Origin of the sequence: Corallococcus sp. AS-1-6, from assembly GCF_020037015.1 — a bacterium.
GTDB lineage: Bacteria > Myxococcota > Myxococcia > Myxococcales > Myxococcaceae > Corallococcus.
In genome coordinates this window covers 113,157-169,127 of the sequence record NZ_JAIQDE010000005.1, presented here as the reverse complement: position 1 = coordinate 169,127, position 55,971 = coordinate 113,157, and the positions used below count along the sequence as shown (strand labels likewise).

The window sequence follows — 55,971 nt, the reverse complement described above, 5'->3', positions numbered from 1 at the left end:
GCGAGTACCTGGATCCGGTGCGGTTCATCTCCAATCCGTCCACGGGAAAGATGGGCCTGGCGCTGGCGCACGAGGCACGGGCGCTGGGCGCGAAGGTGACGGTGGTGCTGGGCCCGGTGGGCGCGGTGGACCGCACGGGGCTGGAGGTGGTGGACGTGGTGAGCGCGGAGGACATGGCGCGCGAGGTGTTGTCGCGAGTGGAGTCCGCGGACGCGTTCATCGCCACGGCGGCGGTAAGTGACTGGAGGCCGGAGACGCGCGCACCGCAGAAGGTGAAGAAGGGCGAGGGGCCGGAGAGTCTCAAGTTGGTGCGCACGCCGGACGTGTTGCTGGAGGCGTCCCGCAAGGTGGCGGGGAGGGCGAAGCGCCCGGTGCTGGTGGGCTTCGCGGCGGAGACGGAGCGGGTGGTGGAGCACGCGCGCGAGAAGCTGGAGCGCAAGGGGCTGGACGCCATCGTCGCCAACGACGTCACCGCGGAGGGCGCGGGGTTCGGGACGGACACGAACCGGGTGACGGTGATTTCACGTGGTGGACCCGACCGGGTGTTGCAGGGCAGCAAGCGCGCGGTGGCGGCGGAGATCCTGTCGCTGCTGCTCGTGTCACCGCGCGGCTGAGCGCCCTTCTCTGACACAACTGGACGGATGCGGATCAGGGGGCGCGCTACTTCCGGTCGCTCCTCGTCGAAGCGCTCAGGGAATGACCTTGCGGCGGCGGTAGTCCGCGAAGATCTCGCGGAACATCGCCTCTGTCTCGATGTGCCCTGGGAACCCATGGCGGCGTGCCTTGGACGGGTCCGCGAGGAAGTCGAAGTGGATCGAGAACATCCCCTGGGCATGACGCCAGGGGTTGATGTCCGTGTAGGGATTGGGAGCGAGCCTGTGCTTCGCCACCATCCTGTCCCAGAGCGGTGCCTTGTCCGCCATCGTCTCCACCAGGGAGATGGGCAGGGGCGGGGCCACCTCCAGGTCGAACATACGGGCAATCTTCGGCCACAGCTCGCTCCAGCGGAACTGGTCGCCGTTGTTGATATTGAAAGCCTGGTTCGCGGCCTCGGGGCTTGTCGCCGCCCACAGCATGGCGTGCGCCAGGAGCCGGGCGTCCGTGAGGTCCATGAGGACGTCGTAAGCGGATGGCGGTCCGGGGAAGCGCAGCGGGATGCCCAGCTCCTTCGACATGGACGCGTACACCGCGATGGCCAGCGCCGCATTCATCGGGGTTCCCATCGCGTAGCCCACGACGACGGACGGGCGGAGCGCGGACCACGTCCACGCCTTGCCCTGCTGCCGCCGCTCCAGGAAGACCTGCTGGTCCACGTTGAACGCGGGAGGCATGTGCGGCGCGTCCGTCTCTCGGGCAGGCGTCTTGAAGGGGCCCAATTGCGCGCCGTAGACCTTGTAGCCCTGCATCAGGTTGATGTGCTGGAGGTTCCTGGCGGCAGGCTCCACCGCGTCCACCACGTTGACGAGCATGGCGACGTTGGGCGCCACCAGCTCCGCGAGCGTCGGTCGGTCCTGGTAGGCGGCGTAGAAGATGTGGGTCACCTGCGTCAGGCCGCTCAGCTTCTCGCGGCTGTCGGCGGCGTCGAGCAGGTCCACGGAGATGAAGCGCACACCCGGGCGGTTTTCGCCTCCGCGCCGCGACAGGCCGATGACCTCCCAGCCGCCGAGTGCTTCCAGGTGTTCGATGAGGTTGAGTCCCGCGATTCCGTTGGCTCCAACGACCAGGGCCACATTCTTGGGGGTAGACATGGGGTTCTCCATGCGGCCCCACGTGGATCCGTTTCCGGGCCGCACGGGTCTAGTATTCGTAGGTCTTGTCACGCAGTAGAGCTGCCCCAGGCACAAGGCTTGTGAGTTCAAGTCAATGGCGCGTCTGGAAGTCAATCGCTCCGGGGAGATGGAGGTCTTCGTCCGCGTCGTGGAGCAGGAGGGCTTCTCCGCGGCGGCGCGGACGTTGCGGATGACGCCCTCGGCGGTCAGCAAGCTCGTCGCGAGGTTGGAAGCCCGCCTGGGGGCGCGGCTCATTCACCGCAACACCCGGGGCTTCCAACTCACCTCCGAGGGCTGCGTCTTCTACGAGCGAAGCGTGCAGGTTCTCGCGGAATTGGAGGCCGCGGAGCGTGGCGTCACGTCGCATGACGCGCCCTCGGGTCGCGTGCGCGTGAACACCAACGTGCCTTACGGCACGCACGTCCTCCTGCCCCGGGTGCCGGCGTTCCAGGCCCGCTACCCGGGCATCCGCCTGGACATCGGGCTCACGGACCACGTGGTGGACCTGCTGGAGGATCGCGCGGACGTGGCCATTCGCGCGGGCCCGCTCAAGTCGTCCAACCTGATCGCTCGAAGGTTGGGCGAGACGCGCAAGGTCATCGTCGGCGCGCCGACCTACCTGAAGCGCACGGGCACGCCGAAGTCAGCCGCAGACCTGGAGCGGCATACCCGCATGGGCGCCAGTCACACGCACGTGCTGGAGCAGTGGCCCCTCATGGAGCGAGGCGCCGTGGTGAACGTGCCCGCCTCGGGGACCCTCTTCGCCAGCGACGGCGAAGCGCTGCGGCGTCTGGCACTCGCGGGGGCGGGCCTCGCGCGGATCGCGGCGTTCCAGGTGCGTGAGGACCTCAAGGCCGGGCAATTGGTGGCGGTGCTGGAGGACCGAAACCCCGGGGACACGGTGGTCTTCCACGCCGTATTCCTCGATCCCGCGAAACAGCTTCCTGCGCGCATTCGCGCGTTCCTCGACTACTTCGGCGAAGTGGGCATGGACTGACTGCTCACTCCTATCCTTCCAGTGGTTCGCTGCTCAGCCAGAACGCCTGGTTGCCACTGCAAAGTGCTTTCTTCAGAAACTCGCCGAAAGATGAGGCAACGGGCACCAGCTCGGGGAACGTCTCGTGCCACGCGTCGAAGAGGGGATAGTGGCCAGAGTCACACCGTGCCACGTCCAGGACGAGGTAGTCGGAGTCCTGCATGTCCACCAGCGTGTAGAGGGATGCCGCTCCGGTCTCGTCCCGGTCGTTGCCTCGGATGGCGACGCGCGCTCGCATGATTTGCTCTAGCGGCAGTACGCGGAAGCGCGTGTCCGGCGACGAGACGAAGAGATCACACCCGTTGCAATGCAGGTAGAAGGCGCGCAGGTCCTCATCAAGTTTCCACCCCACGCGTGTCTCGAATGCAGCGATCTGCGCGAGCGTGGCGGGATGACCAGGGAAGTGGAGTCGGGAGACCTCGGCCAGCAGGCTTTCCATGGACACGGTCGTTCCTCAATCCACATAGGGCCGTGCGGGGCCCGGTGTGAGCCACTTGCCGCCAGGTGCGTAGCAAGCGGGGTATTCTTCGTTGAAGACCTGATGCACATCCTGCGGCACGGGGAGCACGTTGCCAGGCGCCACTGGTGGGCCTCCGTGTGCCAGGTCGAAGATGTGGTGTCCCTGCCAGTTCGCCCCGTTTGTTGCCGGCCACTCTCCGAATTCGGAGGCCCATTCGCGGCGGAAACTCTCTCGGGCGTTCTTCCACTTCTCCCTCAGTTGGCGGCCGTTCGATACGGTCGGGTAGTCGCAGCAGCAGTGGGTGATGGCCATGCGGCCACCAGCTTCCGCTGGCATGAAGAAGTAGCGTCCCTGCCAGTCCCCCTTGATGTCGGCCAGCCACATGCAGCCCATGAGGGCATGGCCCTGGGACGAGCACTTCGACTCGCAGCGGGACAGGAAATCAGCGCTGCACTGCCAGGGGCCGTAATAGATGGTCGTCCGGAGTTGTCCTCCATCTGGTGTCCGGACGACGGGGCTCACCCATTTCCCCATGGCAGGCCTGCCCCCAGCGGAGAAAGTTGCGGATCCACATCCGACGAAGACAAGGACGATGGTTGCAAGAGCGGCCTGCTGAATGGGCGGAATGGTAGCCACGACGGCGCGTGATAGCGCAGCAAGGGGCTGTCCGCCAAACGGGTAGGGAAAACCCAGCATTCATCGTCCACGCGAATCCTTCGGAGAAGCAGACATGGCCTGGCCACGCATTCCTATTCTCCCTGCGGTCCGTCCGCGTCCTCTTCGCTGCCTCTGATGGCTGCGCGAGCTCGCTCGATTTGTTCAAGTGGGAGGATGCGGTAGTTCATCTCGGGTGAAGCGTCGAACAACGCTGCCCCATTGCAGTGCAGATAGAAGGCACGAAGATTCGCGTCCAGCCTCCACCCAACGCGTGCCTCGAAGGCGGCTATCTGTGCGGGCGTTGCCGGTGGGTTGGGAAAGTGATGGGTGGCGACTTCAGCCAACAAGCGATTCATGGACATCGAGATCCCCGAACCATGTCCTACGGAGGCCCTGCTCACGGAGCCGACAGTGGCCGAGCCACACCCAAATAGCCCAAGGACGATGGTCGCAAGAGCGGCACATTGAATCGGCAGTCTGGCTTTCATGGCGACGCGTGATAGCGCGGCGTGTCCGCGTCCGCCATTCAGTCACGGACTACCATGGCTCCCTGATCGCCACGTGCCCCGGAGGCCCTTCCACCCCGTGGATGAACGTGTGCTGCTCCACATGCACGGACTCATGGAAGTCAGGCTCACCGCGTCCACCGTTCCAGTCCACGCGGTCCATGCGGATGACTCGCGATGAGTACGGCAGCAGCGTCGCCGGATCCGTCACCAACTCCAGCTCCAGGTGCGCGTACCTTCCCTGCGTCTCGTCCGATTGTCCGACAGGTTCACGCACGAGCTTCAGCCGCACGCACCTGGGCTCCGGTACCGACTCGGAGCAGGGCACTCCCACGTCCAGCCGGACTCGCTCCTCCGCGGGGACCTCCTCGCTCTTCTTTCGGCCGGTGCCCACCGCCAACGTCGTCGGCACGACCTCCGTCCTCCCAGGCTTGAAGCTCGACCCGTGCCAGCTCCCGACCCACTCGTTCCACCGGTTGCGGGCCTCGCGCTCCAGCCCGTTGCTGAGGGCCTTCGCCATCTGGGCCTTCTTCGTGGGGCTCACCGGCAGCGCGTCCAGCAGGTCCTGGCCAGGGCCGTCCTCCAGCGGCTCGATCCCCTGGAAGTCTCCCTGCGCGTCGATGATGGACGCGGCCAGCGGCTCCACGAAGGCAGGGAAGGGGGCTTCAATCACTTCCACGTCCTGGAACACCAACCGCCGGCGGCCCTCCGCGTCCATGGGCCCCAGCCGCATCACATACCGGCGCTGCGCCGTCTGCCGTCCGCTCCAGTCCGTCCGCACGTCCACCGTGTGCATCACCCGGAGGGTCGACTGCTCCGGCCACGCGTAGCGCAGCGTCACCAGGTCCTTCCCCCTGGCGCCACCCACCGTGGCGCAACCGATGACCCCGGAGGACAACGCTGCGATGACGAGCCACGGGCGCGCGAAGGAGGCCATGTCCCGCCACGATAACAACGCCCGTCCCTCCGCGCGGCGCGACATGACGCTCGCGCCGCGTGGATTGGACACTCAGGCCATGGCCGCCGTGGCGCCTCGCCGCAGGCCCGCGTACTCCAGCGCCGCGAACAGCGCGACCGCCAGCGCCTGCGCCGTGACGAAGGCCACCCCGAGCCCCGTGGGCGCCGTCGGGCCGTGCGTCATCAGGAGCACGCTGTCCACCACCCACAGCGCGTTCACCGCGACCACGAACCACACCGGCCACGAGGGCAGGGTGTCCCTCGACGCCAGGTAGCCGAGCAGCAGGGCGAACGGAATGAGCCCCAGCCCCGCCGCTCGCAGGAGCCCCGGCTCCAGGCCCAGCAGCGGCCCCATGGGTCCCGCGGCCACCGCCATCAACAGCCCCATGGCTCCACTGGCGACCGCGTCCAGCAGCAGCGCGCGGCGCAGAAAGGTTCCCGACACGTTCTTGACGCTCATGGCACACGAATCCTTGCGATGGGTGGAAGCGGCGGCGGCCGTGAAGGCCGTCCGTCGACGGTGCACAAGATGCGAGCCGGCCCGCGCGGTGTCGATTACCTCCGAGGGAATGGAAGCGCTGACGTGCGCCCCCTATCTTCCCCTCCATGACGAGCCTTCAGCAGAACCGGCCGGTGGGAGAGCTGCTGCGCGGCTGGCGTCAGCGGCGCGGGCTGAGCCAGATGGACCTCGCGTTGCGCGCGGAGGTCTCCACCCGGCACGTGAGCTTCCTGGAGACCGGCCGCTCCCAGCCCAGCCGCGAGATGCTGCTCCACCTGGCGGAGGAACTGGACGTGCCCCTGCGCGAAAGAAACGGCCTCCTCGTGGCCGCGGGCTTCGCGCCCGTCTACGCCGAGCGCCCCCTGGACGACCCCGCGCTCAGCGCCACCCGCGAGGCCGTGGAGCTGGTGCTCGCGGGCCAGGAGCCGTACCCCGCGCTCGCGGTGGACCGGCACTGGACGCTCGTCACCGCGAACCGCGCCGTGGGCGCGCTGCTGGCGGACGTGGCCCCGGAGATGCTCGAGCCTCCCGTCAACGTCCTGCGCCTGAGCCTGCATCCGTCCGGGCTCGCGCCGCGCATCGAGAACCTGCGCCAGTGGCGCGACCACGTCCTCACGCGGCTGCACCGGCAGGTGGACGCCAGCGCGGACGCCACGCTCGCGGCGCTGCTGGAGGAGCTGAAGGGCTACCCGGTGCCGGAGGCCACTCCGGACCCCAGGGCGCGCGACTTCGCGGGCGTGGTGGTGCCCCTGCGCCTGCGCACGTCGCTGGGGCGGCTGTCGCTGTTCAGCACCACCACCGTGTTCGGCACGCCCGTGGACATCACGCTCGCGGAGCTGGCCATCGAGTCGTTCTTCCCCGCGGACCCCGACACGGCGGAGGCGCTGCGGCGGGCCGCCACCGCGCGGTCCCGCCAGGACACCTGAGGCCGCTACGGCTTCACGCGCACCGTGCGCAGCGCCGTGCCCCAGGATACGAGCTGATCCAGCATCGCGTTCACCTGCTTCTCCTTGGCCGGATCCGGCTTGAAGACGGTGTAGTGCTCGAAGTCGGTGGAGAGGAACAACTGCACCTGCGCGCGCACCGTGGCCATTTGCAGCTCCGCGGCGACCAGGCGCAGTTGCTCCACCGCGCGCACGCCGCCCGCGCTGCCGTAGCCCACGAAGCCGGCGGCCTTGTTGTTCCACTCGCGGTAGACGAAATCGAGCGCGTTCTTCAGCGCGCCGGACGGGCCGTGGTTGTACTCGGGCGTGACGAAGACGTAGGCGTCATACGCCGCCACCGCCGCGGACCACTTCTGGGTGTGCTCCTGGGTGTACTTGCCCGAGGAGGGCGGGGTCGGCTCATCCAGCAGCGGCAGGTGGAAGTCCTGGATGTCGACGATGTCGTACGCGGCGTCGCCTCGCTTCTTCGCGAGGTCGTGGACCCAGGCCGCGACCTTGTCCGCCTTGCGGCCGGGCCTCGTGCTGCCGACGACGATGGCCACCTTGATCATGGGGGAGCTGCTCCTGTGGAGAGAAGGACCGGCATCTTCCCCAGGTCCGCCCGGGGACCAAGGGCGTTACGCCGGGGGTGTGTCCTGATTCGACCAGTGCCCGCCGCCTCCGCCCGGAAGGTGGCGCAAGCCCCGACCCTGGGCTAAGCGTACAGGCAACTTCCCCGGCTGCTTCCTTGCACCGGGACGGCCCCTTCGATACCGATCACCCCCGTGAACGACGACACGCCTGATTCCACGCAGGAGCTGGCCGACGTGCTCCAGGACGTGCGCCGCCACCTCCTCTGGCAGGAGGAGACCGCGGGCCGCTCGCTCCTCGTCGACGCGAAGGTCGCCGCCGAGCTCCAGCAGCAGCGCGCCGCCGCCTCGTCCGTGCGCACGATGATCGCCCGGACCAAGGCCCCCGAGCCGCCCGCCGCCTCCCCGCCTCCCCGGCCCCCGGTGGAGTCCCCGACCCGTGACGCGCTGCACGCCGCGATGAAGCAGCCCCTGGGCGCCGCCCGTCCGCTGGCCGCCGCCACGCCGCCTCCCGCCGCGTCGCGCCCCCTGGCCTCCGAGGCCCCGGCCCCCCGCGCCGCTCCGGCCCCGGGGATGCTCCTGGACGTGCCCAAGTCCACGCCCCGCTACAACGGCGCGCTGCCCGGCGTCGTGGAGGGCGAGCGCCCCACGCTGGATCAGATCCGCCGCGAGCTGGGCGACTGCCGCCGGTGCAAGCTGTGCACGGGCCGCAAGAACATCGTGTTCGGCTCCGGCAACCCCCGCGCGGACCTGGTGTTCGTGGGCGAGGGCCCCGGTGAGAACGAGGACCTCCAGGGCGTGCCCTTCGTGGGCGCCGCGGGCGACCTGCTCACCAAGATGATCGGCGCCATGGGCTTCAGCCGCAACGACGTCTACATCGCCAACGTCGTGAAGTGCCGCCCGCCCGGCAACCGCAACCCGGAGCCGGATGAGATCGCCGCGTGCGAGCCCTTCCTGCGCTCGCAGTTGCTCGCGCTCCAGCCGAAGGTCATCGTCGCGCTGGGCAAGTTCGCGGCGCAGACGCTGCTCCGGGACACCACCCCCATCACCCGCATGCGGGGGCAGTGGCGCGAATACGAGGGCATCCAGCTCATGCCCACCTTCCACCCCGCGTACCTCCTGCGCAACAGCGCGGAGAAGCGCAAGGCGTGGGAGGACCTGCAGCAGGTGATGAAGCTGTTCGGCAAGCACCCGGGCTCCGGCGCTTAGAAAGCGCGGCGCACCGCGACCAGGAGAAGCACCGATGAAGGGCGTGCTCGAGACGCGTGAAGTGCATTCCCCCGCGCTGGAGAACAACCCGCTGGGAGATCCGGCCCGCCGCCGGCTCACCGTGTACCTGCCGCCGGGCTACGCGGAGGGCTCGCAGCGCTACGCGGTCGTCTACTTCCTGCACGCCTTCGGCAACGGCGGCGGCTCGTGGACCAACGCGTCCGGCTTCTCGCCCAGCGTGCCGGACCGCCTGGACGCGCTCATCGAACAGGGCGCCATCCCGCCCGTCATCGGCGTCTTCCCGGACGCGTGGACGAAGCTCGGCGGCAGCCAGTGGGTGAACAGCGACGCCATCGGCCGCTACCGCGACTACCTGGTCAAGGACGTCGTCGGCTTCGTGGACAGGACCTTCCGCACGCTGCCCAGGGCCGCGTCCCGCGCGGTGGTGGGCCACAGCTCCGGCGGCTACGGCGCGCTCGTCATGGGCCGCTACCACCCGGAGATCTTCTCCCTGGTGGGCGCGCACGCGCCGGACTCGTACTTCGAGTACTCGTACATGCCGGACCTGCCCAAGGCGGCCACCGCGCTGATGAAGGCGGGCGGCGTGGACGCGTGGGTGACGGAGCTGCGTCAGCGCGCCGTGGCCACCAAGGTGCGCGGCGACGACTTCCCGGTCATCAACATCCTGGCCATGGCGGCGGCGTACTCCCCCAAGAAGGGTGAGCCGCTGAACCTGGAGCTGCCCTTCGAGCAGCACAACGCGAAGCTGCGCCTGGACGTGTGGAACCGGTGGCTGGTGCACGACCCCGTGCGCTTCGTGCCCAAGTTCATGGACTCCTTCCGCAAACTGAAGACGGTCTACCTGGACGCCGGCACCCGCGACGAGTTCAACCTGCGCTGGGGCACGCGCATGGTGGCGGACGACCTGAAGGCCGGCGGCGTGGACGTGGCGCACGAGGAGTTCGAGGACGGGCACTCGGGCGTGTCGTACCGCTTCGAGCGGTCGCTGTCGGTGCTGGTGCCGCTCCTGGCTCGGGACTGATAAGGGGGAGCCCATGGATACCTACGGACTGTCGCGCGTCATGGGAGAGAAGGGCGTGCTGCCGCAGCGCGCTCGCAAGCTGGACCCCTCGCTGCCTTGCCGCGAGGCGGAGCTGCTCATCGACGTGGAGAGCCTCAACATCGACGCCGCGTCCTTCAAGCAGATCAAGGACGACGTGGGCGGTGATCCCGCGCGCATCGCGGCTCGCATCCAGGACATCGTCCGCGAGCGCGGCAAGATGCAGAACCCCGTCACCGGCTCCGGCGGGATGCTCATCGGCCGCGTGAAGGAGCTGGGCCCGAAGCACCCCGCCAACGGCGTGCTCAAGCCGGGGGACCGCATCGCCACGCTGGTGAGCCTGACGCTCACGCCGCTCGTCATCGAAGAGGTGAAGGCGGTGCACGCGGACATCGACCGCGTGGACATCCGCGGCCACGCGCTGCTCTTCGCCAGCGGCATCTACGCGAAGCTCCCGGAGGACATGCCGGACACGCTGTCCCTGGCGGCGCTGGACGTCTGCGGCGCGCCCGCGCTGGTGGCGCGCCACGTGCGCCCGGGCATGACGGTGGCGGTGCTGGGCGCGGGCAAGAGCGGCGCGCTGTGCCTGGCGCAGGCCCGCCGCAGCCTGGAGAGCCGCGGCAAGCTGCTGGCGCTGGACATCTCCCAGAAGGCGCTGGACGCGCTGTCCGCCATCGGCCTGTGCGACGAGGCCCTCAAGGTGGACGCCACCCAGGGCGTGGACGTGATGGAGGCCGTGGCGAAGGCGACGGGCGGTCAGCTCTGCGACCTGGTCGTCAACTGCGCCAGCGTGGGCAACACGGAGATGGCGTCCCTGCTGTCCGTGAAGGACGGCGGCACGGTCATCTTCTTCTCCATGGCCACCAGCTTCACCACGGCGGCCCTGGGCGCGGAGGGCGTGGGCAAGGACGTCACCATGCTCGTGGGCAATGGCTACGTGCCGAACCACGCCGCCCTCACGCTGGACCTCCTGCGCACCGAACCGTCGCTGCGCCAGCTCTTCGAGTCCCGCTACGTCTAGGGCTTGAGGAAGGCCGCGTGCACGGCCTTGAGGAGTGGATCCTTCTCACCCGCCGGGGCCGCATTGATGTGGCCCTGGTTGATGGTCCAGATGATGGCGCCCCCCAGGCCCTGCTCCCGCGTCCAGCGGCCCTTCTCCGTCACGGAGGCGATGTCCTCATAGGAGATGAAGTTGCAGGACTGCGGGCCCTTCGCGTCGGCGTCGGAGAGGTAGGGCACCCGCGCCGTGGCGTCCCAGATGTACTTCATCTTGGGCAGGTACTCCTTCTGGATGTTGGCGTAGCTCATCCTGTTGTCGCTCTGCTCTTCATACGGATTGTTGGGGCCGTCCACGGGCTGGCCAGGCTCGGTGGCGTTCTTCCAGCAGGTTCCGAAGAAGCCGGTGCCGACGCCCAGGCGCTGCGCGGGGATGCCCGCATCGAGGTACGCCTTCACGGAGCTGGAGACGGAGGTGGGGTGGGCCAGGGTGTCACCGAAGAGCGGGCTGGAATGCCACACCCCCCAATCCGCCCAGTCGCCGCTCATCTTGTACGACATGATGTTGAGCTGATCGACGCGGGCCACAAGCTGGGGGTAGAACGCCTTCTCCTCCTTGTTCAGGCCGAAGTTGGAGTTCACCCAGCCCACGGGCACGGTGATGATGAGCTTGTCGTCCAGGGCACGCAGGTCGTCCAGGAGGGCGAGCAGCGGCGGCCCATCCTCCGGCAGGATGATGGGCTCCCAGTCCACGTCGACGCCGTCGTAGCCGAACTCGTGGACGGCTTCGACGATGGCGCGGGCGAAGTTCCGGCGCTTCTCGACCGTCTCCGTCGCGCCCTTGAAGCCCGCGTGCTCATCCATGCCGCCCAGCATCAGCAGGGCCTTCTTGCCCGCGGCGTGCGCCTGCTCCGCGATCTTCCGGGCCTGGATCGGTCCCTCGTGTTCGCTGATGTCGAAGAGCTTGATGACCGTGCCATCCCCCTTCGGCCGGATGCGTCCCATGGCCACGTGCGTGAGCAGCGACATGTCCACGGTTTCCGCAGGGTAGAGGTCCTTCTGGTAGCCCACCCAGTAGCCCATGACCCAACTGACCGGGGCGCCACCGCTCCGCGGCGACACGGGCGCGGATGCCCGGGTGCAGGGGCCCTCGCCCATCTCATTGGCCGCGCAGACGCTGAAGGTGTACGCGGTGCCGTTGGCGAGGCCCTCGAACAGCATCCCGGAGGAGGGGGCGTTCACCCGCTGGGTGAGGCCACCCGGCTCCGCCATGATCTTGTAGTAGCTCAAGGGCCGTCCCCCGAAGCTCGCCGGGGCCAGCCAGCTCACGTAGGCCTGTCCATTGCCCGCCGTGGGATTCACCGCGCGCGGCTGCCCCGGCACCGTGGGGCTCGCGATGGTCATGCCCGCCTGGGGCGTGACGATTTCGGAGTTCATGGAGCCCGGGCCCTCGCCCATCGCGTTCACCGCGGCGACCTTGAAGGCGTAGGGGAAGGCGTTGTTCAGCCCCCGGATGGTGGCCTGCGTGTCGGGCGCGTTCACCAGCGCGCCGCCACACTCGGGGAGGCAGCGCACCACGTAGTAGAGGATCGGGCTGCCTCCATCCTTGGGCGGCACCGTCCACGTCACCAGGGCGGAAGCGTCCGCCGGCTGCGCGACGACCTGTTGTGGGGCCTCGGGCGCGGCGGGAGGGACTTCCTCCTTGTCCGGGCCCATGCCGAAATCACAACCGCCCAACATCCCCGCGAGTGCCAAAACCACACATCGCTGCAACGGCTTTGACCAATGGCTGTTCATTCCCGCACTCCTGATCGGACGCGGGATGTTATGCGGTAGGACCCCCTGTGAGAGTCAAGATTAAGCAGAATGTTTCGGTATTTTTGTATGCCACGCAAAGTGCTTATTAATCCGACTAATCTCACTGCCGTAGGTCATCACAGAACCTCCATGGGTGGGAAATGAAGCCCCTGGGGATGGCTGGTGGCCGGGGCGGCTGACAGGCGGCCCTTCCCTGGCGCGCGGACTTCAGCGCACCTGTGAGGTGGGGGCTTCCGGAAGCGGGGCGGGCGCCACGGGGGCGGCGGGGCTCTGGGTCCGGGCCCAATCCTCCGCGGAGCGGCCGCTGGCGTCGCGCAATGCGGGGGAGGCGCCCTGGTGGCGCAGTTGGTCGGCCACCTCCGTGCGGCCGAAGAGGACGGCGAACATCAGGGCCGTCTGGCCCAGGCGGTTGGTCTGGTCCACCGCGCAGGGCTGGGCGGAGAGCAGCTTCACCACGTCCGCGTAGCCCTTGAAGGCGGCGCCCATGAGGGCGGTGTTGCCCCGGCTGTCGCCCGCGCACGCGTCCGCCCCGGCGTCGAGCAGCGCGCGCACCGTCCGGGGGTGGCCGTGGTAGGCGGCGAGGATGAGGGGGGAGAAGCCCCGCGCGTCGCGGGCCTCCACGGGCGTGCCGGCCTGGATGAGCCCCTGGACGATGTCCGTCTCGCCTTCGCGCGCGGCGGCGAGCAGGTAGCGCTCCGCGTCGCTGGTGGCGAGCAGCCGTCCGGCGGGCGTCGCCGGGGCGCGCAGGGACATCCACGCGGCGGTCAGCACCGTGCACACCAGCATCACCAGACCCAGCGAACCGAGCAGCAGCTTGCGAACCATGAGGGCATCTCCAGCGAAGGTAGGGTGAAGGGGGGGGGCGGGGCCGCCGTGGCGTCACCGGCGGCCCCGGTGCGTCAGGTCACGGCACGCTTTGGGTGGCGAGCGGGGCGAGGGTGGCCTTCGCGTCGTCCAGCTTCACGTTCACGGCCTTGGCCAGTCGCGCGCCGTAGTCCGCGTTGGCCGCGTAGAAGTGGCCCACCATGCGCGCCTTGACCTTCGCGTCGCGCACCTGGCCCAGGTCGCCGGCCAGGTTCTGGATGAGCCGCTCCTTGCCGCCCGCGTCGAGCGCGGACCAGAAGGCGCCCGCCTGCGCGAAGTTGTCCGTCTTCTCGATGGGGCGCTGCTGCGTGGTGCCGGTGAGCGGCGCGTTGGAGAAGAGGGCGGCGGGCGTGTCCTGCGTCTCGCGCGTGATGCTGGGCTCGTAGTTCACGTCCGACTTCGTGTGGCCGCTGTTCATCGCGCCGGCCTGGCTGTTGTTGTTCACCGGGGCGCGCGCACGGTTCACCGGCAGTGACAGGTAGTTGGCGCCCAGGCGGTAGCGCTGCGTGTCCGCGTAGGAGAAGAGGCGGCCCTGCAGCAGCCGGTCCTCGGACGGCTCGATGCCCGGCGGCATCACGCCCGGGGAGAAGGCGGACTGCTCCGTCTCCTCGAAGAAGTTGTCCGGCATCTTGTTGAGGGTGAACCGGCCCAGCTTCACCGGGGGCAGCTTGTCCTTGGGCCACTCCTTGGTGGCGTCCAGCGGATCGAACGTGAAGCCGTCCAGGTCCTTGGGATCCAGCACCTGCACGCTCAGCTCCCACGAGGGGAACTTCCCGGCCTGGATGCTCGTGTAGAGGTCGTGCGTTGCGTGCTGGAAGTCCTCGCCGCCCAGCTTCGTGGCCTCCTCCACGGTGAGGCCCTTCACGCCCTGCTGCGACTTCCAGTTGAACTTGACGTACTTCACCTGGCCCTTCGCGTTGACGAACTTGAAGGCGTGCACGCCGTTGCCGTCCATCTGCCGGTAGTTCGCCGGGATGCCCAGGTCCGAATAGAGCTGGGTCAGCATGTGCGTGGATTCCGGCTGGTGGCTGAAGAAGTCGAAGAAGCGGTTCGGGTCCTGCCGGTTGGTGACCGGGGACGGCTTCAGCGAGTGCACCATGTCCGGGAACTTGATGGCGTCACGGATGAAGAAGACGGGCAGGTTGTTGCCGACCAGGTCCCAGTTGCCCTCGTCCGTGAAGAACTTCAGCGCGAAGCCGCGCGGGTCGCGCAGCGTCTCCGGGGAGCCGCTGGGGTGGATGACCGTGGAGAAGCGCACGAACATCGGCGTCTTCTTGCCCTTCTGGGAGAAGACGGACGCGCGCGTGAGCTGGGAGAAGTCCCCGTAGCTCTCGAAGGTGCCGTACGCGCCCACGCCGCGCGCGTGCACCACGCGCTCCGGGATGCGCTCACGGTCGAATCTCGCGAGCTTCTCGATGAGGGCGAAGTCCTCCAGGAGGATGCCGCCCCGGGGGCCGGCCGTCTTGGAGCTCTGGTTCGTGCCCAGCGGCGCGCCCGAGTCGGTGGTGATGGGGGGAGGGTTGCCGGCGGCGAGGACGGGAGCGCCAGACAGCAGGACGGCGAGCATCAACGAGCGTCGGTTCAAGGGGTGCTCCTTGGGTTACGGGGGACCGCGCCATCCCCCAAAGCACGCCCCATGCCGCCCATCCGACTCCTGTGTTTTCAATGGGTTGAAGGCCTTGGGGCGGCCGCGCCCACCGGCGGTTCGGTGGATTCACCGATTGGCCGGTGCCGGCGTCCACCGTCTTTTCGGTGTGAAGGGCCGCCGCGAGATTTCGGTGGGGCCTGGGGAGGCGCGGCCTCCACGTGATGCTTCTCGCCATTCAAGAGGCGCGGTGCGGCATCGTTCGCTGACGGTGCGGGGGCCCGCGTTCTTGAGCCGAAGGACGCGGGGCTCGGGTAGGGTGCGCGCATGTCAGGCCCGTTTATCGACGACGCGCGGATTGCCGAGGCGCGCAAGCTGGCGGACGAGATCGTCAATCCGATCTTCGACCTCATCCAACGCAACACCACTGTCTCCAATGAGCGCACCGTCTTGCGCTTCTTTGGAATCTCCGGCGCGGGTGCGCGCGGCGTACCGCTGGCCAACCTCATGGTGGACAAGCTGAAGTCCGCCGGGGTGCTCAACCGGGGCGCGGCGTACTGGTACGGCCGCGCGCTGCAACTGGGCGCCAGCAGTCCGCTGGACGCCGTGGAGCGCATCACCGCGCTGCCCACGGACAAGCTGGGCGCGCTGTCTCCGGAGATGGAGGCCAACCTGCGCGACGCCGTGCGCGAGGAGGCCCGCGCGGCGATGACGGAGCTCAAGGCCCGCATCGCGCAGCGCAACGCCCTGCGCGAGCAGTTCCCCATGTCGCCCGCGCCGCACAAGTACGTCATCGTCGCCACCGGCAACATCTACGACGACGTGGACCAGGCGCGCGCCGCGGCCCAGGCGGGCGCGGACGTCATCGCGGTCATCCGCTCCACGGCGCAGTCGCTGCTGGACTACGTGCCCCACGGCGCGACGACGGAGGGCTACGGCGGCACCTACGCCACCCAGGAGAACTTCCGCGTGATGCGCGAGGCCCTGGACGACGAGAGCCGCAAGCTCAAGCGCTACATCCAGTTGACCAACTACTCGTCCGGCCTGTGCATGTCGGAGATCGCCTTCTGCGCGGCGTACGAGCGGCTGGACATGCTCCTCAACGACGCGATGTACGGCATCCTCTTCCGCGACATCAACATGCGGCGGACGTTCATCGACCAGTACTTCAGCCGCCGCATCTGCGCCCTGGCCGGCATCATCATCAACACCGGCGAGGACAACTACATCACCACCGCGGACGCCTACGACGCGGCCCACACCGTCATCGCCAGCCAGTTCATCAACGAGTGCTTCGCCAAGCGCGCGGGCCTCAAGGACTGGCAGCTGGGCATCGGGCACTCGTACGAGATCGACCCGTACCGCGACGACACGCTGCTGCTGGAGCTGTCGCAGGCGATGCTGGTGCGCCGCTGCTTCCCGGACGCGCCGCTCAAGTACATGCCGCCCACGAAGCACAAGGAGACGGACATCTTCTTCAGCCACGCGTACGACGTGATGGCGGACCTGGTGGCCATCTGGACGCGGCAGGGCATCCAGCTCTTGGGCATGATGACGGAGGCCATGCACACGCCGCTGCTCGCGGACCGGTACGTGGCGCTCAAGTCCGCGTCGTACATCCACCGCGCGGCCCGCGGCATCGACGAGGAGTTCACCGTCCGCGAGGACGGGAAGATCGCCAACCGCGCGCGGGAGGTCTTCGCCAAGGCGGAGGAGCTGCTGCGCGAGTGCCACACCGAGGGCATGGTGGCGGCCATCGGCAAGGGGCGCTTCGGCGACGTGAAGCGCGAGGAGACCGGTGGCAAGGGCCTGGACGGCGTGCTGGAGAAGGCGCCGGATTACTTCAACCCGTTCCTGGAAATGCTGGAGGCGTCATGATCCTGGGTACTTTCGTGGCTGTGATGATGGCCGCGGGTGGCAGCGCGGATGCGTTGAGCAGCGTGACGGTGAAGAACATCGCGCTGAAGGCGCCGGCGGCGTGGACGCGCTCCAACGTGGACGGCTCCGAGAAGTTCCTGGCGCCCTCCGGCGACGCGTACTTCATGGTGGACGTGGGCACGGTGCAGACCGCGGGCATGAAGGCGGAGCTGTGCCGCACGAAGATCCTCGCGAACATGGGCGGCGACAGCTGGACCATGTTGAAGGTCGGCGGTCAGCCGGCGGCCACCAAGACGGACACGGACGCGGCGCCGGACGGCAGCGGCAACGTGGACACCGTCACGTACGTGGGCTGCAACGGGAAGACGACGTGGTCGGTGGTCTTCTACATGGAGCAGGGCAAGAAGGACCGTTTCGCCGCGGTGGCCGAGAAGGTGGGCACCAGCGTGTCGTTCACGCCGCCCAAGGGCAAGAAGGGCTAGTTCGATGGTGAAGCCGAGCAAGCAGATCATCCGCCCCTACGGCGACCGTCGCGACGACGGCATGGTGCAGCTGTCATTCACGCTGCCCGTGCCGTTGTCGGAGAAGGCCAAGGAGGCCGCCGCCCAGTTCACGAAGAAGATGGGCTTCACGGACGTGAAGGTGGCCGCCGCCGAGCGCGCGGCGGACCAGTACACGTTCTTCGTCGTCTACGCCCGCTCCAACGTGACGCTGGACTACGCGGAGATCGACGTGCCGGAGGTGGTGGTGCGCAAGATGGGGTTCGACGACCTCAACGCGCTCATCAAGGAGAAGGTGCGCCGGCGCATCGTCGTCTTCGGTGCGTGCACGGGCACGGACACGCACACGGTGGGCATCGACGCCATCCTCAACATGAAGGGCTACGCGGGCGACTACGGCCTGGAGCGCTACCCGGGCTTCGAGGCCTTCAACCTGGGCAGCCAGGTGCCCAACGAGGACCTGATCAAGAAGGCCACCGCGAAGCACGCGGACGCCATCCTCGTCTCGCAGGTCGTCACGCAGCGCGACGTGCACAAGGACAACTCGCGTCAGTTCATCGACGCGGCGAAGGCGGCGGGCATCCACGGCAAGACGCTGCTGCTGTTGGGCGGGCCGCGCGTGGACCACAAGCTGGCGCTGGAGCTGGGCTTCGACGCGGGCTTCGGGCCGGGCACCAAGCCGTCCGACGTGGCGAACTACATCGTGCACGCGGTGATGAAGAAGGAAGGCACGGAGTCCGCGGACTCCCACTACCAGGGGGAACCCTCGTGAGCACGGGCACGAAGGCGGTACTGCGGCTGCGCATGGGCAGCCACGACGCGCACTACGGCGGCAACCTGGTGGACGGGGCGCGGATGCTCGGTCTGTTCGGGGACGTGGCCACGGAGCTGTGCATCCGCTCCGACGGCGACGAGGGCCTGTTCCGCGCCTACGACTCCGTGGAGTTCCTGGCCCCGGTGTACGCGGGGGACTTCATCGAGGCGGAGGGCGAGATCGTCAGCGAGGGCAACACGTCGCGGAAGATGCGCTTCGAGGCCCGCAAGGTCATCAAGCCCCGGCCGGACGTGAACGACTCGGCGGCGGACGTGCTGCCGGAGGCGGTGGTGGTGTGCCGCGCTTCGGGCACGTGCGTGGTGCCCAAGGACAAGCAGCGGGTGAAGCGATGAGCAAGCCCATGGTCATCACCGCCGCCCTGGTGGGCGCGGAGACGACGCGCGAGCAGACGCCGTACCTGCCCATCACCGCGGAGGAGATCGCGGAAGACGCGGCGAAGTGCCGCGAAGCCGGCGCGGCGATGGTGCACATCCACGTGCGCACGGCGGAGGGCAAGCCGTCGCAGGACGCGGAGCTGTTCCGCGCGGCCATCCGCGCCATCCGCAAGCGCACGGACATCCTCGTCCAGGTGTCCACGGGCGGCGCGGTGGGCATGGACGTGGACGAGCGGTGCGGCGGGCTCACGCTCACCGGCGCGGACAAGCCGGACATGGCCACGCTCACCACGGGCACGGTGAACTTCGGGGAAGAGGTGTTCTGGAATCCCCGGCCGCTGGTGCGCGACATCGCGAAGCGCATCAAGAGCATCGGCCTCAAGCCGGAGCTGGAGTGCTTCGACGTCGGGATGATCGACGAGGCGCGCTACCTGGCGAAGGAGGGGCTGGTGGAGCTGCCGGCGCACTTCGACTTCGTGCTGGGCGTGCCGGGCACGCTCCAGGCGCGGCCGGAGGTGCTGGACTTCATGATCGCCTCGCTGCCGGAGGGGAGCTCCTGGACGGTGGCGGGCGTGGGGCGCCAGCAGCTCCCGTTCGTGGAGGAGGCCGCGAAGCGCGGCGGCAACGCGCGCGTGGGCCTGGAGGACAACATCTACCTGTCCAAGGGCGTGCTCGCGAAGGGCAACTTCGAGCTGGTGGCGGAGGCCGCGAAGCGGGCCCGTGCCGCCGGCCGTGAGCTCGCCACCCCCGAGCAGGCCCGGCAGTTGTTGCGCCTGGGCTGAGGCCTTCAGGCGCCAGCCGGCATCCAGCGAGGCCCGGGAGCGGACGACGCCCCGGGCCTTCGTTTGTCAGGAGTCCGGCGCGCATTTCGTCCCGCTGCCCGGCACGCAGCGCATCCCCAACACCGCCCCGTCGTCCCGGCTGTCCGCACCGGACGGCTCGGGCATCATGCCGCGCATTCCTCCCGCGCTGACGGGAGCCCACGAGGAGCCGCGAAGCGATGGACACGGGACTGCAGGGCAAGGGCGTGCTGGTGACGGGGGGCGCGGGCGGCATCGGCACCGCGCTGGTGCGGGCGTTCGCGGGCGAGGGCTCGAAGGTTGCGGTGCACTACCACCGCAGTCAGGAGAAGGCGGCGGCGCTCGCGCGCGAGGTGGGCGGCGCGGCTGTGCGCGCGGACCTCACGGTGGAGGCGGACGTGGACGCGCTGGTGCCCCAGGCGGTGAAGGCGCTGGGCCGGCTGGACGTGCTGGTGTGCAACACCGGCGTCTATCCCGCGCCCGACGAGCCGCTGTGGAAGATGTCGCTGGAGCGCTGGCGCCTCACGCTGGCGCAGAACCTGGACAGCGTGTTCCTGAGCTGCCGCGCGTTCCTGCGCCACGTGGAGACCACGGGCACGGGCAGCCTCGTCATCATCAGCTCCACGGCGGGCCTCTTCGGTGAGGCGGGCCACACGGACTACGCGGCGGCGAAGGGCGCGCTGGCGGCGGGCTTCGTGAAGAGCCTGAAGAACGAGCTGCACCGCATCGCGCCCCTGGGCCGCGTCAACGTGGTGTGCCCGGGCTGGACGGAGGTGGGCCGCAACCGCGACAAGCTGACGGACCCGAAGTTCGTCGGCCGCGTCACGCGGACCATGCCGCTGCGCAAGGTGGGGCAGCCGGAGGACGTGGCGCGCGTCGTGGTGACGCTCGCGTCGGATCGCATCTCCGGGCACGTGACGGGTGAGGTCGTCACCGTGGCCGGAGGCATGGAAGGACGGGTGCTGCATGAAGACTGAGCTGGATGTGCGGACGTACAACCGCGAGGCGTGGAACGGCGAGGTGGGGCGGGGCAACCGGTGGACGTTGCCGGTGTCCCCGGAGGTCATCGCCGCCGCGCGGCGGGGCGACTGGAGCGTGGTGCTCACGCCGACGAAGCCCGTGCCGCGCGCGTGGTTCGGAGACCTGAAGGGCCGGGACGTGCTGGGCCTGGCGAGCGCGGGCGGCCAGCAGTGCCCGGTGCTCGCGGCGGCGGGCGCGAACGTCACCGTGTTCGACAACTCGCCCGCGCAGTTGGCGCAGGACCGCAAGGTGGCCGAGCGCGAGGGCCTGTCGCTCCGGTACGTGGAGGGCGACATGCGCGACCTGTCCGCGCTCGCCGACGGGAGCTTCGACCTCATCTTCCACCCGTGCTCCAACTGCTTCGCGGAGGAGATTTTGCCGGTGTGGCGCGAGGCCTTCCGCGTGCTGCGTCCGGGCGGCGTGCTCCTGTCCGGCATCTGCAACCCGGTGCGCTACCTCTTCGACCCGGTGGAGGAGGAGAAGGGCGTGATGCGGCTCAAGTACACGATGCCGTACTCGGACTTCACCAGCCTCACGGACGAGGAGCGCCGCCGCTACACCGACAAGGACGAGCCCATGGTCGTGGGCCACTCGCTGGAAGACCAACTGGGCGGCCAGATGGAGGCGGGCTTCGTGCTCACGAACCTCTTCGAGGACAAGTACGAGGAGAAGGACCTGCTCTCCACGTTCCTGCCCACCTTCATCGCCACGCGGGCCCTCAAGCCCGTATCGCGTTCGTGACGCAGAAGGGCGTTGCGCCGGGCCACCGCGAAAGCCTACAGGTGAGCTGTCCGGGTCCTCCCGGACATCCCCCCTTTCGTAGGAGTCGTCCATGAAGGTGTCGCTGCGTCTTTCCGCGGTCGTGATGATGGGTGTTTCGCTGCTGGGCCTGGGCTGTGAGGGCGCGGGCTCGCGGGATCCGCTGAACGCCATCGAGGCGGGCGCCCAGGTGGCGGTGGAGCCCTCGCTGGCGGAGGTGAAGCAGGGCGCGGTGGGTGACACGGTGCTGCGCTGCACGCAGCCGCAGGACGGCAGCTACCTGGAGGTGGTCCAGACGGCCACGGGCTACGAGGCGGCCACGGTGACGGAGGCCTACGACCCCTGGGACTGCCGCTGCACGTACGAGCAGCGCACGGTGCTGGGGCAGTACACGCGCTGCAACCGCTCCACGGTGGACCCGCGCATCCTGAACTGCTTCCGCATCGAGTCCAACGGCACGACGGGCAAGGTGGTGCTGTCCACCACGCGCGTGCAGCGCACGCAGATGGTCATCGGCGGCACGCAGACGGTGTCGTACACGGACCTGAGCATCGCGGCCATCAACCAGGACCCGGGCCACACGCCGCGCCAGGACTTCACCTACAGCATGTCTGACTGCCAGTAGCCGGCGGCTCGCCGGAGGCGATTTAACCTTCGGCGGGCTCCGGGGTTTTGGGTGTCAGGGCGCGACGGGAAGCAGGCTGCACGGCTGCTCCCGGCGCGTTTTGACCTGAACCCGGAGTCCACACACCATGTCGCTCAAGTCCATGCTTCGCGGTACCGCCGTCGCCACGCTGCTCCTCGCCGTCCCCGTGCTCGCCCAGACGGCCGCGCCGTCCGACGCCAACGCCCAGGCCGGCCAGTGCGAGGGGCGCCGGGGCAAGCACGGCGGCGGGGGCCACAAGTTCGGCCGCATGGAGCACCGGCTGGACAAGCAGGTCGCCGAAGGGCGCCTGAGCCAGGCCCAGGCCGACAGCTTCAAGGCGGAGGCGAAGCAGCTCCACGAGGAGATGAAGGCCGCGCGCGCCTCCAGCAACGGCCAGGTGGACGAGGCCACCCGCGCGCAGTTCAAGGAGCGCCGCAAGGCCCTGCGGGAGAAGATCAAGGCGGCGCTGGCGCCCACGCAGCAGGGCGCCTGATGCGTGGGGGACGTGACGCGGAGGCCCCGGCCGGCACAGACTGACCGGGCCCTTTCGTCCGCGGGAGTCCCCATGGTTCGCAGTCTCCTCGTCGCCCTCGTCGTCCTGACCGCCGGTTGCCGCGCGCACTCCCGCGCGACGCCGGACGCGGCGGCGCAGGCCCCGGTGGACGCGCCGGACGCGGCGGAGTCCCCGGCGGTGCTGGTGTCGGACGAGGAACTCCAGCGCGTGCAGAAGCGCGCGCTGTACATCGTTGAATCGGAGAAGGGCGCCATCAGCGCCACGGACCTGCTGCTCGCGCGTCCGGACCTGGACCGCGCGCGGATGAACTGGTTCTTCACCGTGCCGCGCGGCAACGCCTGGTACTCCGTCTTCGGCCGCTTCAATCCGGAGGACGTGTTCGTCCCCGCGTACGCGTACCGCGCGCCCATCGAGTTCTCCGGTGAGATGGAGGACTTCCCCGTCGAGTCCCTGCCCGAGGGCATGGACGCCCTGGCCCGCGCCGTGAGCGCCGCCTGTGAGCGCGTCTTCCAGGTGCACGGCCGCAAGCAGCTCAACCCCGTCGTGGTGGAGGAGGGCGACGGCATCACCGTCTACGTACTCCAGGGCTTCGACGACTCGAACCTGTACCTGCTGGGCGGCGACTTCCGCTTCAAGTTCAGCAAGGACGGCCGCCAGAAGCTCCAGGAGCTGCCCCTGCACCAGGGGCTCATCCCCGTGTCCATCGCGCCGGACGCGGACGGCGAGCGGCCCCAGTTCTCCGCGCACGCGCACGTGCTCTTCCCGGGGCCGCTGGAGACGGAGCTCGCGCTGGTGATGCTCTATCCCGCGCTGGGCGGCCTCTTCGTGGGCGGGGCGGACCAGGACCGCGTCTACGCGCTGTCTCCGGATGGCACCATCCGCGAGGTGCGCCTGAGCCGCGAGGAGGTCCTGCGCGAGCTGCGGCCGGACGGCACCTTCGCACCGCCCGAGTCGCTGAACGTCGAACCGGAGCCCGGCGCGGACGTGGTGCTCTGAACAGCTCCTGCTGACGCAGTGTTGAGCTTCGTTCACGCCTGGCCCGGCGGCCCGTCATGCCCATGGGGCGGGATGCTTGAGTTCGCGCCCTCACGACAGGAGGACACGGATGGCCTTGCAGAACGACTACCAGGACGTGCTGGACGTGGCGAAGAACGTGGGCGCGAAGATCGAAACGCGCGAGGAGAACGGCAAGCTCGTCATCAAGGGCAGCGTCGACCACGCCTTCGACCGCGATCGCATGTGGGATCAGATCAAGGCGAAGCACCCGAAGTGGAACGACGAGATCATGGTCATGCTCACCGTGACCCACGCCGAGCCCTACGGCCTGCACACCGTGAAGTCCGGCGACACGCTCAGCAAGCTGGCCCGGGACATCTACGGCGACATGAAGCTGTACACGAAGATCTTCGAGGCCAACAAGGATCAGCTCAAGGACCCGGACCACATCAAGGTGGGCCAGGTCCTCAAGCTGCCGCCGAAGACCATCGCCAACCGCGCCTGAGCCTCCAGCGCTTCCTGCGTCCGGTGGGCCGCTCATTCGCGGCCCGCCGGTCTCCGGCTCAAGGGCAGTACGGGCAGTCCACCGTCGCCTCGAGCGAGTCGTAGACGAGGCAGTTCTGGTCCGCGGCGCTGTCGTTCTTCTGCTGGCAGCGGTAGTTCCACACGGACGCGCACTGGGTATAGACCTGCGCGTCGCCGGTGGGGCCCTGGTAGGTGGGCGTGCAGGTGCCGCCCGAGCTTCCGCCCGACACGGTGCAGGTGTTGGGGTCGGTGTTGCTCGTGCACTTCATGCCGGAGCAGGTGGTGTTGCTGCCCATCCACTTGCCCGAACAACTGGACGCGCTGGTGCGCTGCTCACAGAGCACGCGGTTCAGGCTCCCGTCGTAGTAGGCGCACGCGCCGCTGCCGCCGCCGCCACCCCCTCCGCCGCCACCTCCGGAGGGCGTTCCCCAGCTCCACTCCGGCGTCCTCGGCTCGGAGAAGCTGTTCAGCGCCACCTCGCCGTCAGCGAAGCCCACGTCCTCGCACGAGTCGCCGTCGAAGTAGCCGCAGTAGTCCCAGCCGTCGCACCAGAAGTCGCGGCACTCGCCTTCGGTGTCCTCATTGCAGAAGTAGATGGACGAGCCATGGACGCAGGCGCCCTGCGTGGGGAAGCACCCGGGCAGCACGAGGCCCACGGCGAGGGACAGGAGGACCGCGGACACCATGCCCGTGAGCGGACGAGGAGAGGGATTCATACCGCCGGAATGTAGCTTCAAGCCGGCGCGGGATTCATCTGGGTCGCCGCGACCACGGACCTACAGACCGCGCAGGCGCGCGGCCCACGCGAGGTAGGCGCCGCGCGGATCCACGAGCGGGTCGCGGAAGAGGGCGCGGATGTCGGCGGTGTCCACCTGTCCGGCGTCGAAGGCGCGGTAGAGGCTGTCCCCCAGGAGGTAGCCGAGCGCGTGGCTGACGCCGTGGAACAGGCGGTCGCGGCGCAGGGGGAGGAGCTTCACGGCCTCGTCGGGGGCCTCGGACTCCGTGGCCTTGTGCGCGAGCACGAAGGCGGCGATCTGCCGCTCCAGGCCCCGGGCCTCGCCGAAGCGCCTGGCCCACTCCGTGACGTTGGGGCAGGTGCGGCGCGGGTTGATCAGCTTGGAGCCGAAGAAGCCCAGGGCCTCTTCCATGCAGCGCGCGTAGAAGGCCTCGGAGGCGCCGCGCGGTGCGTCCATGGCGTCGCCCACGGCGCAGTGGCGCACGAAGTGGGCGGCCTCCTCCGCGGCGTGGTTGAGGGACAGGGACGCGAGGTACGCCGTGCGCGCGCGCGGGATGTAGCCGCTCTCACGCGACAGGATGTGCTTGCGCAGTTGGGACAGCTCCGCCTGCGTGAAGCGGCCCCTGCGGCGGATGCGGGCGAGCACGTCGCCGTCCGCCGCCGTGGTCACCTCCACCGAGTCCAGCTCGCGGCCCACGGACACGCCCGCGAGCCCGCCGATGAGCTCCGCCATGTCCCGGAAGCGCTCCGCGGCGCTGCGGTCCAGGAGGGGCGCGTCGTCGCCTTCGGCCTCCAGGTAGTCCAGGAAGCTCTGCTGGCAGAGGACGGGGGACGCGTTCATCAGGCACAGCGCGCCGTCCGCCAGCTCCACGGCCTCCGCGCCGCCCAGCCGGCCCTCGCGCGCGAGGCGCCACCAGAGGCCTTCGGCGTTCTGGTACACGACGAGGCCTCGGCGCGGATGGGCGTCTCCCAGCGCGCGCTCCACCTGCGCGGGCAGGTGGCAGGGCGCGGCGTGGAACTGTCCCACCAGCACCATCACCAGCGGGACGTCCTCCGCGCGGGCCACGTGGGCGATGCGCTCCGCGGCGAAGGCGTCTCGCAGCGCGAGCGAGCGCTCTCCCTGCGCCCTCCGGTCGATGGCGGCCACCTGGAGCTTGAGGCGCTTCGCGAAGGCCAGCACGGCGCGGATGCCGGCGCCGGGACCCGGGCCCGGGGTGGGGCCGTGGCCCAGCCGGGACATCAGGGTGCGCTCGGGCAGGCGCCCCGCGAGGTACGCGTCGAGCGCGGCCTGATGACGGCCCTCCACGCACTCGAGCGCCAGCACGACGCGGCGGCCGGAGGCGAGGGCGCGCTCGGCGAGGTCCAGGTAGGTCTGCTGGGCGAGCGGCAGCGTGTGGTAGTCGCCGACGTAGACGAGGTCCGACGCCGCGATGCGCTGGTGCACGTGGGTCAGGGGGACCAGGCGCTGATAGGTGCTCGTGCGCCGGCGGTAGCGGGCCTCGTAGGCGCGGAAGGCTTCGGTGCGGCCTTCGACCACCCGGGCGATCTGGGCGCGTTGACGGCGGAAGAGGGCGAGGTGAAGGGCAAGCGACGCGCGCATGGAGCGAGAGGCACCGTCGCATGCGCTCGTGGAGGCGGCAAAAAATCAGCGGGACGCGGGCGGGTGGCTTGCTTGACTCGCATGGCCCTGCAACGGACCATCGTCGTCAATCTTGCAGACCGTTCTTCCTCGCACGCTCATGCTCTGTGCCGTGGTGTTCGCCGCGGCCCCCGTCCACGCGCAGGAGGCCGCGCTGCTGCACGCGTCGCCGCCGCGCGCCGAGGCCCGGCAGCCCCTCCAGTTGGATGCGACGCTGGTGGATGGCGGCAAGGTGCTGGAGCTCTTCGTCCGCTATCGCGGCCCGGGCGAGCCGTACGTCCAGGTCCCCATGGAGCGGCAGTACGGAGACCTGTACCGCGCGGTGATTCCCGCCGAGCACATGGTGCCACCGGGCGTGGAGTACTTCGTCGAAGCGGCGATGTTGGATGGAGCGCGCACGCCGCTCTTCATGTCCGCGCTGCGGCCCGCGAGGGTGATGGTGGGGACGCAGGCCCCGGAGCCCCCGCCGGTCCGCGCGCCGCCGGGCCGCAAGGGGACCCGTGACACCCCGAGGTCCGCGCCCGACATCGACGCCTTCGCGCCGCCGTCGGGGGCAGGGGAGGACGATGGCGCGGCAGGTGCGCCGCCGCCTTCCGCGGGCCGTCCGGATGGAACAGGCGCGCGCGCGGGGACCGCCGATGCGCGGACTTCGACGCGAGCGGACAGCGCGGACTCCCGTCCGACTGCGTCCGACCCACGAGCATCGGGAGCCCCCAGCGGTACGGACCCTCGTGCGTCGAGCCGCACGGATGGTACGGACTCACGGACTTCGACCCGCACGGACGGCACGGACTCGCGGGCTTCGAGCCGGACGAATTCACCGGCCTCGCCCTCGGCCCGAATGGACGGTTCGCGAGCCCCGGTTCACGCGGACGCATCCGACTCTCGCGCTCCGGCTCGCGCGGCGGATTCGGACTCGCGGACTCCCGGGCGCGCGGGCAATGGCGACTCCCGCGCTTCGAACGCCTCCGACGACGCGATGGCCGCGCTCAACGCGGACCTTCCTCCGGAACCTCGCTCCGACACCCGCGCGTCCGCTTCCTCCCACAGCGCCATGGACGACGACCTGGCCCTCTACAGCGCGGAGGACGTGCTCGCGGTGACGACCCTCCAGGAGGAGGCCGTCCGCACCGTGCCGGCCATCGGCGCGTCCTTCAACCGCTCGCAGATGATCGCCCTGGGCGCCCGCACGGTGGCGGACGTGCTGGACGTGGTGCCCGGCGTGTCCGTCAGCCGCGACGTGCAGGGCTTCCACCGCACCGCCATCCGGGGCCTGCGCAACGACGCGGAGGTGCTCTTCCTCCTCGACGGGCACCGCCTCAACAACTTCTTCGACGGCAAGGCCCTCATGAACCTGCCGGTGGAGAACCTGGAGCGCATCGAGGTCATCCGCGGCCCCGGCTCCGCCGTCTACGGCGCGGGCGCCTTCCAGGGCGTCGTCAACCTCGTCACCCACCACGCCGACGGCGTCCGGGGCGCCATCACCACCGGCGGCGTCCCCCGCGACGACGGCCGCCTGGCGCTCGCCACCGACGGCCACCTGTCCGCCGCGCACACCACCGGCGACCTGCGCCTGTTCGCGGACCTGGACCTCTGGACCCAGGAGGGAGACTCCCTCCTCATCGCCCATGACGCGCTCGACGACGAGGCCGTGGCCCAGGGCCTGCGCGACGTGGACCAGCCCGCGGGCCGCACCCGTGACGGCCGCTTCCTCGTCAACGCGGGCGGCGGCGTGTCCTACGGCCTGGACAGCGCCGGCCGCTTGGGCGTCACCGCGCGCTACCTCTCCGAGAAGCGCGATGCCCTCATCGGCCTGTTCGACACCGTGGGCAACGACTCCCGGCTGTCCTGGGACGTGCTGCTCGCGGACCTCACCTGGGAGCGGCCCCTCTCCGACAGCGGCCAGGTGCGCGCCCGGCTGGGCTTCGATCAGCAGTCCACCGACCGCCGCTTCCAGCTCACGCCCCTGGCCTTCCGCACCGGCGACGGCGTGGACCGCCTCTTCCCCGACGGGCTCCAGGAACAGACGCAGGTCACCGTGCGCACCGTGACGGCCTCCGTGGACGCGGACCTCGCGCTGGCGAAGGAGAACCACCTCACCCTGGGCTTCGTCGCCGAGCAGCAGTCGCTGTCCCGGTACGACTACACCACGAACTACACGCTCGACGGCCGCCTGCGCCCCAGCCCCGCCGCCCCGGAAGGCCTGGTGGACCTCACGAAGGGCGCGGCCTCCCGCCGCCTCAACCTGGGCCTGTCCGCGCAGGACCAGTGGACCGTGCTCTCCGCGCTCACGCTCACCTTCGGCCTGCGCCTGGACGCCATCCAGCTCCCCGACGCGGAGGCGTCAGGCACGCTCGACGCCAGCAAGATGCTGGTGCGGATCAACCCGCGCGTGGGCCTGGTCATCGCCGCGTCGGACGCGCTGGTGCTCAAGGCGCTGTACGGCCGCGCCTTCCGCGCCCCCACGCCCCAGGAGCTGGTCGAGCGCATCCCCGACACCGACTACAACCAGGGCCGCTTCGAGGGAAACCCGCTGCTCAAGCCCACCACCGTGGACACCTTCGAGCTGGGCATGGACCTGGTCCAGGCCGCGGGCGACACCCGCGTGCGCGTGCGCGCCAACGCCTTCCTGCAGAACTTCGCCTCGCCCATCACCCCGGTGGACACCAGCGGCAACATCGTCCCCCTGCGCAACCGCGAGCTGGGCGTGCGCGTGTACGGCGTGGAGGCGGAGGCCCGCCTGGAGGCGTCCAAGCGCGCCGTCGCGTGGGTCAACGCCAGCCTGTCCCGCGCGCAGGACCTGGAGGTACCGGAGCAGTCCCGGCTGCTCACGGACGTGCCCCAGGCGCGCTTCAACGCGGGCGTGTCCATGCCCCTGGGGGACTGGGTGAACCTGGACGTGGTGGTGCGCTCCGGCGCCGAGCGGCGCAACAACAACCGCTCCACGCTGGAGCTCATCCGCCGCTACGAGATCCCCGCCTACAGCCTCATCACCGCGCAACTGCGCACCGAGCCCATCTGGGAGCACTTCGAGGTGACGCTCTTCGCGCAGAACCTCTTCGACCACGACCTGCGCGACGACGTGCCCCGGCCGGACCGCGTCACCGGCCTGCTGCCGCGCGAGGGCGTGTCCGGCTACCTCACCCTGAGGGCCTTCTACTGATGGACCGCCGCCACCTCACCGCCGCGCTCGCGGCGCTCACGCTGCTGCCCGGCTGCCTCGCGTACAACGACTCCTGCGCCCCGCTGGTGGACGACCCCGACGCCGTCGTGGGCTACCTGGGCGAGGAGGTCCAGTTGGGCTCGGCCTTCACCCGCCATGACAACAACGCGCTGGGGCAGTTGGCCGCGGACGCGTTCCTCCACGCGGAGGACGGCGCCGCGAAGGCCACGGAGCTGGGCATCATCAACGGCGGCTCGCTGCGCGACGAGGGCCTGTGCGTCACCCGCACGTCCCTGCGCACGGGGCCGCTCACCGACGGCGTCCTCCACGAGGTCATCCTCTTCGAGAACCTCGTCGTGACGGTGGACCTCACGGAGAAGCAGCTCGTGGACCTCTTCGAGCACTCCGTGGAGGCGCTGGCCCTGGAGGGGCAGGCCATCGTGTCGCCGTCCGGCGCCTTCCTCCACGTGTCCGACGGCACCACCCTGCGCGTGGACTGCGCGCGTCCGGCGGGCCAGCGTGTGACGGAGCTGCGCGTGCGCGGGCGCGCCGTGTCCATCCCCGCGCGCGACGACGCGTCCATCCGCTACCGGGTGGCGATGTCCACGTTCCTGCTGGAGGGAGGGGACGGCTACGGCGGCATCCTGGGCAACGCGGGACAGGACCCGGACCGCAACCCGGTGACGGCGCGCAAGCTGGGCGGCACGGACGCCAACATCGCGGCGGCGTACATGAAGAGCACGTACCCCAGCCCGGTCCAGGCGCTGAAGGAAGCCCCGCGCATCGTCTTCACCAACTGCGCCCGGCCCGCCCGGCCCGCCCCGCGCTGACGTCATGCGCGGTGTCGGACTTCACGGGGCCGGGGTGGACGGAAGCCCCTAAGGCTTGGAGGGCTCGTCCGAGGAGGCCGGGGCGCTGGAGGTCACCACCGCCGGAGCGGAGGTGGCCGTCTGCGCCGCGGGGGCCACCGGCCGTGGAGGCAGGGGGCCCAGCACGTCGTTGACCGAAGGCATGCGGCGGATGTCCGCGCGGGCGACCTTCCATGCCTGCTGGACGATCCACGACAGGGAACGATCCTGTCGCGTGGCCTCACGCTGGATCTCTTCCAGCATGTCCTCGGGGAAGTAGAGGGATTGCTTGCGGTGATCCGTGGTGGCCATTGCCCTGCCTTACGGCCTTTCTTCGCGCGGGTCCGTGCGCTCGTCGCCCGTGACGTCATTCACGGCAGGGAATGACTTGATGCGGTCGCGGGCGATCTTCCAGGCCTGCTGCACCACCCATGAGAGGGAACGGTCCTGCCGGTTCGCTTCCTCCTGGATCTCCTTCAGCATCTCCTCGGGGAAGTACAGCGACTGCTTGCGCTTGTCGGTGCCTGCCATGCCTGGGTCTCCGGGGCGGATTCGAGGTGACGACCTGAACACACCGGAGCGGTTATCCGACAGACGCCCTGAAGGGTCAACGGTTTCGGAGCACTCAAGCGTGCGCCCGCGGGCTGAACGCCCCACTTCCGACAATGGGTGCCAGCAAAAAGAAAGAGAAACGCCCCGGCCTCCGCGAGGGAGACCGGGGCGCTTCGGAAAGAGGGACCGCAGGGAGCGAATCTCCAAGCGGCCCCGTGGACCCAGAGGGGGAGGGGGGGGACCCCTAGGTCCAACGTCATGAAGTCCAGAACGTCCAACCAACAACCACGAGGCGCCGTTCTATTTCCGCCCCGCGTCCCTGCGTTGTGGGAATCATGGACTGCATCCCCACGCCTTCCGTCCACCGCGAATCTGTAACCCGGTCATCCGACACTCCATTCCGATCGCTGGCGCCATGCCTCGCGCGTCCCCTGAAAGCTCCCCGCTGCCTGCCATGCTCGCCCGCTCGTATGCCGGGCACGGTGCCCGCTCGCGCTCGGTGCTGCTCGCCGTCTCCGGAGGCGCGGACTCCACCGCGCTCCTCGTGGGGACGGCGCGCGTGCGCGAGGCGCTGGGGCTGCGCGTGGAGGTGGCGACGGTGGACCATGGCCTGCGGGCGGAGGCCGCGCGCGAGGTGACCTCCGTCGTCAGCCTGGCCGAGCGCCTGGGGCTGACCTGCCACGTCCGGCGGCTCGCGCTGGCGCCCGGGGCGGGGCTGGAGGCGCGGGCGCGCGAGGCGAGGTACGCGACCCTGGAGGTCCTGCGACAGGAGCGCGGGCTGGACTTCGTGGCCACCGGCCACACGCTGGACGACCAGGCGGAGACGCTGCTCATGCGGCTGGCCCGGGGCGCGGCGCTCCGGGGCGCGCGCGCCATCCACGCCCGCGCGGACACGCTCCTCCGTCCGCTGCTCGCGTGCTCGCGCGAGGACGTGCTCGCCTTCCTGGCCACCGAGGGGGTGGGGTTCGTGGTGGATCCGATGAACGCGGACCCCTCCTACTTCCGCACGCGCGTGCGCCAGGACGTGCTGCCCGCGCTCCATCGCGCGGCGGGCTTCAGCACCGTGGAGCACCTGGCCACCTTCGCGCGGCTCGCCTCCGAGGACGCGGCCCTGCTCGACGGGCTGGCGCAAGGGGCGTGGGCGCGGCTGGAGCTGCCCGGGGGCGGGCTGGACGCCGTGGGCCTTCGCGCGCTGGAGCCGCCGCTGTGGCGCCGCGTGCTCGCACGGCTGCTGGGCGCGGCGGGGGCCCGGGTGGACCACGCCACGCTGGAGCGCGCGTGGGACGTGGTGGCGCGCGGGGGCGTCATGCCGCTGAGCGATGGCCTCCTCCTGAAGGCCACCGGCGGGCGGGTGCGCTGCGTGGGGGCGGGAGGGGAATCACCGCCCGCGCCGCTGGTGCTCGCGGGGCCGGGGGCGCAAGGGGACTTCGGCGCGTGGCGCTTCCAGGTGGCCGCGGAAGGTTTGCCGCCCCCAGGCGTGTTGGCCCTGGTGTTGGAGGAGGGGACAGCGTGGCCACTCACGGTGCGTTCCAGGAAGCAGGGCGACCGCGTCCGTACGCGCGCGGGCCACCGCAAGGTGCAGGACGTGCTGGTGGATGCCCGCGTCCCTTCGGAGGCGCGCGACGCGCAGCCGGTGGTGGTGGACGCGCGCGGCGAGCCGCTGTGGCTCCCCGGCGTCCTGCCGCGCTTCGTCGAACCTGGAGCCGCTTCGCGCGAGGTGGCTTCCCGACACTCGCTGTGGGCCTTCCCGCCGCTCACGAGCGAACGGAAGACCCCTCCGTTATAGAGTCGAAGCTTCGAAACGGGGGATGGTCGCGGTCCCCTAAATAGTTGAGGGCTTTTTGCTGTTGCTGATACGGTCCGTCGCTGGCCTGCACACGGGCGGGCGCCGGGCACATGACGAACTTCGCCAGGGTTCCTCCTGGCACGGCCCTCATCCCGCCGAGTACCGAAAGGGCAGCTGAAACGTGCGTTCGACCTACAAGACCATCGGGCTCTGGGTCATCCTGATCGTCCTCTTCGTCGCCTTCTACAATTTCTTCTCCCAAGGCAACGAGCAGGTGCAGGAACCGACCTTCACCCAGCTTCTGACCAAGGTGGAGGAGAAGAAGGTCCGTGCCGTCTCCGTCAAGGGCAACACCTACTCCGGCACGTTCAGCGACTCGAACGACAAGTTCCGGACGACGGGTCCCGCGCCGGACGTGGCCGTGCTCAACCAGCTCCGCGCCTCCGGCGTGGACGTGAAGTACGAGCGCGAGGAGCAGAACAGCCTCTGGCTCACCATCCTCGGGCAGTGGATGCCCGTCGTCTTCCTGTTCCTGTTCTTCATCTTCTTCATGCGCCAGCTCCAGGGCGGCAGCGGCAAGGCGATGACGTTCGGGAAGTCCAAGGCGAAGCTCCTCAGCGAGAGCCACAACAAGGTCACGTTCGCGGACGTGGCCGGCGTGGACGAGTGCAAGGAGGAGCTGGAGGAGATCGTCGCCTTCCTCAAGGACCCCAAGAAGTTCACCAAGCTGGGCGGCCGCATCCCCAAGGGCGTCCTGATGATGGGCCCCCCGGGCACGGGCAAGACGCTGCTCGCCCGCGCGGTGGCCGGTGAAGCGGGCGTCCCGTTCTTCTCCATCTCCGGCTCGGACTTCGTGGAGATGTTCGTGGGCGTCGGCGCCAGCCGCGTGCGCGACCTGTTCGAGCAGGGCAAGAAGAACGCCCCCTGCATCATCTTCATCGACGAAATCGACGCCGTGGGCCGCCACCGTGGCGCGGGCCTGGGCGGCGGTCACGACGAGCGTGAGCAGACGCTCAACCAGTTGCTGGTGGAGATGGACGGCTTCGAGTCCAACGACGGCGTCATCCTGATCGCCGCCACCAACCGTCCGGACGTGCTGGACCCGGCGCTCCAGCGCCCGGGCCGCTTCGACCGCCGCATCATCGTTCCCCGTCCGGACCTGAAGGGCCGCCTGGGCGTGCTGAAGGTGCACACCCGCCGCGTGCCGCTGGCCCCGGAGGTGGAGCTGGAGGTCATCGCCCGCGGGACGCCCGGCATGACGGGCGCGGACCTGGAGAACCTGGTCAACGAGTCGGCCCTGATGGCCGCGCGCCAGAACAAGGAGCGCGTGGACCTGGCGGACTTCGAGCAGGCGAAGGACAAGGTCTTCATGGGCCCGGAGCGCCGGTCCATGATCATGACCGACAAGGAGAAGCGGAACACGGCCGTCCACGAGGCCGGCCACGCGCTCCTCGCCAAGCTGCTGCCCGGCTGCGACCCGCTGCACAAGGTCACCATCATCCCGCGCGGTCAGGCCCTGGGCGTCACCTGGAGCCTGCCCACCGAGGACAAGGTGAACGGCTACCGCAAGCAGATCCTCGACCAGATCACCATGGCCATGGGTGGCCGCATCGCCGAAGAGCTCATGTTCAACGAGATGAGCAGCGGCGCGGCGAACGACATCGAGCGGGCGACCGAGACGGCGCGCGCCATGGTGTGCCGCTGGGGCATGAGCGAGAAGATGGGCCCGCTGGCGTTCGGCAAGAGCGACGGTGAGGTGTTCCTGGGCCGCGACTTCAACGCGTCCAAGGACTACTCCGAGGACACCGCCCGGCAGATCGACGCGGAGGTCCGCAGCATCGTGGTGGGCTGCTACACGCACGGCAAGCAGTTGCTGACGGACAAGCTGGACGTGCTCCAGCGCGTGTCCGACGCCCTGGTGGAGTACGAGACGCTCGACGCCGAGGACGTGAACATCATCCTCCAGGGGGGCCAGCTCACCCGTGAGCGCCCGGCGCCGCGCATCAGCTCCACGCCGAAGCCGACGGAGAAGAAGGACAAGCGGAAGATCCTCGACGCGCTCGAGGGCCTGCCCAACATGGAGCCGAAGAAGGCGTAACGCCGCTCAAGGCTTCCTCCTGAAGTGACGAAGGCCCTTCCCGTGAACCGGGGAGGGCCTTTTCGTTTTGTCCTTGTGAACTCCAGGCGCCACTCCGGGCCCTCCGCCTTCCCTCCCTGGGGGCCGTGTCCCGTGTCCGCGAGCGGATGCTCGCTGGCACCTGGGATGCAGTTTCAAGGGACCGCGGGGCTGGGAAGGCCTCGTCGGGGGACGACACGACGATGCGGAACGGATGGAAGCGGGGAGCGCAGGGGGCAGCGGCGTTGGCGATGCTGGCGGTGCTGCCACGGTGCGGCGGAGCGACAGGGGCGGAGGACGGGTTGACGGAGGGGGCGTTGACGGCGGTGGAGCAGGCGGCGCTGCCCGCCTCATGCCAGCCCCAGACGTCTCTGGACTCACGGACGCTGGTGCCGGTGGGCGACGGTTCCGTGCGCAGTGACCAGCCGGACGTGAACATGAGCAGCGTGTCCACGCTGTACGTGGACGCGGCCCCCACGCGCTACCAGTCGTATCTGCGCTTCCAGTTGGAGGGGGAGGGCGGCGAGCTCGTCCAGGCGCGGCTGCGGCTGTACGCGAAGCAGGGCACCCACACGGGGCTGTCGTTCCACCCGGTGACGGGGAGCGTCTATGAGCCCGCCCTCACCTGGAACACCCGGCCGGCGCAGGGCGCCGCGGTGACCACCGTGGCCTCCGTCGCCAATGACGCCTGGCTGACGGCGGACGTGAAGGGGGCGGTGCTCGACCGCCACACCTTCGACCTGGGCGTCCTCCCGCTGGGGGACGACGGGGCGGAGTTCTCCTCGCGCGAGGCGTCCAACGTTTCGCGCCGGCCGCGGTTGGACACGGTCTACCGCTACGACTGGTGCACGTACCGGGGGAGCGGCACGCCCTCGCAGGCCTGGGCGAAGACGCTGGGGGGCACGGCGCGGGAGCAGGCGCGCGCGCTGCTCAACCTGCCGGATGGCTCCGGCTTCGTGCTGGGTGGGGCGTACCATGACGGCCCGGCGCAGGCGGGCGGCGCGGAACTGCCGGGGCCCTCGGGCTTCCTGGTGGCGCGCTTCAACACGGCGGCCCAGCACCAGTGGTCGCGCGCGTACGGGGTGGGGCAGCCGGTGTCCCTGGAGGCGATGACGGTGACGCCGCTGGGCAACGTGCTGGTGGTGGGCACCTACGAGGGCAGCCCGGACCTGGGCACCGGCGCGCTGCCGTACATCGCTCCCAACACCCCCGCGGTGGGGATGTTCGTGCTGAAGCTGTCCCCCACCGGCAACCCCGTCTGGGCGCGCGGCTTCCACGCGGAGACGCGGCCGGGCTGGGCGGAGGGGCAGGTCTACACGTCCATCGCCGTCCCCACCGCCGTCGCCACCGACGCCAACGGGAGCGTCATCGTCGCGGGCCACTTCAAGGGCTACATGGACCTGGGCGGCGGCGACCTCTACGCGGGCTCGATGAGCGAGAGCCGGGATGACTCGACCCGGTCCCTCTTCCTGGCGAAGTTCGACTACAGCGGCGGCCACCAGTGGTCGCAGGCCTTCTACACCGTGGACGAGTACACGGTGGCGTCCGCGCTCGCCACGGACGCGGGGGGCAACATCTTCATGGGGGGCCGCGGCAACAACGCCACGCTCGCGACGCCGGGCCTGCGCGTGGGCACGGCCTTCGTGGCGCGCTTCGCGCCGGATGGCACGCCGGTGTGGGGCTACGGATTGAAGGGGGGAGGCATCGGCCGCATCCGCGGCCTGGCGGCCCTGCCCGACGGGGGCGTGGCGTTCGCCGGAGGCTTCAACGGGACGTTCACCTTCCAGGGCCAGACGTATTCGAGCCATGACCCCACCCACGACGTGCGTCCGGATGACGGCGTGTTCGGCACGCTCACCGCGTCCGGCGGCGAGGGCTGGGTGCGCGTGCTGACAACCCAGCCCTCCGGGGACGTGGCGGAGCAGGTGGCGGTGGATGGCGCGGGCAACATCGTGGTGAACGGCCGCGTGTCGGCGTACACGCTGGACCTGGGCGGCGGCGAGCTGGGCACGCCCGGTCTGCCCCAGGGCGGCGCGCTCCGGTTCGTGGCCAGCTTCAGCCCCACGGGCGCCCACCGCTGGTCGCGCATGCTGGGCTCCCAGGTCTCCGACGCGTTCATGGCGGTGTCGCCGGACGGCTCCACGCGGCTGGGCTTCACGTTCGAGGGCTCCACGCCGGTGGGGGCCACGACGTTCTCCTCCTCGGGGCTGTCGGACATGGGGCTCATCCAGTTCAACCCGTGACGGCCTCGCGGCCGGGGTGACGTGACGGGGCCCGGTGCCTTCCTCGCGAGGCGCCGGGCCCTGTGTGCGTTCCCGCCGTCCTCCCTTCCCTGGACCCGGCGAAGCGGCGACACTCATCGCTCGCAGTCCTCACGCTCCGAAGGGGTCCTGACCGTGCTGCGCGCACGCCTCATCTCCCGCGACCGTCCCGACGACCTGTCGCTGGTCCTCCGCCGCCTGAACCTGTCCCCCCGCACCCGCGAACACCTGGGGCGCGAGCTGGGCTACGCGCACGTGCTCGTCACCGGGGGCCGCCCCTCCTACGAGGAGGAGCTGGTGCCGCCGTACGGCTCCAAGGAGCGCGAGAAGCTGCCCACCTGGACGGCGGGAGGCCACCTGGACCACCCCGGCGAGGTGCTCCTGTCCGGCAGCCGCCAGCAGTTCGACCGGCTCATCTCCCTCGCCCGCAGGTCCCCCCGCACGGACGGCCTGGCGCGCGTGCTGGAGGAGGTGCTGGCCCCCACGCCCATGCCGGCGCTGACGCTGAGCGGGCGCCGGTTCGAGTGGGGCACGCGCACGTACCTCATGGGCGTGGTCAACGTGACGCAGGACAGCTTCTCCGACGGCGGCAGCCTCCCGGACGCGGCCAGCGCCGTGGAGCACGCGCTGAGGCTGGTGGACGCGGGCGCGGACATCGTCGACGTGGGCGGTGAGTCCACCCGGCCGGGCTCGCTCCCGGTGTCCGCGGACGAGGAGCTGTCGCGCGTCCTCCGGGTGGTGGAGGGCATCAAGCGCCGCTCCACCGTGCCCATCTCCGTGGACACCACCAAGGCGGCGGTGGCGAAGGAGGCGCTCAAGGCCGGCGCCCACCTGGTCAATGACGTCACCGGCTTCCACTCGGACCCGGCGCTGCCCGGGGTGGTGGCCGCCGCGGGCGCGGCGTGTTGCCTCATGCACACCCAGGGCCTGCCGAAGACGATGCAGGACGCGCCGCGCTACGCGGACGTCGTGGGCGAGGTGATGGACTACCTGGAGGAGGGGATGTTCCAGGCCACCGAGGCGGGCATCCCCCGCGAGCGCATCCTCCTGGACCCGGGCATCGGGTTCGGCAAGACGCTGGAGCACAACCTCTTCCTCCTGCGCCGCCTGGAGGAGCTGCGGGGGCTGGGGCAGCCTTTGCTGGTGGGCACCAGCCGCAAGTCCTTCCTCGGGAAGCTGACGGGCGGCAAGGGCCCCCAGGAGCGCCTGGCGGCCACCCTGGGCTCCGTGGCGGCCATGGCCGTCCTGGGGGGCGCGGACGTGGTACGGGTGCACGACGTGGGTGAAGCGCGGGACGCGCTGGCGGTGGCGGACGCCATCCGGAGGGCCCGGGGCGGCGGCGACCTGTACGGCGGCTGACGGGGACAAGCCCCGGCGTCCGAAACAGGCCGGGTCCCCCCGCCCGGGCGCTTGCCTGGGTGGCACCGCATCCCTAGCTTCGGGCCCATGTGCTGGACGGGGTATAAGCCCCGGACGCGAGTGGCCGGAGCCCTTCCGGCAATGGGAAAGGTGGAGCGGCACACATGGCGTACAGGATGGACATGCCCCCGAAGGAAGCGCAGAAGACGGAGCGACTGTTCGGCACGGACGGCGTTCGTGGCGTGGCCAACGTCTATCCGATGACGGCCGAGGTCGCGATGAAGCTCGGCCGCGCCCTGGCGTACCTCATCCGCAACGGTCCGCACCGCCACCGCGTCATCGTGGGCAAGGACACGCGCCTCTCCGGCTACATGCTGGAGCAGGCCCTGTCCGCCGGCCTCATCTCCATGGGCGTCGACGTGGAGCAGGTGGGCCCGCTGCCCACGCCCGGCATCTCCAACCTCACCACGTCCATGCGCGCGGACGCGGGCGCCGTGATTTCGGCGTCCCACAACCCGTACCAGGACAACGGCATCAAGTTCTTCTGGCGGGACGGCTTCAAGCTGCCGGACGAGACCGAGGCCAAGATTGAAGAGCTGGTCTCCAGCGGCGAGATCGACAACATCCGCCCCACGGCGACGAAGATCGGCCGGGCCATCCGCCTGGACGACGCGCGCGGCCGCTACATCGTCTACCTGAAGGCCACCTTCCCCCGCGAGCTGACGCTGGAGGGGATGACCATCGTGGTGGACTGCGCCAACGGCGCGGCGTACCGCACGGCGCCCGCAGTGCTGGAGGAACTGGGCGCGAAGGTCATCGCGCTGGGCGTGTCCCCGGACGGCAAGAACATCAACCACAAGTGCGGCGCGCTGCACCCGGAGGGCCTGGCCAAGGCGGTGGTGAAGCACGGCGCCCACCTGGGCGTGGCGCTGGACGGCGACGCGGACCGCCTCATCGTCGTGGACGAGAAGGGCAACGTCGTGGACGGCGACGCCATCATGGCCATCTGCACGGGGGAGCTCGTCGCGCGCAAGGAGCTGAAGAAGAAGACGCTCGTCTCCACGGTGATGAGCAACATCGGCCTGGAGCGCGCGGTGTCCCAGTGGGGCGTGAAGGTGGTCCGCACGCGCGTGGGCGACCGGCACGTCGTGGACGAGATGCGCCGCAACGGCTACAGCCTGGGCGGCGAGCAGAGCGGCCACCTCATCTTCCTGAACCACACCACCACGGGCGACGGCACGCTCGCGGCGCTCCAGTTGCTGGCCGTGATGTGCCGCCAGCAGAAGCCGCTGTCGGAGCTGGCCTCCATCTTCCAGCCGGTGCCGCAGACGCTGCTCAACGTCGTGGTGAAGCAGAAGCGCGAGCTGGGTGAGCTGCCCACGGTGATGAAGGCCATCAAGAACGTGGAGCAGAAGCTGGGCAGCAACGGCCGCGTGCTGGTGCGCTTCTCCGGCACGGAGCCCAAGGCCCGCGTCCTGATTGAAGGCGAGGACGCGGCGCGCAACGAGGCGTACGCCCGCGAAATCGTCGAGGCGCTCTCCAAGGCGCTCAACGGCTAGCGACAGCGGTTGACTTCCGGACGCCGGCCACGAATAGAGGGGCCGGCGCGGGCCCGGGTCCCTGGACAATCCCGCACCGCGCCAGCGCAAGGAGCGGGACGATGGGACAGCGACTGGGTGTCAACGTGGATCACGTGGCGACGCTGCGGCAGGCGCGGCGCACCGTGTATCCGGATCCGGTGACGGCCGCGGCGATGGCGGAGCTGGCCGGCGCCCGGCAGATCACCATCCACCTGCGCGAGGACCGGCGCCACATCCAGGACCGGGACCTGCGCATCCTCCGCGAGACGGTGCAGACGCTCCTGAACCTGGAGATGGCCGCCACCGCGGAGATGGTGAAGATCGCCTACGAGTACAAGCCGGACGTGGTGACGCTCGTCCCCGAGCGGCGCGAGGAGCTCACCACCGAGGGCGGCCTGGAGGTGGCCGGCCAGCGCGAGTCCATCGCGAAGATCATCAAGAACCTCAAGGACGGGGAGATTTCCGTCTCGCTGTTCATCGATCCGGACCTGGACCAGGTGCGCGCTTCGCACAAGGTGAACGCGGACCGGGTGGAGCTGCACACGGGCCGCTACTGCGAGGCGCGCAACGAGAAGGAGCGCGCGCGGGAGCTGGCGCGCATCGTGGACGCGGCCAAGGCGAGCGCCAAGCTGGGCATGGGCGTGGCCGCCGGGCACGGGCTCAACTACGACAACGTGCAGGCCATCGCTCGCATCCAGGAGATCGACGAGCTGAACATCGGGCACGCCATCGTGGCGCGCGCGGTGCTGGTGGGCTTCGAGCGCGCGGTGCGCGAGATGCTCGAACTGATGCGCGACCCGGGGTAGCCCGCATGCCCATCGTCGGACTGGGGTTGGACCTCTGCTCCATCGAGCGCATCCAGCGCATCCTCGACGGCCCGCGCGCGGAGGCGTTCCTGACGCGCGTGTACACCGACGGTGAGCGCGCGTACTGCGCGCCCCGGCACGACGCGGCCAGCGCGTACGCGGCGAGGTTCGCGGCGAAGGAGGCGCTGGTGAAGGCGATGGGCGTGCCTCCCGGCGTGAAGTGGCGGGACATGGAGGTGGTGCGCGAGGGCGGCCCGCCGCGCTTCGTGCTCTCCGGCGTGGCCCGTGAGGTGATGGAAGCGCGGGGGTGGGAGGCGATGCTCGCCCTCACCCATGATGCCGGCGTGGCCGCGGCCACGGTGGTGCTCCAGACGAAGTAGGGAGGTTGGAAGCCATGCAGCGCGTGCTCACCGCGAACCAGATGCGAGAGGCCGAGAAGGCCGCCCAGGATCAGCACGGGATGCCGTCCGGGTTGTTGATGGAGAACGCGGGCCGGGCGCTCGCGGAGGCCGCCCGGAGCGTGGCCGGGCCGGGCGGGCGCTTCACGGTGCTCTGCGGCCCCGGCAACAACGGCGGGGACGGCCTGGTCGCCGCGCGCTTCCTGCTGGAGGGAGGCGCCCGGGTGGTGGTGTCGCTGGTGGGGGACACCGGCAAGCTCACGCCGGAGGCGAAGCGCAACCTCCAGGCGCTGGAGGGCTTCGGTGAGTCGCCGCGCGCCTTCGAGGCGCTGCCGGAGGCGGGCCCGGGCGACGTGGTGGTGGACGCCCTCTTCGGCACCGGCCTGAAGCGCGCGCCGGAGGGCCTCTTCGCGGACGCCATCGGCACCGTGGCGCGGTGGCGGCGCGCGGGGGCGAAGGTGGTGGCCGCGGACGTGCCGTCCGGCCTGCAGAGCGACACGGCGGAGCCCTTCTCGCCGTGCGTGGAGGCGGACGTCACGGTGGCCTTCGGCTTCGTGAAGCCCGCGCATGAGCTGGAGCCCGGCGCGTCGCTGTGCGGCGACGTGCGGCGCGTGGACATCGGCCTGGGCGGTGAGTCCACGCGCGCGGTGTCCGGGGCGGAGCTGTTCCGCGTGGAGGAGAAGGACGCGCGCGAGGCGCTGCCCAGGCGCCGCGCGGATTCGCACAAGGGCACCTACGGCCACGTGCTGGTGGTGGCGGGCAGCCCGGGCAAGACGGGCGCCGCGGCGATGGTGGCGCTGGCCGCGCTGCGCAGCGGGGCGGGGCTCGTCACGGTGGCCACGCGCCCGGAGGCGCTGCCGTGGGTGATGGCGCACTCGCCGGAGATCATGGGCCTGCCGCTGCCGGGTGAAGGCCCGCTGGGCAAGGGCGACCTGGAGGCGCTGAAGGCCGCGCTGGAGGGCAAGGACGCGCTGGTGATGGGGCCGGGCATCCCCCGGGGGCCGGAGACGGGCGCGCTGATTGGCGACTTGCTGGCGTCCGTGGAGGTGCCCGCGGTGCTGGACGCGGACGCGCTCAACGCGGTGGCGGAGGACCTCAAGGTGCTGCGCCAGGCGAAGGGGCCCGTGCTGCTCACGCCGCACCCCGGGGAGATGGCGCGGCTGTGGGGCCGGACGACGAAGGACGTGCAGGCGCACCGCGTGGGCGTGGCGCTGAACCTGGCCACGTCGCTCAGCGTCACGGTGGTGCTCAAGGGCTCGCGCACGCTCATCGCGGAGGCCGGCGGGCGCGTGTTCATCAACCCCACGGGCAACGCGGGCATGGCCACCGGCGGCACGGGCGACGTGCTGTCGGGCGTGTGCGGCGCGCTGCTCGCGCAGGGCATTCCGCTGCCCAAGGCCGCGTGGACCGCCGTCTACGCGCACGGGCTCGCGGGCGACCTGATGGCCCGGGAGCGCGGGCTGATGGGCCTCATCGCCACGGACCTGCTGGTGGGCCTGGGCCACGTCTGGACGCGGTGGGAGCGATGAGCGGGGATGCGCAGCCCACGCGCTCGCGGCGGCTCGTGTCGCCTTCGCCGGAGGAGACGCACCGGCTGGGCGTGAAGCTGGGGCGGTTGCTCCAGCCCGGGGACTTCGTGGGGCTGATTGGCGACCTGGGCGCGGGCAAGACGCACCTGGTGCGCGGCGTGGCGGAAGGAGCGGGCGTGGCGCAGTCCGAGGTGGCCAGCCCCACCTTCGCCATCGTGTACCCGTACGCGGGCCGCATCCCGCTGTACCACGCGGACCTGTACCGGCTGACGGACTACGACGAGCTCTACGCCACCGGGTTCCTGGACCTGATGGGCGGCGACCACGCGATGCTGGTGGAGTGGTTGGACCGCATCCCCCAGGCCGCGCCGCGCGACTTCCTGCGCGTCACGCTCCGCCATGAGGGAGAGGACGCGCGGAGCCTCGACGTGGAGGCCTTCGGCGCGCGTCCGGCCGCGCTGCTCGACGCGTGGCTGGGCTGACTCAGACCGTGGCGTGCCGGGCTTCCGGCCTCGGGTTGAGCACCCCGTCCGCCAGCGTCTGCACCTTCCAGCGGTGGAACGTGAGCCGCGAGTCCACACCCACCACGTCCTCCTCGTCCACCGGCACCCAGTGCGGTCCGCCGCACAGGGATTCGCTGGCGACCAGGAACTGCCGCAGCGGCACGCCCGTGTTCGGCGTGCGCAGCGCTTCCGGGCAACCGCCGATGCCGGAGGAGATGAAGAGGGTGCGGTTGCGGCGCGTGGCCACCATCGCCTCGCCGTCCGTGACGAGGAAGTTCATCGCGGAGTGCTCCTTCGGCTCGCGGCTCCCCGGCACGTCCGTCAGCGTGGACACCAGCGTCATCGTCTCCGCGAGCGCCTGCGCCATCGCCTCCACGCCCACCGTGCCGTCGAGCGGCCCGCGCGCCGACAGCCGCGACAGGAACAGGTAGAAGCAGCGCTCGCTGTCCGTGGTGCCCTTGATGTTGACGCGCAGCTCCGGGTGGATGAGCGCCTCCACGGCGGGCTTGTGCTTCGCGAACTCGCGCAGCGTGCCGTTGTGCACGAAGGACCAGCGGCCGAAGTGGAACGGGTGCGAGTTGCGCAGCTCCACCGCCCCCACGCTCGCCAGCCGGATGTGCGCCACCACCGTGCGCGCGGACACCTGGCTCGACACGCGCTCGAAGTCGGGGTCGCTGTGCGCGGGGCCCACACCATGCGCGACGAGCGGAGAGGACTCCGGCCCATACGTGGCGATGCCCCAGCCGTCCTTGTGTTCACGCGACTGGATGAGGAGGGAATTCCTCTCCGTCACGAGGGCGGTGTGGACAGCGGCGGGAACAGCACTCCTGAATCCAAATAATCGGCACATGGTGGCAGATGATCTCTACAACGGCCGGCCCACGAGGGAAGTTCCACCTGCCCCCTCGGCCGATGCCAGTTGTTCAGCGGCATCCACTCAGGGGCAGTGATTCATTCGCGCGTGGAACACCACACGTCCGCTCTTCACCACCACGCGCGCGTGACTGATACCCAGATGATAAGGCAGATGCCTGTAGCTGCGACAGGAGAAGACCACCAGGTCGCCCGCGTCACCCACGGCCAGCCGCCCCTGCCGTTGCAACCCCAAGCATTGCGCGGCCCCTCGGGTGGCGGCCCAGTAGGCCTCCGCGGCCGACAGGCCGTTCTCCAGGCAGGCGAGCCCCAGCACCAGCGCCAGGTTCTCCGTCATGGAGGAGCCGGGATTCACGTTTGAACCCAAAGCGATGTTGACGCCCGCGTCGCGCAGCTTCCGGCCGGGCGCGTAGGGGCGCATGCGCAGGAAGAGGGTGGAGGTGGGCACGAGTACGGCGGTGACGTTGGCGGCGGCGAGCGCGCGGATGCCCTCGTCCGTCACCTGCTCCAGGTGGTCCGCGCTGGCGGCGCCCACCTCCGCGGCGAGCGCCGAGGCGCCACACGCGGTGAGCTGATCCGCGTGCAGGCGCGGCGTGAGGCCCAGCGCCTTGCCCGCGTTGAGCAGCCGGCGGGACTCCTCCACGGTGAAGGCGCTGTCCTCGGTGAAGACGTCGCAGAAGCGCGCCAGGCCCTCGCGCGCCACGGCGGGGAGGATTTCGTTGATGCAGAGGTCCAGGTAGTCGGCGCGGCGGTCCTTGTACTCCGGGGGCACCGAGTGCGCGCACAGCAGCGTGGGCACCAGCTCCAGCGGTGACAGCGCGCCCAGGCGGCGCACCGCGCGCAGCATCTTCAGCTCGTCCGCCAGGTTCAGGCCGTAGCCGCTCTTCACCTCGGCGGTCGTCACGCCCTGCGCGAGCAGCCGCTCCATGCGGGGCAGGGCGAGCCTCGCCAGCTCCTCCTCGCTCGCGGCGCGCGTGGCGCTCACCGTGTTGGCGATGCCTCCGCCCGCCTTGGCGATCTCGAGGTACGTGGCGCCCTGGTTGCGCAGGTCGAACTCGTGGGAGCGCTCGCCCGCGAACACCAGGTGCGTGTGCGGATCCACGAAGCCCGGGCCCACGAAGCCGCCTTCGGCGTCGAGGATCTCCGTGGCGTCCGTGAGCGCTCCCTTCGGCAGGCCGGACTCCGGGCCCACGTAGGCCACGCGGCCGTCCTTCACGCCGATGCCCGCGCCCGGGCGGGGGGTGAGGGCCTTCTCCGCGGGCTCGCGGTGCGTGCCCTCCACGGTGAGCACCTCGGAGGTGTTGCGCACCCACAGGTCCAGGGCTTCCATGCTCAGCGTCCTCCGCGCGCGCCCACCACGGGCGCGTTCCAGCTCGTGTCACCTGAGTGCGCCCGGCCGAAGCCGCCGGACAGCTCCAGCTTCGTGCGCGTCTCGCCGAACTTGAGCTGCGCCGCCACCACGGCGCCGTAGAAGTACGTCGTCACCTGCGAGCCGGGGTTCACCAGCGACTGCTGCACGCTGAAGAACGGCACCAGCCCCAGCGACATGCCGGGCTCCGGCTGCACGGTGAAGGCGCAGGTGGCCTCCGCGCCGAACAGGCTGTTCGTGCTCTTCGGCTCACCCAGCCCGAAGTCGGACGCGCCGCGCACGGAGAGGGCCGGCGCCAGGCCCACCTTCTCCGAGCCGACGTAGTACGACACGCCCGAGTACACGCCGTAGCCGGGCACCGGCAGGCCGACGAACTCGCCCTGCAGGCCCAGGTGCCACGACAGCCGGTCGCTCACGGGCACCGTCACCGAGCCGTCGAGGTCGATGCCCCATTGATCATTCTGGAAGGGCTTCGCGTCACCCTGGAAGGTGCCGTTCTCCCCGCGCTCCGACAACTGCGGGGCGTTGAGGCGGGGACCGGCGCGCAGGCCGAGCTGGAAGAAGTTCTCCCGGGGCATGCCCGGGCCCAGGCGCATCACCATGGGCCCGGCGGTGGTGGGGGTGCAGCCCGCGAGCACCCCCATCACCGCGGTCATCACGAAGGGTCGGACGCGTCGTGGCATCCGCCGCACTCTAGGCGGTGAGGCCGGGGATGCGCACGCCTCGCTCCTTCGCCACGTCGATGGCCTCCGGGTAGCCCGCGTCCGCGTGGCGCAGCACGCCCATGCCGGGGTCGGACGTGAGGACGCGCTCGATGCGGCGCGCGGCCTCCGGCGTGCCGTCCGCGACGATGACCTGGCCCGCGTGCAGCGAGTAGCCCATGCCCACGCCGCCGCCGTGGTGGAACGACACCCAGGAGGCGCCGTTCACCGCGTTCACCAGCGCGTTGAGGATGGGCCAGTCCGCCACCGCGTCCGAGCCGTCCTTCATGGCCTCCGTCTCGCGGTTGGGGGACGCCACGCTGCCGCAGTCCAGGTGGTCGCGGCCAATCACGATGGGGGCCTTCACCTCGCCCTTGCGGACCAGCTCGTTGAAGGCGAGGCCCGCCTTGGCGCGCTCGCCGTAGCCCAGCCAGCAGATGCGCGCGGGCAGGCCCTGGAACGCCACGCGCTCCTGGGCCATGTCCAGCCAGCGGTTGAGCGACGCCTTCTGGGGGAACAGCTCGCGCACCGCGCGGTCCGTGCGGCGGATGTCCTCCGGGTCTCCGGACAGCGCCACCCAGCGGAAGGGCCCCAGGCCCTCGCAGAACAGCGGGCGGATGTACGCGGGCACGAAGCCGGGGAACTCGAAGGCGTTCTCCATGCCGCCCACCTTCGCCTGGCCGCGCAGGTTGTTGCCGTAGTCGAAGACGTGGCTGCCGGCGGCCTGGAAGTCGTTCATGGCCTGCACGTGCATGATCATCGACTCGCGGGCGCGCTTCACGTAGCCCTCCGGGTCGCGCTTGCGCAGCTCCGCGGCGGCCTCCAGCGACAGGTCCGTGGGGATGTAGCCGTTGAGCGGATCATGCGCGCTCGTCTGGTCCGTCACGAGGTCCGGCTTGATGCCGCGCTTGTACAGCTCCCGGAACACCGACGCCGCGTTGCCGATGATGGCGATGGAGCGGCCCACGCGCTTCTGCTGCGCGTCCTTCGCCAGCGCCAGCGCCTCGTCCAGGTCCTTGGCGACGACGTCCAGGTAGCGCGTCTCCACGCGGCGCTGCGCGCGGTGCGGATCGATTTCCACGCCCAGGAACACGGCGTTGTTCATGGTCGCGGCCAGGGGCTGCGCGCCGCCCATGCCGCCCAGGCCGCCGGAGAGGATGAGCCGGCCGGCCAGGTCCTCGCTGCCGAAGTGGAAGCGGCCCGCGGCGGCGAAGGTCTCGTAGGTGCCCTGCAGGATGCCCTGCGTGCCGATGTAGATCCACGAGCCGGCCGTCATCTGGCCGTACATCATCAGGCCCTTCTTCTCCAGCTCGTGGAAGTGCTCCCAGTTGGCCCAGTGGCCCACGAGGTTGGAGTTGGCGATGAGCACGCGCGGCGCGTCCGGGTGCGTGCGCAGGATGCCCACGGGCTTGCCGGACTGCACGAGCAGCGTCTCCTCGTCCGTGAGGCTCTGGAGGCTCTGGACGATGCGGTCGAACGAGGGCCAGTCCCGGGCGGCCTTGCCGGTGCCGCCGTAGACGACCAGGTCTCCGGGCTGCTCGGCCACCTCCGGGTCGAGGTTGTTCATCAGCATCCGGAGCGCGGCCTCCTGCACCCAGCCCTTGCAGGAGAGGGTGGTGCCGCGAGAGGCGCGGATGATGCGGGACATGCGGAAGACTCCTGGAAAGAGGGCGCCAGGAAGGGGCGCTCAGCGCGGGCACCCTAACCGAACCCCCGGGGCCGCGGGGGGCTTGCGTGCAGGGCCAGCGTCACTCCAGGACACGCTGGACGCCGTGCGTCAGTAGTCCTTGCGCGCGTCGATGTAGGCGCTGAAGTGGAACACGTTGGTGGAGTCGTAGAACTTGAAGTAGCTGCCGGTGCCCGCGGGCTGGCTCAGCCAGTAGGCGGTGCCCGTGCAGCCGGTGCAGATGAACGCGCCGTTGCGGCGGATGTTCCAGACGCCGGTGATGTCGTCGACGGTGGTCGCGATCGCGGGCGAGCCCACCAGCTCGAAGTCGTACTCGTTGCCGCCCGCGAACCCGTGGAAGTTCACGAACGCGGTGTTGGTGGACTGGTTCCAGGCGACGACGGTGTTGGAGCTCGTCACCGTGTAGCGCCCGGTGCTGTCGGCGACGTAGAGGCCGTGGCTGGACCAGATGCTGTGGACCACCGGGGCGGCCAGGGCGGGGAGGGACAGGAACAGCGCGGCGACGACAGCGGAACGGAAGGCCTTCATGGGGGGGCCTCCTGCTGCGGGGGTTGACGCGGAGCGCCGGGGGGCACTCCACGTGAAACCCATGCTGCATGAGCCCCGCGAGGCTTGAAATCGTGGTTTTCCGTGGAGTTGCGTGGACTCAGGCGTCCTCACGTGCGTCCATCCCGGCGATGGCGGGACCGCCGGCCCGGGCCCCCGCCTGCCGGGAGGACGCGGGCGCGGTAGAGTCCCGCCGCGCAGAGGTGGGACATGGATCAGGGACAGGACGGGAAGGGGAGCGTGTTGGCGGTGCCGGCGGCCCAGCCTCCGTTGGAGAACCGGGCTCCGGACGTGGGGCCGGTGAAGACGGTGGCGGGCGGCGTGCCGGCGGTGCTGAGCGCGTTCAAGCACGTGCTGGGGGAGGCGGGCCCGTGGCGCGGCGGCAAGCTCATCTGGAAGGTCAACCAGCACGACGGCTTCGACTGTCCGGGCTGCGCGTGGCCGGACCCTTCCCACCGGTCCGTGCAGGAGTACTGCGAGAACGGCGCGAAGGCGCTGGCGGAGGAGGGCACGCAGGAGCGCGTGACGCCGGAGTTCTTCCGCGAGTGGAGCGTGGCGCGGCTCGCGGAGCAGTCCGACCTGTGGCTGGGCAAGGCGGGCCGGCTCACGCACCCCATGGTGCTGCGCGAGGGCTCGGCGCACTACGAGCCCCTCTCCTGGGATGACGCCTTCGCGCTGGTGGCGGAGGAGCTGAACGCGCTGGGCTCGCCGGACGAGGCGGCCTTCTACACGTCCGGCCGCACGAGCAACGAGGCCGCGTTCCTCTACCAGTTGTTCGTGCGGCAGTTCGGCACCAACAACCTGCCGGACTGCTCCAACATGTGCCACGAGTCCAGCGGCACGGGCTTGTCGGAGACGATTGGCATTGGCAAGGGGTCGGTGACGCTGGAGGACTTCGACCACGCGCAGGCCATCTTCGTCATCGGGCAGAACCCGGGCACCAACCACCCGCGCATGCTGACGGCGCTCCAGGCCGCCGCGCGCCGGGGCTGTGAGATCGTCAGCGTCAACCCGCTGCCGGAGACGGGGCTCAACCGCTTCAAGCACCCGCAGGAGGTGCTGCACCTGTTCGGCCCGGGCACGGCGCTGAACAAGCTGTTCCTCCAGGTGCGCATCAACGGCGACGTGGCGCTCCTCCAGGGGCTGGGCAAGGCGCTGCTGGACCGCGAGGCGAAGGCCCCGGGCACGGTGGTGGACCGGGCGTTCGTCGAGGGCAGGACGACGGGCTTCGAGGCGTACGTGGCGCACCTGGCCACGGTGTCCTGGGACGACGTGGTGGAGGAGAGCGGGGTGCCTCGCGAGCAGATTGAAGAGGCCGCGGACATCCTGGCGCGCTCGGAGCGCACCATCTTCTGCTGGGCCATGGGGCTCACGCAGCACAAGAACGCGGTGGGCAACGTGCAGGAGATCGTGAACCTCACGCTCCTGCGCGGCAGCATCGGCAAGCAGGGCGCGGGCGTGTGCCCGGTGCGCGGTCACAGCAACGTGCAGGGCGACCGCACCATGGGCATCTGGGAGCACGCGAAGCCCGAGTTCATGGACGCGCTGTCGAAGGAGTTCGGCTTCGCGCCGCCGCGCCACACCGGGCTGGACACGGTGGGGACGCTCCAGGCGCTGCACGACGGGCGCGTGAAGGTGTTCTTCGCCATGGGCGGCAACTTCCTGTCCGCCACGCCGGACACGGAGTTCACCGCGCAAGCGCTCCGGCGCGCGCGGCTCACGGTGCACGTGTCCACGAAGCTCAACCGCGCGCACCTGGTGCATGGACAGCGCGCGCTCATCCTCCCGTGCCTGGGGCGGACCGAGCACGACGTGCAGGCGTCGGGGCGGCAGTTCGTGACGGTGGAGGACTCGATGGGGATGGTGCACGCGTCGCGCGGCGCCGTGGCCCCCGCGTCCGAGCACCTGCTCAGCGAGCCCGTCATCGTGGCGCGGCTGGCGCACGCGGTGCTGGGGGCGCGCTCGAAGGTGCCGTGGATGTCCCTGGTGGAGGACTACGACCGGGTGCGCGAGCTGATCCAGCGCTGCATCCCGGGCTTCGAGGACTTCAACCGCCGCGTGCACCAGCCCGGCGGGTTCGCGCTGCCCAACGGGCCTCGCGAGGGGCGCTTCACGACGAAGGACGGCAAGGCGCACTTCACGGTGCACGAGATGCCTCGCCACCGGCTGGAGCCCGGGCAGCTCATGATGATGACGCTGCGCTCGCATGATCAGTACAACACCACCGTGTACGGACTGGACGACCGCTACCGGGGCATCCACCAGGGGCGGCGCGTGGTGTTCCTGCACCCGGAGGACGTGAAGGCGCGCGGGCTGACGGCGGGGCAGAAGGTGGACCTCACCAGCCACTTCCAGGGAGAGACGCGGGTGGCGCGCGAGTTCCTGGTGGTGCCGTACAACATCCCGCGCCAGTGCGCGGCCACCTACTTCCCGGAAGCGAACGTGCTGGTGCCGGTGGGCAGCTTCGCGGAGAAGAGCCGCACGCCCACGTCCAAGTCCGTGATCATCACCGTGGCCGCCAGCCCCGAGCCCACGGCCCTGGTCCCCGCCAGCGCTCCGAGGCCCGGGTGAGGCCGTCGATGCTCCCTGCGGTGAACCCGGCGCCGCTGCCTCGCGGCGCGTGTCGCTGGCACCGCCGCGCGATGCGCTTGAGCCATGCAAGGTCGCGGGCGGTGGGCCCCGAGCCCCTGCGTCCTGGCGCTCATGGCTTGCACCCGCGTGCGATTCGCGTGAGCCTCTCGAGGTCCCATGCAGCCGTTGGTTGAAGCCTCCTCCTGGCCGGAGCCGCTCCAGGCCCTCCATGCGCGCGTCGCCGCGACGGCGCCGCAAGAGGCCGTGGCGTCGAGCGCGGAGTGGCGCGAGGACTTCGCCCGCTGGGTGCGCGGTGCTTCGCTGGAGGAGCGCACGCGCGCCCAGGCCGCCGCGTGGGAGCGGCTGTCCCCGGGCGAGCGCACCCCGGCCGAGCTCCTCTTCCTCCTTGCCTCGCTCAGCGAGCTGCTCTGGCCCTACGAAGAGCCCCGTGCGGGGCTCCTGAAGCAACTGCTGGCGAGGCGGGACGCGGCGGTGACCGCGCTGCGTGAAGCGGGCGACACGGAGAGCGCCGAGCGCATCCACCGGGAGAGCACCGTCACGGTCTCCACGGTGCTGACGCGCTACCTCAAGCGCCACCCGGAGGCGCTGTCGACGCTGGTGCGCGACGTGCCCTGCACCTACGACGGCCGCGCGCTGCGCTTCCAGGACTCGGTGGAGGTGGACCTCAAGTACGTCATGGGCACGGGCGCGAAGTCCGTGGACCTGCTGGAGCAACTGCGGTCGCTGCTCCCCGACACCCGGGACGGTGGCCGCGACAAGCTCACCGACTTCATCCGCACGCGCGTCGCGCGCATCCCGTGGCGCGAGGCGAGCGAGGTGCTGGGCGAGCGGCTCTTCGCGCTGGCCACGTCGCAGGACGGACGGAGCGGCATGCGCGGCTTCCTCGCGTGCTACCCCAACGGGCGCAAGGAGCCGGACTGGTGCTCGCGCGCGGGGCTCCTGCTGGCGCGCACCGTGGAGGTGGGCGGGCCGCCCGCGGTGGTGGAGAACCTCTGCGACCTGCTCACGCTCTTCGACGCGCCTCCGGTGGACGGCCTGCGCGGCGCACTGGGCGCGCTCGTGCAGAGCGACTTCGAGACCGCCGCCGACCTGGGCCACGCGCGCTTCGTGCTCGACCACTGCCAGGGCACGATGCGCAAGGCCGAGCCCGCGCTGGCGCTCACGCTCCTGTGGTTGGAGGAGCGCCTGTTCCGCGCCTCCGTGCGGCGGGGCGTGCCGGAGGCGTTCGAGCGGCGCACCCGCGCCCGCGCGAAGCTGGAGTCATTGCCCGGCTTCACGCACCTGGTGTGGCTGGCGGAGGAGTGCGCGGAGATGTGGCCGCGCTTCCGCACGCCCGCGCGGCCCGGCCTGGATGGGCTGGTCGCCTGGCGCAAGGAGGTGACCTGGCGCATGGGCAGGAAGCCCGTGCTGCGCAAGGCGGCCATCGAGTTCCTCCTGTGGTGCGCGCCGGACGAGGCCTCGTCGGAGGCGGAGCTGGCCACGCTGTCGCTCGTCCGCAACGCCACGGACCGGCGCCTGGTGCGCAAGATGCTGGAGCACCCGTCCCCCCGGGCCCGCTTCCGCGCCCGCTCACTCCAGTCCTACCTCCAGGCCGGAGCAGGGCAGGGGAAGCACGAACCTCCCCCCGAGTCCTCCGAGCCCGCGACGCTGACGGCCTCCCTGCGCCACCTGCACGTGACGCGCGCGGTGCCCCTGGGCGGGCGCACCTGGCTGCGCGACCGCGACCTGGAGGACGTGCTGGTGGGCGCGGTGGGCCGCGTGGAGGCGGAGGCCGCCCAGCACCATCCCCAGCGCTTCCGCGAGGAGACGCCGGAGCTGGTCGCGAGGCTGCTCGAAGGGCTGCGCTCGGAGCTGGCGTACGTGCAGGCGGCGCTGGGTTCGCTGGTGGCCTCGCCGCTGTCGCTCTCCATGACGGTGCACCGCCACCCCGAGCCTCCGCCGGAGGCCGCGTCCGAGATCGCCTTCGTCGTGTCCGTGGAGCGCGAGGGCTTCGTGCGCACGCGCCGCGTCGTCCGCGTGCCGGTGGCGAAGCTGGAGCAGCGCGGAGAGGGGCAGTGGCTGCCGACGCTCCGCCTGGGCCGTGAGCGCCTGGACGCGCTGCTCGCGCGCACGGAGGCCGCGTTCTGCCTCTTCCTGGTGCCCGCCTTCGTGCGCCCGGAGCTGTGGGTGATGCCGGCCCGGCTGACCCGGGCCCTGATGGACGCGCAGGGCGCCCTGTCCGGCGTGCCGCGCGACGCCGCGCAGGGGGCCTCCCGGTCCCTGGCGCAGTGGCTGGTGTACGACGTGCTGGGCCTGTGGGTGGGCGACGAGCGCCCCGACGTCATCGACGCCTCCCGCGAGGGTGACGCCGCCGCCGGCTTCGTGGTGGACCTCACCGTGCGCTGACCGCGCCGGAAAATGTCCGGGAATATCCAGATCCCCGGGCGTAATGGACGACGAGGGGTGCTGGAACATGCCCGGGAGGGGTCCCGGGTCACAGGTCCGTCGGCTGACGGGATGGCATGCCTCCACGCGCGCGTCGTCGCCGTGTCCTTGAGCGCCGTTCACCATCCGTCACCGGTCCCGGGGGGACCGCTTCCTCCATGAACCTGTCGAGCGAGGAGTCCGCCGTGCCGCGTTTCCACTGCGAGATGAAGTCGGAGCACAAGGGGGCGCGCGCGCGGGCCCAGGATGAACGTCCGGGGACCTACGTGGACGGGGTCCGGTGGCGCCAGTCCCGGGCCCGGGTGCGGAGCGGATCCACGGGGGGCCATCCGCCCGCGCGACACGAAGCGCGGTCCGAGCCGGTGACGCCCGGGCCGTTGAGCCTGGATGAGGCGCAGCGCGCTCTCCGGATGCAGGTGGCTCCGGAGCCCGCGGAGGCGCTCCCGGAGCCGGCGCGGGAGCAGGCGACGTTCGGAGAGCTGGTGGCCACGTCGGCCGCGGCGAGGGCCAGCTTCGAGCGCATGGCGTGCGCGGCGGCGTGCAACGCCACGGTGCTGCTGGAGGGGGAGACGGGCACGGGCAAGAGCCGCGCGGCGCTCGCCATCCACCGGGCCGGGGCTCGCGCGAACGCGCCGTTCCTCGTCGTGGACTGCGGCGCGCTCCCGGCCAACCTCCTGGAGAGCGAGCTGTTCGGCCATGAGAAGGGCGCCTTCACCGGCGCCATCCAGCGCCGCGTGGGCGCCTTCGAGGAGGCCGACGGAGGCACCATCTTCCTGGACGAGATTGGCGAGCTGCCCGCCGAGCTCCAGCCGAAGCTGCTGCGCGTGCTGGAGAACCGGGAGATCCGCCGCCTGGGCTCCAACACGTACCAGGCCGTCAACGTGCGCGTCATCGCGGCCACGCACCGCGACCTGCGCGCGGAGGTCGAAGCCGGCCGCTTCCGCGCGGACCTCTTCTTCCGCCTCGCGGTGGTGGGCATCCCGCTCCCGTCGCTGCGCGAGCGCACGGAGGACATCCCGCTCATTGTCGAGCACATCCTCGCGGGGCTCGGCGCCACGCCCGAACAGCTCGCGATGCTCACCTCGCCGGACTTCCTCGCGCGGCTCCAGCGCGCCGCCTGGCCCGGCAACGTGCGCGAGCTGCGCAACCACCTGGAGCGCTGCCTCGTCTTCCAGAGCGCGCTGCCGCCCTCCGCGCCCGAGGCCTCGAGTCCCGTGGCCCCTCGCGCGGTGGACGCCTCGCTGACGTACGCGGAGTCGCGCCGCCGGGCGCTGGAGGCCTTCGAGCACGACTACGTCGAAGCGCTCCTCAAGCTGCACGGCGGCAAGGTGTCCCGGGCCGCCGCCGCCGCGGACATGGACCGCGTCTACCTGTACCGGCTCCTGCGCCGGCACGGGCTCAAGAGCTGACGCGAGCGGCCTCACAAATCCCGCGCGCGGCGGGAGCGGGTGTCGGAGAATCCGCCGCATGTCCGCTCCCATCCTCGACCTGCACTCGCTCCCGGCGATGCCCGCCACGCTCCTGCGGGCGGCCATTCCCTTCGGGAAGTCCCGGGGCCGCGCCACGCTGCCGGCCCTGACGCTGCGGGCGCACGGCTGCCGCGCGTCGCCCGTGCTGCTGGAGCGCTACCGCGCCGCGTGCGGCTTCGACGCCGACGGCTTCCTGCCGCTCACGTACCCGCAGGTGCTGGCCACGCCGCTGCACCTCCAACTGCTGGGCCAGCCCGACTTTCCGTACTCCGTGCTGGGCACCGTGCACGTGCGCAACCGCATCCAGCAGCACCGCCGCCTGCCGGACACCGCCGCGCTCACCGTGGCCTGCCGCTTCGACGGCCAGCGCGAGGTGCCAGCCGGCCACGAGTTCGACATCGAGACGCGCGTCGAGGCCCAGGAGACCGGCGAGCTGCTCTGGCAGGCCGTCAGCACCATGCTGCGCCGCCACGCGGACCGGAAGGACAAGGACGGCGCGCGCAAGGCCCCGCCGCCGGAGGACACGCGCTTTACGTCCAGCCGCCCCGCGCCCTGGAACATCCCCGCGGACACGGGGCGCCGCTACGCTCGGGCCTCTGGCGACTTCAACCCCATCCACCTCACGGCCGTCACCGCGAAGCCCTTCGGCTTCCCTCGCGCCATCGCGCACGGCATGTGGACGCTCGCGCGCTGCGTGGCGGAGCTGGGCGAGGCGGCCCAGGCGGACGCGCTCCAGTTGGACTGCGACTTCAAGAAGCCGCTGTTCCTGCCGTCCCGGGTGACGTTCCAGACGGCCCGCGAGCCCGCGGGCGTGGCGTTCCGGGTGCTGTCGGAGGAGGGGAAGCCGCACCTGGTGGGGCGGCTGGGCTGAAGGAGGCGGGCGACGCGCCGGCGGGCCGGTCAGGGGCCCGCCAGACGCGTCAATCACTCAGCTCCGGGAGGTCCGGCAGGCTGTCCGGGTCCAGCTTCATCAGGGCGCACAGCCGGCTCAGCGTGGGGATGGTGGGGACCATCACCCCTCGCTCGACGCGGGCCAGGACTTCCACGCCCAGTTCCAGATGCTCCGCGACTTCCTCCATGGAGAGCCCCGCCTGCTGCCGCGCTGCCTTCAGCGCGGCGCCAAGCGCTTCGGCCCGCTCTCTCCGACTCTGTGTCATCCCCCGAGCATGGCGCCATCCGGCCCGCGCGTCACTTGAATCCCACACGCACCCCTCATGGACGGTGGGCCGGCCAGGGAGCGCCTCCCCGGGACGTGAAG

52 protein-coding genes (1 of these 52 cut by a window edge) are annotated in these 55,971 nt (G+C 70.5%); 32 read left to right on the top strand and 20 right to left on the bottom strand.

The window, feature by feature from the left end; all coding sequences use genetic code 11:
- Positions 1-614 carry the 3' portion of a bifunctional phosphopantothenoylcysteine decarboxylase/phosphopantothenate--cysteine ligase CoaBC gene (gene coaBC, locus K8612_RS09230; protein ID WP_223762009.1) on the top strand. Its footprint begins 604 nt before the window's first position, so only the last 614 of its 1,218 coding nucleotides appear in the window; its start codon lies beyond the left edge, outside the window; its stop codon occupies positions 612-614.
- Positions 615-689: 75 nt separating this feature from the next.
- Here the strand turns inward: coaBC and K8612_RS09225 are convergent, their stop codons facing one another.
- On the bottom strand, positions 690-1,748 hold the full coding sequence (locus tag K8612_RS09225; RefSeq protein WP_223762008.1) for an SDR family oxidoreductase: 1,059 nt from the start codon (positions 1,746-1,748) through the stop codon (positions 690-692).
- Positions 1,749-1,863: 115 nt separating this feature from the next.
- Between K8612_RS09225 and K8612_RS09220 the strand changes: the two genes are divergently transcribed.
- Positions 1,864-2,766, top strand: coding sequence for a LysR family transcriptional regulator (locus K8612_RS09220; RefSeq protein ID WP_223762007.1), 903 nt, complete (start codon positions 1,864-1,866; stop codon positions 2,764-2,766).
- Between the two features lie 10 nt (positions 2,767-2,776).
- Here the strand turns inward: K8612_RS09220 and K8612_RS09215 are convergent, their stop codons facing one another.
- The 5 genes from K8612_RS09215 to K8612_RS09195 all read right to left on the bottom strand — a co-directional run bounded on the left by K8612_RS09215 (position 2,777) and on the right by K8612_RS09195 (position 5,845).
- Positions 2,777-3,244, bottom strand: a complete 468-nt coding sequence (locus tag K8612_RS09215; protein ID WP_223762006.1) for an SMI1/KNR4 family protein — start codon at positions 3,242-3,244, stop codon at positions 2,777-2,779.
- Between the two features lie 15 nt (positions 3,245-3,259).
- Positions 3,260-3,787, bottom strand: a complete 528-nt coding sequence (locus K8612_RS09210) for a hypothetical protein (protein WP_223762005.1) — start codon at positions 3,785-3,787, stop codon at positions 3,260-3,262.
- A 227-nt stretch (positions 3,788-4,014) separates the two neighbouring features.
- On the bottom strand, positions 4,015-4,278 hold the full coding sequence (locus tag K8612_RS09205; RefSeq protein ID WP_255671472.1) for an SMI1/KNR4 family protein: 264 nt from the start codon (positions 4,276-4,278) through the stop codon (positions 4,015-4,017).
- A gap of 181 nt (positions 4,279-4,459) precedes the next feature.
- Complete coding sequence (locus K8612_RS09200; RefSeq protein WP_223762004.1) at positions 4,460-5,365, bottom strand: hypothetical protein; 906 nt, start codon at positions 5,363-5,365, stop codon at positions 4,460-4,462.
- A 72-nt stretch (positions 5,366-5,437) separates the two neighbouring features.
- Complete coding sequence (locus K8612_RS09195; RefSeq protein WP_223762003.1) at positions 5,438-5,845, bottom strand: hypothetical protein; 408 nt, start codon at positions 5,843-5,845, stop codon at positions 5,438-5,440.
- Between the two features lie 146 nt (positions 5,846-5,991).
- Between K8612_RS09195 and K8612_RS09190 the strand changes: the two genes are divergently transcribed.
- The gene (locus K8612_RS09190) at positions 5,992-6,810 is read left to right on the top strand and encodes a helix-turn-helix domain-containing protein (RefSeq protein ID WP_223762002.1); all 819 of its coding nucleotides are present in this window, start codon (positions 5,992-5,994) and stop codon (positions 6,808-6,810) included.
- Between the two features lie 5 nt (positions 6,811-6,815).
- Here K8612_RS09190 and K8612_RS09185 read toward each other — a convergent pair whose 3' ends face one another.
- Positions 6,816-7,379: an NADPH-dependent FMN reductase gene (locus K8612_RS09185; protein ID WP_223742080.1), complete on the bottom strand. Its 564-nt coding sequence runs from the start codon at positions 7,377-7,379 to the stop codon at positions 6,816-6,818.
- A gap of 213 nt (positions 7,380-7,592) precedes the next feature.
- On the opposite strand from K8612_RS09185, the gene K8612_RS09180 reads away from it, so the two are divergent.
- The 3 genes from K8612_RS09180 to K8612_RS09170 are packed head-to-tail and all read left to right on the top strand — an operon-like array spanning position 7,593 to position 10,687.
- The gene (locus tag K8612_RS09180) at positions 7,593-8,606 is read left to right on the top strand and encodes a uracil-DNA glycosylase (protein ID WP_223762001.1); all 1,014 of its coding nucleotides are present in this window, start codon (positions 7,593-7,595) and stop codon (positions 8,604-8,606) included.
- A gap of 34 nt (positions 8,607-8,640) precedes the next feature.
- Positions 8,641-9,648 (top strand): esterase family protein, encoded by a 1,008-nt coding sequence (locus K8612_RS09175; RefSeq protein ID WP_223742082.1) that lies wholly within the window; start codon positions 8,641-8,643, stop codon positions 9,646-9,648.
- Positions 9,649-9,661: 13 nt separating this feature from the next.
- Positions 9,662-10,687, top strand: coding sequence for an L-erythro-3,5-diaminohexanoate dehydrogenase (locus K8612_RS09170; RefSeq protein WP_223762000.1), 1,026 nt, complete (start codon positions 9,662-9,664; stop codon positions 10,685-10,687).
- Here K8612_RS09170 and K8612_RS09165 read toward each other — a convergent pair.
- The 3 genes from K8612_RS09165 to K8612_RS09155 form a co-directional block, all read right to left on the bottom strand.
- Positions 10,684-12,378 (bottom strand): glycosyl hydrolase family 18 protein, encoded by a 1,695-nt coding sequence (locus tag K8612_RS09165; RefSeq protein ID WP_223761999.1) that lies wholly within the window; start codon positions 12,376-12,378, stop codon positions 10,684-10,686. The two genes, K8612_RS09170 and K8612_RS09165, sit on opposite strands and share 4 nt — an antisense overlap.
- A 309-nt stretch (positions 12,379-12,687) precedes the next feature.
- Positions 12,688-13,305: an ankyrin repeat domain-containing protein gene (locus K8612_RS09160; protein ID WP_223761998.1), complete on the bottom strand. Its 618-nt coding sequence runs from the start codon at positions 13,303-13,305 to the stop codon at positions 12,688-12,690.
- A gap of 79 nt (positions 13,306-13,384) precedes the next feature.
- Positions 13,385-14,929: a catalase gene (locus tag K8612_RS09155; protein WP_306799632.1), complete on the bottom strand. Its 1,545-nt coding sequence runs from the start codon at positions 14,927-14,929 to the stop codon at positions 13,385-13,387.
- Positions 14,930-15,256: 327 nt separating this feature from the next.
- Between K8612_RS09155 and K8612_RS09150 the strand changes: the two genes are divergently transcribed.
- From K8612_RS09150 to K8612_RS09100, 11 genes are all read left to right on the top strand, one after another.
- Complete coding sequence (locus K8612_RS09150) at positions 15,257-16,807, top strand: lysine 5,6-aminomutase subunit alpha (RefSeq protein WP_223742086.1); 1,551 nt, start codon at positions 15,257-15,259, stop codon at positions 16,805-16,807.
- Positions 16,804-17,289 (top strand): hypothetical protein, encoded by a 486-nt coding sequence (locus K8612_RS09145; RefSeq protein ID WP_014396339.1) that lies wholly within the window; start codon positions 16,804-16,806, stop codon positions 17,287-17,289. Before K8612_RS09150 ends, K8612_RS09145 begins: the two co-directional genes overlap by 4 nt.
- Before the next feature lie 4 nt (positions 17,290-17,293).
- On the top strand, positions 17,294-18,079 hold the full coding sequence (locus K8612_RS09140; RefSeq protein WP_014396340.1) for an OAM dimerization domain-containing protein: 786 nt from the start codon (positions 17,294-17,296) through the stop codon (positions 18,077-18,079).
- Positions 18,076-18,474 carry a hotdog fold domain-containing protein gene (locus K8612_RS09135; protein WP_206795532.1) on the top strand — a complete coding sequence of 133 codons (399 nt, stop codon included), beginning with the start codon at positions 18,076-18,078 and terminating at the stop codon, positions 18,472-18,474. Before K8612_RS09140 ends, K8612_RS09135 begins: the two co-directional genes overlap by 4 nt.
- Positions 18,471-19,298, top strand: coding sequence for a 3-keto-5-aminohexanoate cleavage protein (locus tag K8612_RS09130; RefSeq protein ID WP_223761997.1), 828 nt, complete (start codon positions 18,471-18,473; stop codon positions 19,296-19,298). The genes K8612_RS09135 and K8612_RS09130 overlap by 4 nt, the downstream gene beginning before the upstream one ends.
- Before the next feature lie 218 nt (positions 19,299-19,516).
- Entirely contained in the window at positions 19,517-20,293 is a 777-nt protein-coding gene (locus K8612_RS09125; RefSeq protein WP_223761996.1) for an SDR family NAD(P)-dependent oxidoreductase, read from the top strand.
- Positions 20,283-21,077 (top strand): class I SAM-dependent methyltransferase, encoded by a 795-nt coding sequence (locus tag K8612_RS09120; protein ID WP_223742091.1) that lies wholly within the window; start codon positions 20,283-20,285, stop codon positions 21,075-21,077. Before K8612_RS09125 ends, K8612_RS09120 begins: the two co-directional genes overlap by 11 nt.
- Positions 21,078-21,168: 91 nt before the next feature.
- The gene (locus K8612_RS09115; RefSeq protein ID WP_223742092.1) at positions 21,169-21,720 is read left to right on the top strand and encodes a hypothetical protein; all 552 of its coding nucleotides are present in this window, start codon (positions 21,169-21,171) and stop codon (positions 21,718-21,720) included.
- Positions 21,721-21,847: 127 nt separating this feature from the next.
- Positions 21,848-22,234, top strand: coding sequence for a hypothetical protein (locus K8612_RS09110; protein WP_223761995.1), 387 nt, complete (start codon positions 21,848-21,850; stop codon positions 22,232-22,234).
- A gap of 72 nt (positions 22,235-22,306) precedes the next feature.
- A complete protein-coding gene (locus tag K8612_RS09105; protein WP_223742094.1) occupies positions 22,307-23,251 on the top strand; it encodes a hypothetical protein in 945 nt (314 codons plus the stop codon).
- Positions 23,252-23,360: 109 nt separating this feature from the next.
- The gene (locus tag K8612_RS09100; RefSeq protein WP_223761994.1) at positions 23,361-23,756 is read left to right on the top strand and encodes a LysM peptidoglycan-binding domain-containing protein; all 396 of its coding nucleotides are present in this window, start codon (positions 23,361-23,363) and stop codon (positions 23,754-23,756) included.
- 58 nt (positions 23,757-23,814) lie between these two features.
- Here K8612_RS09100 and K8612_RS09095 read toward each other — a convergent pair whose 3' ends face one another.
- Together K8612_RS09095 and K8612_RS09090 are read right to left on the bottom strand one after the other, a co-directional pair.
- Complete coding sequence (locus K8612_RS09095) at positions 23,815-24,492, bottom strand: hypothetical protein (protein WP_223742096.1); 678 nt, start codon at positions 24,490-24,492, stop codon at positions 23,815-23,817.
- Positions 24,493-24,552: 60 nt separating this feature from the next.
- Positions 24,553-26,112 carry a ChaN family lipoprotein gene (locus tag K8612_RS09090; protein WP_223761993.1) on the bottom strand — a complete coding sequence of 520 codons (1,560 nt, stop codon included), beginning with the start codon at positions 26,110-26,112 and terminating at the stop codon, positions 24,553-24,555.
- Between the two features lie 112 nt (positions 26,113-26,224).
- Between K8612_RS09090 and K8612_RS09085 the strand changes: the two genes are divergently transcribed.
- The gene (locus K8612_RS09085) at positions 26,225-29,314 is read left to right on the top strand and encodes a TonB-dependent receptor domain-containing protein (protein WP_373692091.1); all 3,090 of its coding nucleotides are present in this window, start codon (positions 26,225-26,227) and stop codon (positions 29,312-29,314) included.
- Positions 29,314-30,144, top strand: a complete 831-nt coding sequence (locus K8612_RS09080) for a 5'-nucleotidase C-terminal domain-containing protein (RefSeq protein WP_223761992.1) — start codon at positions 29,314-29,316, stop codon at positions 30,142-30,144. Before K8612_RS09085 ends, K8612_RS09080 begins: the two co-directional genes overlap by 1 nt.
- A gap of 48 nt (positions 30,145-30,192) precedes the next feature.
- Here K8612_RS09080 and K8612_RS09075 read toward each other — a convergent pair whose 3' ends face one another.
- Both K8612_RS09075 and K8612_RS09070 read right to left on the bottom strand, forming a co-directional pair.
- Positions 30,193-30,474, bottom strand: coding sequence for a TIGR04563 family protein (locus K8612_RS09075; RefSeq protein WP_120530711.1), 282 nt, complete (start codon positions 30,472-30,474; stop codon positions 30,193-30,195).
- Positions 30,475-30,483: 9 nt separating this feature from the next.
- Positions 30,484-30,693, bottom strand: a complete 210-nt coding sequence (locus tag K8612_RS09070) for a TIGR04563 family protein (RefSeq protein ID WP_014396356.1) — start codon at positions 30,691-30,693, stop codon at positions 30,484-30,486.
- A 436-nt stretch (positions 30,694-31,129) separates the two neighbouring features.
- Between K8612_RS09070 and tilS the strand changes: the two genes are divergently transcribed.
- The 9 genes from tilS to tsaE all read left to right on the top strand — a co-directional run bounded on the left by tilS (position 31,130) and on the right by tsaE (position 43,031).
- Positions 31,130-32,500, top strand: coding sequence for a tRNA lysidine(34) synthetase TilS (tilS, locus tag K8612_RS09065; RefSeq protein ID WP_373692090.1), 1,371 nt, complete (start codon positions 31,130-31,132; stop codon positions 32,498-32,500).
- Positions 32,501-32,681: 181 nt separating this feature from the next.
- Positions 32,682-34,598, top strand: coding sequence for an ATP-dependent zinc metalloprotease FtsH (gene ftsH, locus K8612_RS09060; RefSeq protein ID WP_143904946.1), 1,917 nt, complete (start codon positions 32,682-32,684; stop codon positions 34,596-34,598).
- 269 nt (positions 34,599-34,867) lie between these two features.
- Positions 34,868-36,859 (top strand): DNRLRE domain-containing protein, encoded by a 1,992-nt coding sequence (locus K8612_RS09055; protein WP_223762116.1) that lies wholly within the window; start codon positions 34,868-34,870, stop codon positions 36,857-36,859.
- A gap of 153 nt (positions 36,860-37,012) precedes the next feature.
- Positions 37,013-38,236: a dihydropteroate synthase gene (gene folP, locus K8612_RS09050; protein WP_223761990.1), complete on the top strand. Its 1,224-nt coding sequence runs from the start codon at positions 37,013-37,015 to the stop codon at positions 38,234-38,236.
- A 164-nt stretch (positions 38,237-38,400) separates the two neighbouring features.
- On the top strand, positions 38,401-39,795 hold the full coding sequence (glmM, locus tag K8612_RS09045; protein ID WP_223742102.1) for a phosphoglucosamine mutase: 1,395 nt from the start codon (positions 38,401-38,403) through the stop codon (positions 39,793-39,795).
- 101 nt (positions 39,796-39,896) lie between these two features.
- Complete coding sequence (locus K8612_RS09040) at positions 39,897-40,622, top strand: pyridoxine 5'-phosphate synthase (protein ID WP_223742103.1); 726 nt, start codon at positions 39,897-39,899, stop codon at positions 40,620-40,622.
- 5 nt (positions 40,623-40,627) lie between these two features.
- Positions 40,628-41,002 carry a holo-ACP synthase gene (locus K8612_RS09035; protein WP_223742104.1) on the top strand — a complete coding sequence of 125 codons (375 nt, stop codon included), beginning with the start codon at positions 40,628-40,630 and terminating at the stop codon, positions 41,000-41,002.
- A 14-nt stretch (positions 41,003-41,016) separates the two neighbouring features.
- Positions 41,017-42,549, top strand: a complete 1,533-nt coding sequence (locus K8612_RS09030) for an NAD(P)H-hydrate dehydratase (protein ID WP_223742105.1) — start codon at positions 41,017-41,019, stop codon at positions 42,547-42,549.
- Positions 42,546-43,031 carry a tRNA (adenosine(37)-N6)-threonylcarbamoyltransferase complex ATPase subunit type 1 TsaE gene (gene tsaE / locus K8612_RS09025; protein WP_223761989.1) on the top strand — a complete coding sequence of 162 codons (486 nt, stop codon included), beginning with the start codon at positions 42,546-42,548 and terminating at the stop codon, positions 43,029-43,031. Before K8612_RS09030 ends, tsaE begins: the two co-directional genes overlap by 4 nt.
- 1 nt (position 43,032) lies before the next feature.
- Here tsaE and K8612_RS09020 read toward each other — a convergent pair whose 3' ends face one another.
- The 5 genes from K8612_RS09020 to K8612_RS09000 all read right to left on the bottom strand — a co-directional run bounded on the left by K8612_RS09020 (position 43,033) and on the right by K8612_RS09000 (position 48,210).
- Entirely contained in the window at positions 43,033-43,902 is an 870-nt protein-coding gene (locus K8612_RS09020; RefSeq protein WP_223761988.1) for a class II glutamine amidotransferase, read from the bottom strand.
- An 87-nt stretch (positions 43,903-43,989) separates the two neighbouring features.
- A complete protein-coding gene (gene hutI / locus K8612_RS09015; RefSeq protein WP_223761987.1) occupies positions 43,990-45,255 on the bottom strand; it encodes an imidazolonepropionase in 1,266 nt (421 codons plus the stop codon).
- A gap of 2 nt (positions 45,256-45,257) precedes the next feature.
- The gene (locus K8612_RS09010; RefSeq protein ID WP_223761986.1) at positions 45,258-45,977 is read right to left on the bottom strand and encodes a hypothetical protein; all 720 of its coding nucleotides are present in this window, start codon (positions 45,975-45,977) and stop codon (positions 45,258-45,260) included.
- A 10-nt stretch (positions 45,978-45,987) separates the two neighbouring features.
- Positions 45,988-47,643: a urocanate hydratase gene (gene hutU, locus K8612_RS09005; protein ID WP_120588127.1), complete on the bottom strand. Its 1,656-nt coding sequence runs from the start codon at positions 47,641-47,643 to the stop codon at positions 45,988-45,990.
- A gap of 129 nt (positions 47,644-47,772) precedes the next feature.
- Positions 47,773-48,210 (bottom strand): hypothetical protein, encoded by a 438-nt coding sequence (locus K8612_RS09000; protein ID WP_223742110.1) that lies wholly within the window; start codon positions 48,208-48,210, stop codon positions 47,773-47,775.
- 228 nt (positions 48,211-48,438) lie between these two features.
- Between K8612_RS09000 and K8612_RS08995 the strand changes: the two genes are divergently transcribed.
- From K8612_RS08995 to K8612_RS08980, 4 genes are all read left to right on the top strand, one after another.
- Positions 48,439-50,799: an FdhF/YdeP family oxidoreductase gene (locus K8612_RS08995; protein WP_223761985.1), complete on the top strand. Its 2,361-nt coding sequence runs from the start codon at positions 48,439-48,441 to the stop codon at positions 50,797-50,799.
- Between the two features lie 177 nt (positions 50,800-50,976).
- Positions 50,977-53,205 carry a hypothetical protein gene (locus K8612_RS08990; protein ID WP_223761984.1) on the top strand — a complete coding sequence of 743 codons (2,229 nt, stop codon included), beginning with the start codon at positions 50,977-50,979 and terminating at the stop codon, positions 53,203-53,205.
- A 197-nt stretch (positions 53,206-53,402) separates the two neighbouring features.
- Positions 53,403-54,653: a sigma-54-dependent Fis family transcriptional regulator gene (locus K8612_RS08985; RefSeq protein ID WP_223761983.1), complete on the top strand. Its 1,251-nt coding sequence runs from the start codon at positions 53,403-53,405 to the stop codon at positions 54,651-54,653.
- 58 nt (positions 54,654-54,711) lie between these two features.
- Complete coding sequence (locus tag K8612_RS08980) at positions 54,712-55,584, top strand: MaoC family dehydratase (RefSeq protein ID WP_223761982.1); 873 nt, start codon at positions 54,712-54,714, stop codon at positions 55,582-55,584.
- A gap of 49 nt (positions 55,585-55,633) precedes the next feature.
- Here K8612_RS08980 and K8612_RS08975 read toward each other — a convergent pair whose 3' ends face one another.
- Complete coding sequence (locus tag K8612_RS08975) at positions 55,634-55,870, bottom strand: helix-turn-helix domain-containing protein (protein WP_043321491.1); 237 nt, start codon at positions 55,868-55,870, stop codon at positions 55,634-55,636.
- Between the last annotated feature and the right edge of the window lie 101 nt (positions 55,871-55,971).

Excerpts from the sequence above, each read along its gene's own strand:
- K8612_RS09020 (WP_223761988.1), bottom strand. The coding sequence starts at position 43,902 with ATGTGCCGATTATTTGGATTCAGGAGTGCTGTTCCCGCCGCTGTCCAC.
- K8612_RS09115 (WP_223742092.1), top strand. The coding sequence starts at position 21,169 with ATGAAGGTGTCGCTGCGTCTTTCCGCGGTCGTGATGATGGGTGTTTCG.
- K8612_RS09170 (WP_223762000.1), top strand. The coding sequence starts at position 9,662 with ATGGATACCTACGGACTGTCGCGCGTCATGGGAGAGAAGGGCGTGCTG.
- K8612_RS09165 (WP_223761999.1), bottom strand. The coding sequence starts at position 12,378 with ATGGGCCCGGACAAGGAGGAAGTCCCTCCCGCCGCGCCCGAGGCCCCA.
- K8612_RS09190 (WP_223762002.1), top strand. The coding sequence starts at position 5,992 with ATGACGAGCCTTCAGCAGAACCGGCCGGTGGGAGAGCTGCTGCGCGGC.
- hutI (WP_223761987.1), bottom strand. The coding sequence starts at position 45,255 with ATGGAAGCCCTGGACCTGTGGGTGCGCAACACCTCCGAGGTGCTCACC.
- K8612_RS08990 (WP_223761984.1), top strand. The coding sequence starts at position 50,977 with ATGCAGCCGTTGGTTGAAGCCTCCTCCTGGCCGGAGCCGCTCCAGGCC.
- K8612_RS09120 (WP_223742091.1), top strand. The coding sequence starts at position 20,283 with ATGAAGACTGAGCTGGATGTGCGGACGTACAACCGCGAGGCGTGGAAC.
- K8612_RS09160 (WP_223761998.1), bottom strand. The coding sequence starts at position 13,305 with ATGGTTCGCAAGCTGCTGCTCGGTTCGCTGGGTCTGGTGATGCTGGTG.
- K8612_RS09110 (WP_223761995.1), top strand. The coding sequence starts at position 21,848 with ATGTCGCTCAAGTCCATGCTTCGCGGTACCGCCGTCGCCACGCTGCTC.
- K8612_RS09030 (WP_223742105.1), top strand. The coding sequence starts at position 41,017 with ATGCAGCGCGTGCTCACCGCGAACCAGATGCGAGAGGCCGAGAAGGCC.
- K8612_RS09125 (WP_223761996.1), top strand. The coding sequence starts at position 19,517 with ATGGACACGGGACTGCAGGGCAAGGGCGTGCTGGTGACGGGGGGCGCG.
- K8612_RS09200 (WP_223762004.1), bottom strand. The coding sequence starts at position 5,365 with ATGGCCTCCTTCGCGCGCCCGTGGCTCGTCATCGCAGCGTTGTCCTCC.
- K8612_RS09150 (WP_223742086.1), top strand. The coding sequence starts at position 15,257 with ATGTCAGGCCCGTTTATCGACGACGCGCGGATTGCCGAGGCGCGCAAG.
- glmM (WP_223742102.1), top strand. The coding sequence starts at position 38,401 with ATGGCGTACAGGATGGACATGCCCCCGAAGGAAGCGCAGAAGACGGAG.
- K8612_RS09055 (WP_223762116.1), top strand. The coding sequence starts at position 34,868 with ATGCTGGCGGTGCTGCCACGGTGCGGCGGAGCGACAGGGGCGGAGGAC.
- K8612_RS09195 (WP_223762003.1), bottom strand. The coding sequence starts at position 5,845 with ATGAGCGTCAAGAACGTGTCGGGAACCTTTCTGCGCCGCGCGCTGCTG.
- K8612_RS09205 (WP_255671472.1), bottom strand. The coding sequence starts at position 4,278 with ATGAATCGCTTGTTGGCTGAAGTCGCCACCCATCACTTTCCCAACCCA.
- K8612_RS09130 (WP_223761997.1), top strand. The coding sequence starts at position 18,471 with ATGAGCAAGCCCATGGTCATCACCGCCGCCCTGGTGGGCGCGGAGACG.
- K8612_RS08975 (WP_043321491.1), bottom strand. The coding sequence starts at position 55,870 with ATGACACAGAGTCGGAGAGAGCGGGCCGAAGCGCTTGGCGCCGCGCTG.
- K8612_RS09035 (WP_223742104.1), top strand. The coding sequence starts at position 40,628 with ATGCCCATCGTCGGACTGGGGTTGGACCTCTGCTCCATCGAGCGCATC.
- K8612_RS09075 (WP_120530711.1), bottom strand. The coding sequence starts at position 30,474 with ATGGCCACCACGGATCACCGCAAGCAATCCCTCTACTTCCCCGAGGAC.
- K8612_RS09140 (WP_014396340.1), top strand. The coding sequence starts at position 17,294 with ATGGTGAAGCCGAGCAAGCAGATCATCCGCCCCTACGGCGACCGTCGC.
- K8612_RS09185 (WP_223742080.1), bottom strand. The coding sequence starts at position 7,379 with ATGATCAAGGTGGCCATCGTCGTCGGCAGCACGAGGCCCGGCCGCAAG.
- K8612_RS08995 (WP_223761985.1), top strand. The coding sequence starts at position 48,439 with ATGGATCAGGGACAGGACGGGAAGGGGAGCGTGTTGGCGGTGCCGGCG.
- K8612_RS09100 (WP_223761994.1), top strand. The coding sequence starts at position 23,361 with ATGGCCTTGCAGAACGACTACCAGGACGTGCTGGACGTGGCGAAGAAC.
- K8612_RS09225 (WP_223762008.1), bottom strand. The coding sequence starts at position 1,748 with ATGTCTACCCCCAAGAATGTGGCCCTGGTCGTTGGAGCCAACGGAATC.
- K8612_RS09080 (WP_223761992.1), top strand. The coding sequence starts at position 29,314 with ATGGACCGCCGCCACCTCACCGCCGCGCTCGCGGCGCTCACGCTGCTG.
- tsaE (WP_223761989.1), top strand. The coding sequence starts at position 42,546 with ATGAGCGGGGATGCGCAGCCCACGCGCTCGCGGCGGCTCGTGTCGCCT.
- K8612_RS09000 (WP_223742110.1), bottom strand. The coding sequence starts at position 48,210 with ATGAAGGCCTTCCGTTCCGCTGTCGTCGCCGCGCTGTTCCTGTCCCTC.
- K8612_RS09010 (WP_223761986.1), bottom strand. The coding sequence starts at position 45,977 with ATGCCACGACGCGTCCGACCCTTCGTGATGACCGCGGTGATGGGGGTG.
- K8612_RS09090 (WP_223761993.1), bottom strand. The coding sequence starts at position 26,112 with ATGCGCGCGTCGCTTGCCCTTCACCTCGCCCTCTTCCGCCGTCAACGC.
- K8612_RS08980 (WP_223761982.1), top strand. The coding sequence starts at position 54,712 with ATGTCCGCTCCCATCCTCGACCTGCACTCGCTCCCGGCGATGCCCGCC.
- K8612_RS09145 (WP_014396339.1), top strand. The coding sequence starts at position 16,804 with ATGATCCTGGGTACTTTCGTGGCTGTGATGATGGCCGCGGGTGGCAGC.
- K8612_RS08985 (WP_223761983.1), top strand. The coding sequence starts at position 53,403 with ATGAACCTGTCGAGCGAGGAGTCCGCCGTGCCGCGTTTCCACTGCGAG.
- hutU (WP_120588127.1), bottom strand. The coding sequence starts at position 47,643 with ATGTCCCGCATCATCCGCGCCTCTCGCGGCACCACCCTCTCCTGCAAG.
- K8612_RS09105 (WP_223742094.1), top strand. The coding sequence starts at position 22,307 with ATGGTTCGCAGTCTCCTCGTCGCCCTCGTCGTCCTGACCGCCGGTTGC.
- tilS (WP_373692090.1), top strand. The coding sequence starts at position 31,130 with ATGCCTCGCGCGTCCCCTGAAAGCTCCCCGCTGCCTGCCATGCTCGCC.
- K8612_RS09095 (WP_223742096.1), bottom strand. The coding sequence starts at position 24,492 with ATGAATCCCTCTCCTCGTCCGCTCACGGGCATGGTGTCCGCGGTCCTC.
- K8612_RS09070 (WP_014396356.1), bottom strand. The coding sequence starts at position 30,693 with ATGGCAGGCACCGACAAGCGCAAGCAGTCGCTGTACTTCCCCGAGGAG.
- K8612_RS09220 (WP_223762007.1), top strand. The coding sequence starts at position 1,864 with ATGGCGCGTCTGGAAGTCAATCGCTCCGGGGAGATGGAGGTCTTCGTC.
- K8612_RS09215 (WP_223762006.1), bottom strand. The coding sequence starts at position 3,244 with ATGGAAAGCCTGCTGGCCGAGGTCTCCCGACTCCACTTCCCTGGTCAT.
- K8612_RS09040 (WP_223742103.1), top strand. The coding sequence starts at position 39,897 with ATGGGACAGCGACTGGGTGTCAACGTGGATCACGTGGCGACGCTGCGG.
- K8612_RS09175 (WP_223742082.1), top strand. The coding sequence starts at position 8,641 with ATGAAGGGCGTGCTCGAGACGCGTGAAGTGCATTCCCCCGCGCTGGAG.